Annotated in this window: 53 protein-coding genes, 1 tRNA gene and 1 pseudogene (1 of these 55 running past the window's edge); 34 read left to right on the top strand and 21 right to left on the bottom strand. The window is 43.4% G+C overall.

The window, feature by feature from the left end:
* Both mfd and FKN93_RS10765 read right to left on the bottom strand, forming a co-directional pair.
* A protein-coding gene (gene mfd / locus FKN93_RS10770; protein WP_170905089.1) for a transcription-repair coupling factor crosses the window boundary here: on the bottom strand, nt 1–1433 show its 5' portion. 2029 nt of this gene lie to the left of the window's left edge; only the first 1433 of its 3462 coding nucleotides appear in the window; its start codon is at nt 1431–1433; its stop codon lies off the left edge, out of view.
* Nucleotides 1434–1447: 14 nt separating this feature from the next.
* Entirely contained in the window at nt 1448–2017 is a 570-nt protein-coding gene (locus tag FKN93_RS10765) for a PilZ domain-containing protein (protein ID WP_040904201.1), read from the bottom strand.
* A gap of 218 nt (nt 2018–2235) precedes the next feature.
* Here FKN93_RS10765 and lolC point away from each other — a divergent pair, with 218 nt between their 5' ends.
* Genes lolC through lolE form a run of 3 tightly spaced genes read left to right on the top strand, consistent with a single transcriptional unit; the run spans nt 2236 to nt 5367 of the window.
* Nucleotides 2236–3444: a lipoprotein-releasing ABC transporter permease subunit LolC gene (gene lolC, locus FKN93_RS10760; RefSeq protein WP_170905088.1), complete on the top strand. Its 1209-nt coding sequence runs from the start codon at nt 2236–2238 to the stop codon at nt 3442–3444.
* Entirely contained in the window at nt 3437–4123 is a 687-nt protein-coding gene (lolD, locus tag FKN93_RS10755; RefSeq protein ID WP_154167560.1) for a lipoprotein-releasing ABC transporter ATP-binding protein LolD, read from the top strand. Before lolC ends, lolD begins: the two co-directional genes overlap by 8 nt.
* A complete protein-coding gene (gene lolE / locus FKN93_RS10750) occupies nt 4123–5367 on the top strand; it encodes a lipoprotein-releasing ABC transporter permease subunit LolE (protein WP_170905087.1) in 1245 nt (414 codons plus the stop codon). The genes lolD and lolE overlap by 1 nt, the downstream gene beginning before the upstream one ends.
* Before the next feature lie 147 nt (nt 5368–5514).
* Here the strand turns inward: lolE and FKN93_RS10745 are convergent, their stop codons facing one another.
* Nucleotides 5515–6036 (bottom strand): DUF2062 domain-containing protein, encoded by a 522-nt coding sequence (locus FKN93_RS10745; RefSeq protein WP_110166641.1) that lies wholly within the window; start codon nt 6034–6036, stop codon nt 5515–5517.
* An 8-nt stretch (nt 6037–6044) separates the two neighbouring features.
* Here FKN93_RS10745 and FKN93_RS10740 point away from each other — a divergent pair, with 8 nt between their 5' ends.
* The 5 genes from FKN93_RS10740 to kdsB are packed head-to-tail and all read left to right on the top strand — an operon-like array spanning nt 6045 to nt 11986.
* Nucleotides 6045–8288, top strand: a complete 2244-nt coding sequence (locus FKN93_RS10740) for a DNA internalization-related competence protein ComEC/Rec2 (protein WP_170905086.1) — start codon at nt 6045–6047, stop codon at nt 8286–8288.
* Nucleotides 8289–8320: 32 nt separating this feature from the next.
* The gene (gene msbA / locus FKN93_RS10735; protein ID WP_154167664.1) at nt 8321–10069 is read left to right on the top strand and encodes a lipid A ABC transporter ATP-binding protein/permease MsbA; all 1749 of its coding nucleotides are present in this window, start codon (nt 8321–8323) and stop codon (nt 10067–10069) included.
* Nucleotides 10070–10072: 3 nt separating this feature from the next.
* Nucleotides 10073–11080 carry a tetraacyldisaccharide 4'-kinase gene (gene lpxK / locus FKN93_RS10730; protein WP_158138628.1) on the top strand — a complete coding sequence of 336 codons (1008 nt, stop codon included), beginning with the start codon at nt 10073–10075 and terminating at the stop codon, nt 11078–11080.
* The gene (locus FKN93_RS10725; RefSeq protein WP_154167670.1) at nt 11061–11240 is read left to right on the top strand and encodes a Trm112 family protein; all 180 of its coding nucleotides are present in this window, start codon (nt 11061–11063) and stop codon (nt 11238–11240) included. Before lpxK ends, FKN93_RS10725 begins: the two co-directional genes overlap by 20 nt.
* Entirely contained in the window at nt 11240–11986 is a 747-nt protein-coding gene (gene kdsB, locus FKN93_RS10720; protein WP_170905085.1) for a 3-deoxy-manno-octulosonate cytidylyltransferase, read from the top strand. The genes FKN93_RS10725 and kdsB overlap by 1 nt, the downstream gene beginning before the upstream one ends.
* Nucleotides 11987–12136: 150 nt before the next feature.
* Here kdsB and FKN93_RS10715 read toward each other — a convergent pair whose 3' ends face one another.
* The 3 genes from FKN93_RS10715 to FKN93_RS10705 form a co-directional block, all read right to left on the bottom strand.
* Nucleotides 12137–13669 (bottom strand): SpoVR family protein, encoded by a 1533-nt coding sequence (locus FKN93_RS10715; RefSeq protein ID WP_154167675.1) that lies wholly within the window; start codon nt 13667–13669, stop codon nt 12137–12139.
* A gap of 12 nt (nt 13670–13681) precedes the next feature.
* On the bottom strand, nt 13682–14950 hold the full coding sequence (locus FKN93_RS10710) for a YeaH/YhbH family protein (RefSeq protein WP_170905084.1): 1269 nt from the start codon (nt 14948–14950) through the stop codon (nt 13682–13684).
* 107 nt (nt 14951–15057) lie between these two features.
* The gene (locus FKN93_RS10705; protein ID WP_004394936.1) at nt 15058–16992 is read right to left on the bottom strand and encodes a PrkA family serine protein kinase; all 1935 of its coding nucleotides are present in this window, start codon (nt 16990–16992) and stop codon (nt 15058–15060) included.
* A 300-nt stretch (nt 16993–17292) separates the two neighbouring features.
* On the opposite strand from FKN93_RS10705, the gene FKN93_RS10700 reads away from it, so the two are divergent.
* Entirely contained in the window at nt 17293–18048 is a 756-nt protein-coding gene (locus tag FKN93_RS10700) for a MipA/OmpV family protein (RefSeq protein WP_170905083.1), read from the top strand.
* Between the two features lie 114 nt (nt 18049–18162).
* Here the strand turns inward: FKN93_RS10700 and FKN93_RS10695 are convergent, their stop codons facing one another.
* The 5 genes from FKN93_RS10695 to FKN93_RS10675 all read right to left on the bottom strand — a co-directional run bounded on the left by FKN93_RS10695 (nt 18163) and on the right by FKN93_RS10675 (nt 25215).
* Complete coding sequence (locus FKN93_RS10695; RefSeq protein ID WP_004394938.1) at nt 18163–18663, bottom strand: YfbU family protein; 501 nt, start codon at nt 18661–18663, stop codon at nt 18163–18165.
* 274 nt (nt 18664–18937) lie between these two features.
* Nucleotides 18938–19678, bottom strand: a complete 741-nt coding sequence (pflA, locus tag FKN93_RS10690) for a pyruvate formate lyase 1-activating protein (protein WP_170905082.1) — start codon at nt 19676–19678, stop codon at nt 18938–18940.
* 190 nt (nt 19679–19868) lie between these two features.
* A complete protein-coding gene (locus FKN93_RS10685; protein ID WP_154167683.1) occupies nt 19869–20861 on the bottom strand; it encodes a lipid A-modifier LpxR family protein in 993 nt (330 codons plus the stop codon).
* Nucleotides 20862–21080: 219 nt separating this feature from the next.
* Nucleotides 21081–23357 carry a formate C-acetyltransferase gene (gene pflB / locus FKN93_RS10680; protein ID WP_154167686.1) on the bottom strand — a complete coding sequence of 759 codons (2277 nt, stop codon included), beginning with the start codon at nt 23355–23357 and terminating at the stop codon, nt 21081–21083.
* 313 nt (nt 23358–23670) lie between these two features.
* A complete protein-coding gene (locus tag FKN93_RS10675; RefSeq protein ID WP_170905081.1) occupies nt 23671–25215 on the bottom strand; it encodes a DUF3360 family protein in 1545 nt (514 codons plus the stop codon).
* Between the two features lie 661 nt (nt 25216–25876).
* Between FKN93_RS10675 and FKN93_RS10670 the strand changes: the two genes are divergently transcribed.
* The 4 genes from FKN93_RS10670 (at nt 25877) to FKN93_RS10655 (ending at nt 29055) form a co-directional block, all read left to right on the top strand.
* Nucleotides 25877–26647, top strand: coding sequence for an ATP-binding cassette domain-containing protein (locus FKN93_RS10670; protein WP_004394943.1), 771 nt, complete (start codon nt 25877–25879; stop codon nt 26645–26647).
* A 148-nt stretch (nt 26648–26795) separates the two neighbouring features.
* Complete coding sequence (locus FKN93_RS10665; RefSeq protein WP_004394944.1) at nt 26796–27572, top strand: ABC transporter substrate-binding protein; 777 nt, start codon at nt 26796–26798, stop codon at nt 27570–27572.
* Nucleotides 27573–27634: 62 nt separating this feature from the next.
* Entirely contained in the window at nt 27635–28375 is a 741-nt protein-coding gene (locus FKN93_RS10660; protein ID WP_004394945.1) for an ABC transporter permease, read from the top strand.
* Nucleotides 28376–28377: 2 nt separating this feature from the next.
* On the top strand, nt 28378–29055 hold the full coding sequence (locus tag FKN93_RS10655; RefSeq protein WP_004394946.1) for an ABC transporter permease: 678 nt from the start codon (nt 28378–28380) through the stop codon (nt 29053–29055).
* 109 nt (nt 29056–29164) lie between these two features.
* Here FKN93_RS10655 and xthA read toward each other — a convergent pair whose 3' ends face one another.
* Genes xthA through dinG form a run of 4 tightly spaced genes read right to left on the bottom strand, consistent with a single transcriptional unit; the run spans nt 29165 to nt 32860 of the window.
* Nucleotides 29165–29977 carry an exodeoxyribonuclease III gene (xthA, locus tag FKN93_RS10650; protein WP_004394947.1) on the bottom strand — a complete coding sequence of 271 codons (813 nt, stop codon included), beginning with the start codon at nt 29975–29977 and terminating at the stop codon, nt 29165–29167.
* Nucleotides 29974–30135, bottom strand: a complete 162-nt coding sequence (gene rsmS, locus FKN93_RS10645) for a pleiotropic regulatory protein RsmS (RefSeq protein ID WP_040904204.1) — start codon at nt 30133–30135, stop codon at nt 29974–29976. Before rsmS ends, xthA begins: the two co-directional genes overlap by 4 nt.
* A gap of 17 nt (nt 30136–30152) precedes the next feature.
* Nucleotides 30153–30785: a primosomal replication protein PriC gene (priC, locus tag FKN93_RS10640; RefSeq protein WP_004394949.1), complete on the bottom strand. Its 633-nt coding sequence runs from the start codon at nt 30783–30785 to the stop codon at nt 30153–30155.
* A 2-nt stretch (nt 30786–30787) separates the two neighbouring features.
* Nucleotides 30788–32860 (bottom strand): ATP-dependent DNA helicase DinG, encoded by a 2073-nt coding sequence (dinG, locus tag FKN93_RS10635; protein ID WP_004394950.1) that lies wholly within the window; start codon nt 32858–32860, stop codon nt 30788–30790.
* A gap of 549 nt (nt 32861–33409) precedes the next feature.
* On the opposite strand from dinG, the gene FKN93_RS10630 reads away from it, so the two are divergent.
* Both FKN93_RS10630 and FKN93_RS10625 read left to right on the top strand, forming a co-directional pair.
* Nucleotides 33410–34363 carry a porin gene (locus FKN93_RS10630; protein WP_170905080.1) on the top strand — a complete coding sequence of 318 codons (954 nt, stop codon included), beginning with the start codon at nt 33410–33412 and terminating at the stop codon, nt 34361–34363.
* Nucleotides 34364–34438: 75 nt separating this feature from the next.
* Nucleotides 34439–35107, top strand: a complete 669-nt coding sequence (locus FKN93_RS10625) for a DUF2057 family protein (protein ID WP_170905079.1) — start codon at nt 34439–34441, stop codon at nt 35105–35107.
* Nucleotides 35108–35128: 21 nt separating this feature from the next.
* On the opposite strand, the gene FKN93_RS10620 is transcribed toward FKN93_RS10625, so the two are convergent.
* The 4 genes from FKN93_RS10620 to FKN93_RS10605 form a co-directional block, all read right to left on the bottom strand.
* Nucleotides 35129–35587, bottom strand: a complete 459-nt coding sequence (locus tag FKN93_RS10620) for a YchJ family protein (RefSeq protein ID WP_170905078.1) — start codon at nt 35585–35587, stop codon at nt 35129–35131.
* Nucleotides 35588–35646: 59 nt separating this feature from the next.
* A complete protein-coding gene (locus FKN93_RS10615; RefSeq protein ID WP_170905077.1) occupies nt 35647–36858 on the bottom strand; it encodes an HDOD domain-containing protein in 1212 nt (403 codons plus the stop codon).
* A 122-nt stretch (nt 36859–36980) separates the two neighbouring features.
* Complete coding sequence (gene lpxH, locus FKN93_RS10610) at nt 36981–37715, bottom strand: UDP-2,3-diacylglucosamine diphosphatase (protein WP_154170623.1); 735 nt, start codon at nt 37713–37715, stop codon at nt 36981–36983.
* A 39-nt stretch (nt 37716–37754) separates the two neighbouring features.
* Complete coding sequence (locus FKN93_RS10605; RefSeq protein ID WP_004394955.1) at nt 37755–38249, bottom strand: peptidylprolyl isomerase; 495 nt, start codon at nt 38247–38249, stop codon at nt 37755–37757.
* Nucleotides 38250–38395: 146 nt separating this feature from the next.
* On the opposite strand from FKN93_RS10605, the gene cysS reads away from it, so the two are divergent.
* The 16 genes from cysS to nadA all read left to right on the top strand — a co-directional run bounded on the left by cysS (nt 38396) and on the right by nadA (nt 53056).
* Nucleotides 38396–39778 (top strand): cysteine--tRNA ligase, encoded by a 1383-nt coding sequence (cysS, locus tag FKN93_RS10600; protein WP_154167712.1) that lies wholly within the window; start codon nt 38396–38398, stop codon nt 39776–39778.
* Between the two features lie 197 nt (nt 39779–39975).
* Entirely contained in the window at nt 39976–40497 is a 522-nt protein-coding gene (ruvC, locus tag FKN93_RS10595; protein WP_004394957.1) for a crossover junction endodeoxyribonuclease RuvC, read from the top strand.
* 75 nt (nt 40498–40572) lie between these two features.
* A complete protein-coding gene (gene ruvA, locus FKN93_RS10590; protein ID WP_004394958.1) occupies nt 40573–41190 on the top strand; it encodes a Holliday junction branch migration protein RuvA in 618 nt (205 codons plus the stop codon).
* Between the two features lie 111 nt (nt 41191–41301).
* Nucleotides 41302–42306: a Holliday junction branch migration DNA helicase RuvB gene (gene ruvB, locus FKN93_RS10585; protein WP_115152648.1), complete on the top strand. Its 1005-nt coding sequence runs from the start codon at nt 41302–41304 to the stop codon at nt 42304–42306.
* Nucleotides 42307–43010: 704 nt separating this feature from the next.
* Complete coding sequence (gene cydA / locus FKN93_RS10580) at nt 43011–44597, top strand: cytochrome ubiquinol oxidase subunit I (RefSeq protein ID WP_170905076.1); 1587 nt, start codon at nt 43011–43013, stop codon at nt 44595–44597.
* Nucleotides 44598–44613: 16 nt separating this feature from the next.
* Nucleotides 44614–45750, top strand: a complete 1137-nt coding sequence (gene cydB / locus FKN93_RS10575) for a cytochrome d ubiquinol oxidase subunit II (protein ID WP_004394961.1) — start codon at nt 44614–44616, stop codon at nt 45748–45750.
* An 11-nt stretch (nt 45751–45761) separates the two neighbouring features.
* Entirely contained in the window at nt 45762–45869 is a 108-nt protein-coding gene (cydX, locus tag FKN93_RS10570; protein ID WP_010319196.1) for a cytochrome bd-I oxidase subunit CydX, read from the top strand.
* Complete coding sequence (gene ybgE, locus FKN93_RS10565) at nt 45862–46173, top strand: cyd operon protein YbgE (RefSeq protein ID WP_050782709.1); 312 nt, start codon at nt 45862–45864, stop codon at nt 46171–46173. The genes cydX and ybgE overlap by 8 nt, the downstream gene beginning before the upstream one ends.
* 175 nt (nt 46174–46348) lie before the next feature.
* Nucleotides 46349–46759, top strand: coding sequence for a tol-pal system-associated acyl-CoA thioesterase (gene ybgC / locus FKN93_RS10560; RefSeq protein WP_004394962.1), 411 nt, complete (start codon nt 46349–46351; stop codon nt 46757–46759).
* A complete protein-coding gene (gene tolQ / locus FKN93_RS10555) occupies nt 46749–47432 on the top strand; it encodes a protein TolQ (RefSeq protein ID WP_004394963.1) in 684 nt (227 codons plus the stop codon). Before ybgC ends, tolQ begins: the two co-directional genes overlap by 11 nt.
* A 3-nt stretch (nt 47433–47435) precedes the next feature.
* A complete protein-coding gene (locus FKN93_RS10550) occupies nt 47436–47876 on the top strand; it encodes an ExbD/TolR family protein (protein ID WP_004394964.1) in 441 nt (146 codons plus the stop codon).
* A 17-nt stretch (nt 47877–47893) separates the two neighbouring features.
* The gene (gene tolA / locus FKN93_RS10545) at nt 47894–48973 is read left to right on the top strand and encodes a cell envelope integrity protein TolA (protein WP_004394965.1); all 1080 of its coding nucleotides are present in this window, start codon (nt 47894–47896) and stop codon (nt 48971–48973) included.
* Between the two features lie 12 nt (nt 48974–48985).
* Nucleotides 48986–50338, top strand: coding sequence for a Tol-Pal system beta propeller repeat protein TolB (gene tolB / locus FKN93_RS10540; RefSeq protein ID WP_004394966.1), 1353 nt, complete (start codon nt 48986–48988; stop codon nt 50336–50338).
* Nucleotides 50339–50385: 47 nt separating this feature from the next.
* Entirely contained in the window at nt 50386–50925 is a 540-nt protein-coding gene (pal, locus tag FKN93_RS10535) for a peptidoglycan-associated lipoprotein Pal (protein WP_004394967.1), read from the top strand.
* A 14-nt stretch (nt 50926–50939) separates the two neighbouring features.
* Nucleotides 50940–51722 (top strand): tol-pal system protein YbgF, encoded by a 783-nt coding sequence (gene ybgF, locus FKN93_RS10530; RefSeq protein ID WP_170905075.1) that lies wholly within the window; start codon nt 50940–50942, stop codon nt 51720–51722.
* A 272-nt stretch (nt 51723–51994) separates the two neighbouring features.
* Nucleotides 51995–53056, top strand: coding sequence for a quinolinate synthase NadA (gene nadA, locus FKN93_RS10525; protein WP_040904210.1), 1062 nt, complete (start codon nt 51995–51997; stop codon nt 53054–53056).
* Between the two features lie 72 nt (nt 53057–53128).
* On the opposite strand, the gene FKN93_RS10520 is transcribed toward nadA, so the two are convergent.
* Nucleotides 53129–53704 (bottom strand): UPF0149 family protein, encoded by a 576-nt coding sequence (locus FKN93_RS10520; protein WP_158143734.1) that lies wholly within the window; start codon nt 53702–53704, stop codon nt 53129–53131.
* A gap of 218 nt (nt 53705–53922) precedes the next feature.
* Between FKN93_RS10520 and FKN93_RS10515 the strand changes: the two genes are divergently transcribed.
* The 3 genes and pseudogenes from FKN93_RS10515 to FKN93_RS10505 all read left to right on the top strand — a co-directional run bounded on the left by FKN93_RS10515 (nt 53923) and on the right by FKN93_RS10505 (nt 55792).
* A tRNA-Ser gene (locus FKN93_RS10515) sits at nt 53923–54010 on the top strand.
* 313 nt (nt 54011–54323) lie between these two features.
* Nucleotides 54324–55558, top strand: a pseudogene (locus tag FKN93_RS10510) (tyrosine-type recombinase/integrase).
* 78 nt (nt 55559–55636) lie between these two features.
* On the top strand, nt 55637–55792 hold the full coding sequence (locus tag FKN93_RS10505) for an AlpA family transcriptional regulator (protein WP_170905074.1): 156 nt from the start codon (nt 55637–55639) through the stop codon (nt 55790–55792).
* An 85-nt stretch (nt 55793–55877) separates the two neighbouring features.
* Here the strand turns inward: FKN93_RS10505 and FKN93_RS10500 are convergent, their stop codons facing one another.
* A complete protein-coding gene (locus FKN93_RS10500; RefSeq protein WP_170905073.1) occupies nt 55878–56936 on the bottom strand; it encodes a hypothetical protein in 1059 nt (352 codons plus the stop codon).
* Between the last annotated feature and the right edge of the window lie 735 nt (nt 56937–57671).

The raw sequence follows: 57671 nt of genomic DNA, 5'->3' as shown, positions 1-57671 counted from the left end.
GCAAGATGGCGGATCACCGCATCACTATTGGTGGATTTACGTTCTTTCTTTCGACGTTGAACCACCCGTGCTCCGAGTAAATCGGCTTCACAAATCAAGGCGAGAGATGGATCAGTGAAAATCGCACCACGTTCGGCAGCGCCGATCACCAAAGCCAATCGCTCTGAACTTTGCCAAGCGTCATCAAAAGAAGCGAATGCGGTAGGGCGTAACTTAATTCGCTGTAATAGCTCGAGTAGCGCTTCGCGTCGTCCTTCAGACTCAACCGAGAAAATAATCTTACCGGTAAATTGCTCGCTAAATTGACGTAAGGCGGCGAGGGGTTCTTTATTTTGCTGTTGAATCGCTAAATCAGGCAGTGCGGTAATGGCTAAGTTACTTCTACCGGCCTTTTCTGGAATCGGGTCGATGGACAGTTGTAACTGAGCAAAATATTTGGCGCGCGCGAATAAATCGTCTTTTTTTAACCACAATTCGTCAGGCGCTAGCAATGGGCGTAACGGATCTATATTCCGTTGATCATAACGATACGCGACATCAGCGAGAAATTGGTCAATGGCGCTTTCAACCTGACCTAATAAAATTAATTGACTATGATCTGGGAGATAATCAAACAGTGTTTCGGTATGTTCAAAAAATAGCGGTTGCCAATATTCAATCCCCGCAGGCCATGTGCCTTTAGAAACCTGCATATAGATAGATTCAGGCTCACGACGGGCATCAAATCGTTGCCGAAAACGGGCACGAAATGCTTCTATGGCTTGCTCGGTGGTCGGAAATTCATGAGCAGGAAGTAGGCGAATTTGATCGATTTGCTGAATAGAGCGTTGATTTTCTGGGTCAAAAATTCGAATCGTGTCAATTTCATCATCAAAAAAATCAATTCGATAAGGGGAATTACTGCCCATAGGGAAGAGATCCAGGATCGACCCACGACTGGCGTATTCTCCCGGCCCAAACACCTGATCTACATGACGATAACCGGAGTTTTCTAACTGAACGCGTAATTTGGCTAAAGAGAACCGATCCCCTTGTTTGACCATCAAGGTGTGTTGAAGTAAGAAATCACGTGGCGTCTGGCGTTGTAACAAGGTACTGACCGGGACAACAGTGATCCCAGTTCCTAAAGAGGGCAACTGATATAAGCGAGCGATGCGATCAGAAATAATCTCTTGATGAGGTGAAAAATTATCGTAGGGTAAGGTTTCCCAATCAGGAAATAAGCCGACCGGGGCTTGACTGAATTGCTCTAGCTCCTGAACCAGTTTTAATGCTGTCTGTGGATCGGGTACTGCCAACAAGGTGTGGCTTGAGTGACGATTAGCGAATTCAGCGATGGTTAGCGCGAGACTGGCACCGGGTAAATTGCCCAGTTGCTTCTTATCCCCAGCACCACGCAGATGTGGGAGTGTTAATACAGTTTTTGTCATCATTATTGAGTGGGTCGTTATGGTTTTTCTCGATCTAAAGAGCGTTGACGCAACAGTTTCTGTTGGCAATGAAGCGCAGCTTTAATGAGTAGGTCTTGGTCATTATCACGCAGGAGAGTGTATCTGACGCTAATAATCGTGGAGTCGGGATCCGTTTCACAATCGATAACTTCGCCATAACAATAAATCGCTGCTGCGGGATGCTCTAGGAATAATTTAATGCGTAGTGGTGTACCTAGTACGAGCGCGTCTCTGGCTCGATAAGTAAATTGACTGGCACCGAACGACAAGGTTGAGGCACGTTGAGCAGGATCATCTTGTTGGGCGAGCATAAAGCTCAGCAACAGATTCAGCTTAGAATTCTGCGTTTCTAGCAGTTGGATAACGTGTTTAAAATCGCTGTTTTTGAGTTCGAGCCGCGCAGCATCATTTAATTGATCAAGTTGACTAAACTCACTGGCCACAACAAAAGGTGCGGGGATTTCCGCCTCAAAATCGATCTGAGAAGGCAAACGAAAGTTAGCCGCTAACGGCTCGATGTTAATTGTCAGTGCGTGGTATACCGAAAAAAAGTCTTGGTCAGTCATATTGGGTTTCCTTCTCACCTTTGTTGATTATCGTCATAAAGAATCAGTAATCAAGCAAAGTGAGAGTTTTGTTGTAAATCAATCAGCGTGATGGCAAATAAATCTTACCGCCATTTTTGTTGTGATAACGGCGTTTAACAAAGATTTGGCAAAGAAAAACTACAACCTTGGACCGATTCTCGTTACAGTAGCGGCCTATTATGGCTTTGGTTTGTATTATGTTTCATCCTATTTCGATATTTATCGGTTTACGTTATTTACGCGGACGTTCAGGTGATCGGTTTAGTCGATTTGTCTCTTATATGTCGACTGCTGGGATCACGATTGGTGTGATGGCTTTAGTGACGGTATTGTCGGTGATGAATGGTTTTGAATCGCAGTTGAAAAACCGTATTTTGGGGGTTTTGCCGCAAGCGGTGATCGGACAAGCGCAGGAAAAAACCCAATGGCAAGCACAAGCCCCCGATTTTATTAGAGAGTTATCCACTTACAAAGCGCCACAACCGATGGTAAGAAGTGAAGCGGTGGTGCAAAGCTCGTGGCAATTATCGGCGGGTTTATTGGTCGGTATTGCGCCGCAAGCTGACGACCCGATCGCCGATTATCTGATTGCTGGTCGATTAAGCGATTTACAACCTGGTGCCTATCATATTTTCTTAGGTCACACTCTGGCTCGTGATCTCAATGTTTCCGTTGGCGATACGGTTCGCTTAATGGTGACTCGCGCCAGTCAATTTACGCCTTTAGGACGTATTCCTAGCCAACGCAATTTCACGGTGGCCGGACTGTTTAATACTGGCTCTGATGTTGATGGGCAACTGATGATCACTCATCTACGAGATGCGGGTCGCTTACTGCGTTTCGACGATCAGACGATTTCTGGCTGGCGACTCTTTATGGCCGATCCTTTTGATGTGGCGACGTTGTCAACGACCTCTTTGCCGGATGGTTGGTATTGGAGCGATTGGCGTGAACAACGTGGTGAGTTATTTCAAGCAGTCAGAATGGAAAAAAACATCATGGGCCTAATGCTGGGACTGATTGTTGGAGTCGCGGCGTTTAATATTATCGCCGCCCTAATCATGGTGGTGATGGAAAAGCAGGCGGAAGTGGCGATTTTAAAAACCCAAGGTATGACCGATCAACAAGTTTTAGCCATTTTTATGGTGCAAGGCGCGAGCAGTGGGGTGATTGGAGCGGTTGTCGGTGGAGTGTTGGGCGCTCTGCTAGCAGCGAACTTGAATAGCATCATGAACACGTTAGGCGTCGCGCTATTTTCATTAGGCGGAGAGTTGCCCGTGGCGATCAACCCGATACAAATTGCGGTGGTGGTATTGCTGGCAATATTGCTTAGCTTTTTAGCCACCTTATTTCCTTCTTATCGCGCATCTAGAGTTAAACCCGCTGAGGCTTTACGTTATGAATGATCTTTTACGCTGTCAGCAGCTTTATAAAATCTATCAAGAAGGTGAGTTGCAGACTCAAGTTTTGAAAGGGGTGAGTTTTTCGATGCAACGCGGTGATCTGGTCTCGATCATTGGTTCTTCTGGCTCAGGAAAAAGCACTTTACTGCATATCCTTGGTGCGCTGGATGAAGCGAGCAGCGGCGATGTTGAATTTCTTGGCCAGCCATTACATCAACTGAGTTCGAATAAACAGGCCAAGATGCGTAATCAACATCTTGGTTTCGTGTATCAGTTTCATCATTTACTGGCTGATTTTACCGCGCTCGAAAACGTAGCGATGCCACTATTAATTGGTGGTAAAAAAGCCAGCGAAGCAAAACGTTCGGCTCAGGCTTTGTTGGCGCGAGTCGGCCTCGGTCACCGTTTGCAACATCGTCCTTCAGAGTTATCGGGCGGAGAGCGGCAGCGTGTTGCGATTGCTAGAGCGTTGGTCAATCGACCGGATTTAGTGCTAGCAGATGAGCCTACTGGCAATTTAGACCACACCACGGCATTGGCGATTTATGATTTGATGCGTGAATTGAATCGTGAGTTTAATACGGCTTTTTTAGTGGTGACTCATGATGGCGAATTGGCAGCAAAAATGGATCGACAACTGCATATGCAAGATGGCTTATTGCTCAACGTTGCGGAGGCATAATGTTTGCAGATTTGGCGCTAGTGATTGGCGCGCGTTTTAGTCGTGCTAAGCAGCGTAATAAGCTGGTGTCGTTTATCGCTTTATCTTCGACACTCGGTATTGCCGTTGGGGTTGCGGTTATCATTATTGGTTTATCGGCGATGAATGGCTTTGAGAGAGAGCTGCAGCAACGTGTATTGTCGGTTATTCCTCATGGTGAGTTTGAAGGGGTACGTGGGCCAATCGAACATTGGCCAGACATTGTCCAAAAATCAACGCTACATCCTCAGGTTCAAGCGGCGGCACCATACGTGAAGTTTACCGCATTAGTTGAGCGAGGGGTGCAGTTAAAAGCCATAGAAGTACGAGGGGTCGATACACAAAGGGAGCGTGCCGTATCGCGGCTTGCCGACTATGTTACCCCCGGTGTATGGGAAGCTTTTGTTCCGGCTCAACAGCAAGTCATTTTAGGCAAAGGTGTTGCCGATCAACTGCAAGCCGCAGTGGGGGATTGGATCACTTTGCTGATCCCAAGTAGTCATACTGGGCAAGCGGTTCAAGCCCCGAAAAGAGTCCGAGTAAAGGTGGCCGGTTTACTGGAATTAAATGGTCAAATTGATCATAATCTCGCGCTGTTGCCTTTAGAAGACGCTCAGCAATACAGCAATTTAAACGATAAAGTTACGGGGGTGTCGATTAAAGTTTCCGATGTCCTCAAAGCCAATCAAATTGTTCGTGAAGTGGGTAATACGCTAGAAGAGTATGTTTATTTGCGTAGTTGGCAGCAAAAATATGGTTTTTTATATCGTGATATTGAAATGGTGCGAACCATCATGTATCTGGTCATGGTATTGGTGATTGGGGTCGCGAGCTTTAATATTGTTTCTACCTTAATGATGGCAGTGAAAGATCGCGCTGCCGATATTGCCATTTTGCGCACGATGGGCGCGAATGATCGCTTAATTAAACGCATTTTCGTCTGGCAAGGGGTATTTTCTGGCGTTATGGGTAGCGTTGTGGGCAGCATGGTTGGGGTGTTTATGGCGCTAAATTTGACACCGATTATTCAGAGTTTAGAAACCTTGTTAGGTCATCAATTTCTTTCAGGGGATATTTATTTTGTCGATTTCCTTCCTTCTCAACTTGAATGGTCAGATGTATTACTGGTTTCGAGTACCGCGATTATCTTAAGTTTATTGGCGACTTGGTATCCAGCTTCTCGAGCCAGCCGTTTGCATCCTGCGGCGGTTCTAAGCAGTAAATAACCCCGTTATTCTCTTCGTTAATAAAAAGAAAAAGGACCTAATGGTCCTTTTTCATCTTTTGTATACTGCTGGTTACTCAGAAAAATGTTGTATCACTCGCACGATGATTCGCTAGAGCTGCACAGCCACTAACAAAATCAATATGGTTTATTTTATCGTATTGGTCACGCGGCGTTTTTGCCAGCTTCGCACGACGGAATAGCGCCATAAACCTCGAATACCAAAGTAACCTAATAAGCCAGCGACAATACCACAGACTAAACTACCCAACAAAAAGGGTGGACCAATGGTGTGCATCTGATGGTGAAGAAATTCCCACGTTAATTCAAAATGAAAAGGTTGCGGCGGAGTATTCATTAACCAAGCGCCAACTTTATAAGAGAAATAAAAGATAAATGGCATAGTGATCGGATTGGTTATCCACACCAAGGCAACAGCGAGGGGTAAGTTCACACCACAAATAATCGCTACGCCAGCAGACATGATCATTTGGCTAGGTAGCGGCACGAAGGCCATAAATAAACCGACTGCAAACGCACCAGCAGCAGAGCGTCGATTTAAACACCACAGATTCGGGTTGTAGAGGACGGAGCCAAAAATTTGTAATGCCTTTTGACGCTTAATAACAGCGTGATCAGGCATAAAACGTTTAATAAACTTTCTTGGCATAAGGAAACATGGCTCTCTTATCGAATTACTGGACGTTGGCTTCGTTCTCGTTAACGATACTCTCTGCCCCATTTTGGCCTTGGATGCCCAAATGGCCTATTATCATTGGCATTGTTGTTGTGTTGATGATGAGTCTCGTGACACGCCGAGGCAGGGGATGCATCGGAATTACACTGGCCTTAGTGTTGATAATAACACACGGAAATAAAGTAACCGCACAGTCCAATAATATCTTACAATTTGCGACAGATATTACCATAAAAGGTGTCGCTGACAGCTTTTTTACTGCTCATCGCTACGGTTTTAGTGGTTCTTTTGTAGTGAGATCAATCAATGGTCAATCTTTACCCCGATTTTTGTCTCCCACGGTACGTTTAAATTCCCCGATCGCCTTACAATTGGGTGATCATGCTCAATTTGTGGTACAGGCGAAGCCGATTTATGGGCGATTGAATGAAGTCGGGTTTGATCAAGAAGCCTTTTTTCTGAGTCAAGGCTGGAGCGCACAAGCGACCGTTCGTCCCAATACAGCTTATCAAATCATCCCCAGTTCAAGTTTGCGGGCGATATTTTTTCAACAGATTGAGCAACGAACGCGATCCAGCGAGGTTCAAGGCTTTATTTTAGCCCTCACTTTTGGTGAGCGTAGCGGGATTACTGAACAGCAGTGGTTGGAATTACGTAATAGCGGTTTAATCCATCTCACTGCGATCTCGGGGTTGCACATCGGTATGGCATTTGGTTTTGGCTATTTGTTGGGGGGGATGTGTAGCCGCCTTTTGAGAAAGGGCTTATGGCTACCTTTTGTTTGCGGTGGATTGTTTGCACTTGGTTATGCTTGGCTGGCAGGTTTTACGCTACCGACTCAGCGAGCATTGATGATGTGTTGGTTAAATATTCTATTAGTAATGTTTAATGTTCGAGTGACCGCTATTCAACGGGTATTATTAACGTTAGCTGTGATATTGGCTTTGGATCCCTTCGCTTCATTAAGCACAAGTTTTTGGTTGTCTTTTTTAGCGGTCAGCTTTGTCATTTACCAAGTCTCCGTCATCGATAGTCGATGGCCGCTATGGAAGAAAGTGCTTGCTGGCCATCTATTGTTAGTGATGTTAATGGCTCCGGTGACGGCTTACTTCTTCTCTGGCGTTAGCCTTTATTCCGCGCTTTATAATCTCGTGTTTATTCCTTGGTTCAGCTTTGTGGTTGTTCCCTTACTGTTTATTGTCTTGTGCGGCAATGTGTTGATGGCCGATCAGGTCCAGTGGCTTTGGACTTGGGTTGAAGCGGCTTTAATGCCGTTTAGCTGGTCGTTAGGCTTTGCAGAACATAGCTGGTTACCGGTTAACCAAACGTGGCAATATAGTTTGTTGGCCTTATTTTTAGTGATGATGTTACGGCCACTTTTGACCGCGCGATCTCTTATTGCGATTGGGTTACTTTTTAGCGCGACTTGGTTAACGATACAACCGAAGGTCTACTGGCAAGTGGATATGTTGGATGTTGGACATGGCTTGGCGATGGTTATTGAGCGTAACGGACGTTATGTTTTATACGATACAGGGAGTAGTTGGCATGAAGGCAGCGTGGCGACATCACTGATTATTCCATTATTAACTCGACGCGGAGGACTAGATGCCCTTGATGGCGTGATCATTAGCCATAGTGATAATGATCACGCGGGAGGATTAGCCGATATTCAATCGCGGCTAAAACCAGCTTGGATTCGCGCTAGTTACCGCAATGAACATTTCTCTCCGTGTATTCAAGGTGAATTCTGGCAATGGCAAGAATTGACTTTTGAAGTCGTGTGGCCACCTCGTTTGGTTGATAGAGCGGATAACCCTCATTCTTGTGTGGTGCGTATGGTTGATAAGCAATATGGGCATAGTGTGTTGTTGACCGGTGATGTGACGGCGATTGGTGAGTGGTTACTCAGTCGTGACGCGTTATTAGACAGTGATGTGTTAGTGGTTCCTCATCATGGAAGTCAAACGTCTTCTACACAAGCGTTTATAGAAAAGGTCAATCCACAGTTGGCGATTGCTTCATTGGCGAAAGGTCATCGATGGCGATTACCTCATCCAGACGTTCTCGCACGTTATCAATCTTTAGACATTCCGTGGCTTGATACGGGAGAGGTCGGACAAATAACACTCCGTTACCAAGGATCTCAACGTCAGCTTTTCACCTTACGCGGTGGGCGAATCACGCCTTGGTATAGGCAGATGCTACGTAAAGAGGTAGAATGAGGTCAATTTTGTAATATCGATAAAGCAGCTTTATGTCACTCAATTCTGACGAAACAACTTGGCAAACCTTTAAGCGTCTTTGGACTTACATCCGTCTTTATAAAGTCGGATTGGTGCTGGCGACCATCGCTTTAGTGATCAATGCGATCTCTGATACCTACATGATCTCCTTACTAAAGCCGCTATTAGATGAAGGTTTTGGTGGTACAGACTCTAATTTTTTGCAGATCTTACCTTTTCTTATTCTTGGTCTGATGTTTATTCGTGGCTGTAGCGGTTTTGTTTCTGCTTACTGTTTAAGTTGGGTATCTGGCAATGTAGTGATGCTGATGCGTAGGCGGATTTTTAATCAGTTTATGCATATGCCAGTCAGTTTTTTCGATCGTGAGTCAACCGGTGGTTTATTATCGCGAATTACTTATGATTCTGAACAGGTTGCCGGTGCCACGAGTCGAGCAATGGTCAGTATTGTTCGTGAAGGGGCCAGTATCATTGGTTTATTAACCTTGATGTTCTGGAACAGTTGGCAACTCTCTCTAGTTTTAATTGTGGTTGCTCCAGTTGTTGCGATTGGCATTCGAGTGGTCTCTAAACGCTTTCGAAAAATCTCCAAAAATATGCAAACAACCATGGGCCATGTCACTTCGTCGGCAGAACAGATGCTTAAAGGCCATAAAGTGGTTTTAAGCTATGGTGGACAAGAGGTTGAGCGTAAACGCTTTGATAAAGTTAGCAATCAAATGCGCCAACAGACCATGAAGTTAGTCTCGGCTCAAGCAGTAGCCGACCCTGTGATTCAAATGATTGCTTCATTAGCCTTGGTGACGGTCTTATTCTTAGCTAGTGTTGACTCTATTCGTGCAGATTTAACGCCTGGTACCTTCACGGTTATTTTCTCGGCGATGTTTGGTTTGATGCGCCCTTTAAAGGCTTTGACCAACGTAACTTCAGAGTTTCAACGAGGCATGGCCGCAACACAAACGTTATTTGCGTTAATGGACCTGGAAACCGAGCGCGATAATGGTAAGTTTGTGACAGATAAAGTGCGTGGTGATATTGCCGTAAAAGATGTCTCTTTTACTTATCAAGGTAAAGAAAAACCGGCATTATCGCATGTAAGTTTTACCATTCCTCAAGGCAAAACCGTTGCACTCGTCGGACGTTCCGGATCGGGTAAGTCAACCATTGCTAATTTGTTTACCCGTTTTTATGACGTCGATTCCGGTGCCATCTACCTTGATGACCACGATATTCGTGATTACACGCTGAGCAATTTGCGGCAACATTTTGCTTTAGTCTCGCAAAATGTTCATTTATTTAATGACACCATCGCCAATAACATCGCTTACGCGGCACAAGAGCAATACAGCCGTGAGCAAATAGAAGAGGCTGCCCGCTTAGCCCATGCGATGGACTTTATACAACATTTACCACAAGGCTTAGATACAATAATTGGTGAGAACGGAGCCAGTCTCTCTGGTGGCCAACGTCAGCGTATTGCGATTGCTCGCGCTCTGCTGCGTGATGCTCCTGTGCTTATTTTGGATGAAGCAACTTCAGCATTGGATACTGAATCAGAAAGAGCGATTCAAGCCGCGCTTGACGAATTACAGAAAAATAAAACGGTATTAGTGATTGCTCACCGACTTTCAACGATTGAACAAGCTGATCAAATTTTAGTGGTTGATGACGGTGAGATCATTGAGCGTGGGAATCATGCTGATCTCATCAAACAAAATGGCGCTTATGCGCAATTGCATCGTATTCAGTTTGGCGATTAATCCGTGATAGACAAATTGTGGTTTGGACGCCATCCGCTCTATTTTTTGCTTTGGCCACTTTTGTGGCCATTGAGTCGACTGTTTTATGTGATCAGTACTCGTCGCCGGCATGCCTTTTTGTCTGGTAAAAAAGCGCGTTATCGAGCGCCATTGCCAGTGATTGTTGTCGGTAACATTACCGCTGGTGGTAATGGTAAGACCCCCGTTGTAGTTTGGTTAGTGGAGTTACTGCAACGTCAAGGCTATCGACCGGGCGTGGTTTCAAGAGGATACGGAGGTAAGGCGGCTCAATATCCGTTATTGGTTACTGACCATACCTTACCGACCGAATGTGGTGATGAGCCTAAGCTGATTTATCAACGTACAGGTGCCCCAGTGGCCGTTGACCCAATACGTGCGCATGCGGTTCAAGCATTGCTCAGCCAAGGGGTTGATCTTATTGTTACCGATGATGGTTTACAGCACTATGCGTTGGAACGAGATATTGAATTTGCGGTTGTTGATGGAGTCCGTCGCTTTGGTAACCAACAACTGCTTCCGTTGGGGCCATTACGTGAACCTGTCGAACGTTTACAGCAAGTCGACTTTGTGATCAATAATGGCGGAGAACCGGTTATGGGTGAACTTGCCATGACACTCAAACCCAGCTTAGCGGTTAATGTCATCAGCGGAGAGCGCATTGATGTTGCGGCCCTGAGCCGTTTAGTGGCTTGGGCTGGGATTGGCCATCCGGCTCGCTTTTTTAATACGTTACATCAACTCGGTGCATCACTGATTCTTACCCATGATTTTGCTGATCATCAAGCATTTGATGAAACGACATTGCGCGAATTAGCCAGCCAAGGTGATAACGTGATCATGACAGAGAAAGATGCCGTTAAGTGTACAGATTTTGCAGCAAAAAACTGGTGGTATTTACCCGTATCGGCCGAGATTTCACCAACTGATCAACAGTGCATATTAGATAAAATTAAAGAGGTTATGGAACATTATGGACCACCGTCTGCTTGAAATTGTGGCTTGTCCCGTATGCAAGGGGAAGTTGACTTACGATAAAGGTAACCAAGAGCTGATTTGTAAATTAGATCGTCTGGCTTATCCAATAAAAGAAGGTATTCCAGTACTGCTCGAACCTGAAGCGAGAAGTATGACCATGGATGAGGGACGCTAATGTCTTTTACGGTTATCATTCCGGCCCGCTACCAATCGACTCGCTTGCCAGGTAAGCCGTTGGCTGATATTGGTGGTAAGCCAATGATTCAGTGGGTTTATGAGCAAGCGCAGCAAGCAGGGGCTGAGCGGGTGATTGTCGCTACCGATGATAGTCGAGTCGAGCAAGCGGTCCTCAGCTTTGGCGGGTCAGTATGCATGACGTCAACCGAACATCAATCTGGTACTGAGCGTTTAGCCGAAGTGATTGCTTTAATGGGGATTGACGATGATCATATCATCGTCAATGTACAAGGGGATGAACCCCTTATCCCGCCAGTGATTATTCGTCAAGTCGCGGAAAACTTAGCATCAAGCCAAGCGCCAATGGCGACTTTAGCGGTTGAAATTGATGATCCACAAGAGGTTTTCAATCCTAATGCTGTTAAAGTCGTGACCGATCAACATGGGTATGCGTTGTACTTTAGTCGCGCGAGCATTCCATGGGACCGCGATAACTTTATTGTTGAACCGAAGGCGATTACTCAGCCATTAATGCGCCATATTGGTATTTATGCTTACCGAGCAGGGTTTATTAATACCTACATACACTGGTCACCAAGTGTATTAGAGAAAATCGAAAATTTAGAGCAGCTACGGGTACTATGGTACGGCGAAAAAATTCATGTGGCCGTTGCGCACGAAGCGCCGCCAGCTGGTGTTGATACACCTGAGGACTTAGCGGCGGTGCGTAAACTTATCGAATAAATGTCGAACATGGGTACACTTTTCCCATTGTAAGTCGTAGTTCCAAGAGATTGAGATATATCAGCCGTATTAAACAATAAGCCCCATCGCCCCATCGGTTGATGGGGCTTATTTATTGATACTCTGTTTAACGTTATGTAAAGCGTGATGTTAATCGTTTTTCTTTGGACAAGTGGCAAGTAGCTCGTGTTTACCGTTATCTTTACGTTCTTCTAATTTCACTTCAAAGCCCCACAGACGATGCATATGTTTGAGCACCTCATCGTAGCTTGGATCGAGTGGAATTCGATCGTGAGGCACATATTGCAGCGTCAATGAGCGATCACCCCGAACATCGACATTGTAAACTTGAATGTTGGGTTCTAAATTGCTCAAGTTATATTGTGACGCAAGTTTTTCACGAATTTGGCGATATCCCAACTCATCATGAATCGCACTGATTTCAATAAAGTTTTTATGATCATCGTCAGAAATGGCGAACAATTTAAAATCACGGATAAGTTTTGGTGACAAATATTGGCTAATAAAGCTTTCGTCTTTAAAGTTGCGCATTGCGAAGTGTACGGCATCCAGCCAATTGGTATCGACTAATTCAGGGAACCAGTGTCTATCTTCATCCGTTGGCTCTTCACAAATGCGCTTTATGTCTCGAAACATCGCAAACCCAAGCGCGTACGGGTTAATACCACTGTAGTAACGGCTGTTATACGCAGGCTGCATCACCACACTGCTGTGGCTATGCAAAAATTCGAGCATAAACTTATCGGACAGTAACCCTTCATCGTAAAGATGATTCAGAATTGTGTAATGCCAGAAAGTAGCCCAACCTTCATTCATGACTTGCGTTTGTTTTTGTGGGTAAAAATATTGGCTGATTTTACGCACGATACGCACGACTTCACGCTGCCAAGACTCTAGAAGAGGTGCATGTTTTTCAATGAAATACAAAATATTTTCTTGTGGTTCAGAAGGAAAACGTCGTTGTAACTCGGCCTCCTTGGCTTTTTTAGGCACGGTTCGCCACAAGGCATTCACCTGTGATTGTAAATAAGCTTCACGTTCTTCTTGGCGTGCTTTTTCTTCAGCAATCGAAATTTTTTCTGGTCGCTTATAACGATCGACGCCGTAGTTCATTAACGCATGGCATGAGTCCAATAGTTGCTCGACTTCGGTGACCCCATACTTTTCTTCACATTTGGCTAAGTAGTTTTTAGCAAACAGTAGATAGTCGATAATAGAGCTGGCGTCAGTCCAGGTTTGAAATAAATAGTTGCCTTTAAAAAAAGAGTTATGTCCGTAACAGGCATGAGCCATGACCAAAGCCTGCATAGTGACGGTATTTTCTTCCATCAAGTAAGCGATACAGGGATCAGAGTTGATCACAATTTCATAGGCTAACCCCATTTGACCGTGCTTATAGTTTTTCTCAGTATGAATAAACTTTTTACCAAATGACCAATGGTTATAATTGATCGGCATACCAATACTGGAATAGGCGTCCATCATCTGTTCAGAAGTGATCACCTCAATCTGATTAGGGTAGGTATCTAACCGATAATGCTCGGCAACACGTTTAATTTCTTGGTGGTATTGATGCAAAAGATCAAAAGTCCAATCTGGACCATCAGCCAGACGTTTGTTTTTTTTCTTACGCTTTTGCGTGGTGGCTGTTTTGACTGTCATAGTCTTATCCCCTTATGCCGTTTCCTTATGGAATAGCTCCCTAAACACAGGGAAAATATCGTCCACACTACGAATATTCTTCATAGCAAAGTGATCAAAGCTTTCAGATAGTTTTTCATACTCATGCCATAAGGTTTGATGAGAACGACGCGTAATTTCGATGTAAGCATAATACTGGCATTCAGGTAGGAGTTTATTCGCCAGTAACTCTTTACAGCGAGGCGAGTCGTCAGCCCAGTTATCGCCATCGGAGGCTTGTGCGCCATAAATATTCCACTCACCGAGAGGGTAACGTTGTTGAATAATGTCATGCATTAATTTTAATGCACTAGAGACAATCGTTCCGCCAGTTTCCTGTGAATAGAAAAATTCGTGTTCGTCCACTTCTTTGGCTTGGGTGTGGTGGCGAATAAACACCACTTCAACATTTTCATAGGTGCGAGTTAAAAACAGATAGAGCAAGACATAAAATCGTTTTGCGATATCTTTAGTGGGCTGATCCATCGACCCTGAAACATCCATTAAGCAAAACATGACCGCTTGGCTAGAAGGGATCGGGCGTTTTTCGTAATTTTTAAAACGTAAATCAAACGTATCGATAAACGGTACACTGTCTATTTTCCGGCGTAGTTCAGCTATTTCTTCTTTTAAACGTCTCTCTTCGAGTAGTTGCGCTGGCTCAGAGTTGCGAATATTTTCCAGCTCTTGCTCAAGCTCATGCATAAGGCGCCGCTTGCCTGATGTCATCGCCGTGCGTCGGGCAAGCGATTGTTGTAAAGAGCGGATAATCGCAATATTTGCGGGAACGCCAGCAGTTTGGAAGCCTGCACGATGAGTTTTCCACTCTTTAATTTTGTTGACTTGATTTTTCTTCAGGTTAGGTAACGCTAAATCTTCAAACAAGATATCCAAATATTCATCTTTAGATATTTGAAATACAAAATCGTCTTCGCCTTCACCGTCTTGACTGGCATCCCCTTCGCCTGAACCACCACCTTGACCACCTTTTGGGCGTTCTACTTTGTCACCACGTATGTATTGATCATTACCAGGGTGAACGCGTTCGCGAACACCGCCTTTACCTTGATGGAAAATAGGTTCTTTAATATCTCGATGAGGAATTGCTACATCTTCCCCAGACTCCGTATTGGTAATGGATCGGCGATTAACGGCATCCGCGACGGACTCTTTAATTTGTTCTTTATAACGGCGTAAGAAGCGCTGCCGATTAACGGCGCTTTTGTTTTTGCCGTTCAACCTTCTGTCGATAAATTGCGCCATGAGATTCTCCCTCTAAACGTCACTCGATGAGTTCTAACTACTCATACGCTTTGGTAAGTTAGCTTCTGACCCAGAATAACTGGGTCAGAGTCGCAACCAAGGGCTTGCTAAGAGGATTTACGCACGCGTAAATACCATTCAGACAGTAATCGAACTTGTTTCTCGGTATAACCTTTCTCCATCATGCGAGCGACAAAATCGTCGTGTTTTTTCTGATCTTCCGATGAGGTTTTGGCATTGAAAGAGATCACTGGCAGTAATTCTTCAGTATTAGAGAACATTTTTTTCTCAATAACCGTGCGCAGTTTTTCATAGCTCGTCCAAACTGGGTTTTTACCACTATTGTTAGCCCGAGCACGAAGTACAAAGTTAACGATTTCGTTACGGAAATCTTTCGGATTGCTGATCCCTGCCGTTTTTTCGATCTTCTCTAGCTCACTGTTAAGGGCTGAGCGATCAAACAGTTGGCCGGTTTCTGGATCACGATACTCTTGATCTTGAATCCAGAAGTCAGCGTAAGTGACGTAACGGTCAAAAATATTCTGACCGTATTCAGAATAAGATTCTAAATAAGCGGTTTGAATTTCTTTGCCAATAAACTCGACATAACGCGGAACCAGATAGCCTTTGACAAACTCTAGGTAACGTTCAGCTACCTCTTGTGGGAACTGCTCGCGTTCAATCTGTTGTTCGATAACATAAAACAGGTGTACAGGGTTTGCAGCGACTTCAGATTGGTCAAAGTTGAATACTCGTGAGAGTATTTTAAAGGCAAAACGAGTCGAGAGACCGGACATGCCTTCATCAACGCCAGCATAATCACGGTATTCTTGATAGCTTTTCGCTTTCGGATCGGTATCTTTGAGTGTTTCACCGTCATAAACGCGCATTTTAGAGAAAATGGACGAGTTTTCTGGCACTTTTAGTCGCGATAGCACACTAAATTGAGCCAGTAATTCAAGTGTACTTGGTGCACGTGGCGCTTTGGTCAGTTCACTGTGCTCAAGCAGTTTTTCGTAAATTTTAACTTCTTCAGAGACGCGTAAGCAATAAGGCACCTTCACGATATAAACCCGATCCAAAAACGCTTCATTGTTTTTATTATTGCGGAATGTCTGCCACTCTGATTCGTTAGAGTGAGCGAGGATCATGCCGTCAAAGGGTAGGGCGGAGAGCCCTTCGGTACCGTTGTAGTTGCCTTCCTGAGTCGCAGTAAGCAGTGGGTGAAGCACTTTGATCGGTGCTTTAAACATCTCGACGAACTCCATTAAGCCTTGGTTGGCTCGACAGAGTGCCCCAGAGTAGCTGTAGGCATCGGGATCATCTTGTGAATAGTGCTCTAGCTTACGGATATCCACTTTACCGACCAGCGATGAGATATCTTGGTTGTTTTCATCGCCCGGCTCTGTTTTGGCAATCGCAATTTGGTCTAAGATAGAAGGTCGGACTTTAACGACTTTAAACTTCGTGATATCGCCACCAAATTCATGCAGACGTTTTGCTGCCCAAGGTGACATGATGGAGCGCAAATAGCGCTTTTCAATCCCGTATTCTTGCTTGAGCAAGTCGCCATCTTCATTGACATCAAACAAGCAGAATGGGTGGTCATTGACCGGGCTGCGCTGACCATTCGCTGATAATACGTAGATCGGGCATTGCTGCATTAATGCTTTGAGTTTTTCAGCAATCGATGATTTACCACCACCGACAGGGCCGAGTAGATAAAGAATCTGTTTCCGTTCTTCTAAGCCTTGCGCTGCATGCTTAAGATAAGAAACAATTTGTTCAATCGCTTCTTCCATGCCATAGAAGTCTTGGAACGGTTTATAACGAGAAATGACTCGGTTAGAAAAGAGCCGACTCAAACGAGGATCTTTGCCAGTATCGACCAATTCAGGTTGGCCAATTGCCAGCAATAAGCGTTCTGCCGCGTTAGCATAAGCGCTTTTGTCTTCCTTACAGAGATCCAAAAACGTTTGAATCGATATCTCTTCATCCTTGGCTGCTTCATAGCGTGCCTGAAAGTGGTTAAAAATACTCATGGTAGTTCCCCTCTAAAAATGTCTCTTCGACATACAACCGCTTAAACACACAAATCCCTAATACGTTAAGCCTAGATCGCAATTGATGATTTTGCTTAAAGATTATGTATTTATTTACAAATCGTGACGTAAATTACGTCTCTGGCTAAGAAGTATTGTGCTGATGAATTGTTGCTATCAGTCTTATGATTATTAACAAAGCAAAGCGGCAAGAAGTGATTGAACAACAAAGATTGTTTCTCTTAAGGGGAACTTCTATAATGGTTATCTTTGCAACATAATCGATAAAATAGGTGAGGAATGAGAGATTCGATAGTCAAAATCATTAGTGGGTTAACGATGCTATTTACACCTTGGTATGTTAACGCTGAAATGTCTCAATGGTCAGTGGGTGTCGCTGCCGCCTATTCGCCTGCAGTTTATAAAGATACGCCCTCTAACCGTACCGTGATCCCCATCATTGGTTATGAAGGCGAGCATCTCTTTTTTCGTGGTTTTGATGCGGGATATCGCCTGTTGCCGATTCGTTCTCAGCAAAACCTAATCTTGCGGTTGGCTTATGATCCTCGCACATTACAGCCTAATGATTCTGATGATCCACAGATACGCCAGCTCAATAAACGTAAGTCAACAATTTTAGGGGGAGTGAGCTATCAACACCGTACGGCAGTGGGATTATGGGAGGCAACGATTGGCTCGGATATCGCAGGGCGACATGATGGTGTTTATGCAGAAGTGGCTTGGCGTTTCCCATTGCGTTTTGAACGTTGGGGTATCACGCCTTCGGTGAGTTATGCTTATAATTCTGATAAGCTCAATAACCATTTTTATGGTGTGTCAGCTCAAGAGTCGCTAAGTAGTGGCTTAGAACAATACAACGCTGGTTGGAGTGGGCAGTACTTTATTGGCGCGATGGCTTATTGGTCGGTTTCTCAGCATGTTAGAATATCAGGCGGTCTTCGCTATACCAATCTCGATAGTGATATTTCTTCCAGCCCTGTGATTGGTCGAGATTCATCAGTGGCCAGTACACTCGGTGTCGTCTATCTATTTTAATCGATAAGAATGCCGTTATTTCAGATCACATTTATGTTGAACAGTGTAATGTGATTGATGACAACGATGGTTAGTGCAGAGATCAATCAACCCTCTCTGCACTGGTGGCAAAGACTAAGCGTTAATAATTTTGTTGAGTTCGTTGGCTGATAAGTGATATTGCCTTGGGCAATTTCGCCATGTGGTTAACATGCGTCGGTATTTTTCACCCATAGCCACTTGGCTGTTGAAGTGGTGCTCACCCCGTTCAAATTGAGGATATAAACCTTCAGTATTGATTAGAAAACGCACGTAGTTGACCAGTTGAGCTTCAGAGGCACTATCATAACCAAGAAAATTCAAGCGACGAGCATCAACGTCACTACTCAATTTGCTATCGAGCATTTTGTATGACTCTTGCATGGCATGATACATTTCCATGACATCGATCACTTCTCGGCATTGCGCTTCAGAAATTGCTCCAAATTCTTTATTGAGCTCAGTCATTTGTAATTCATAACCCCGTTCAATAATCGTTTGTAGCCGTTTATATTGTTCGGCGTTGGCCGGATCAAGTTGGGACATTAAAACGTATTGATTAGATAGGATCAGACGTTGTGCATTAGTCATTTCCATTATTGACCTCACTGTAATCGATGTTGGTATCCCCTTCCTACCTGAACTGCCAAGTATTTTGGGTATAAATTTGCTTAAGATTAGGTTAACAGCAATGGGTGATTGTGAAACATGATCTCAACACAGATTTAATCTTAACCGAGTAAATTATCGACAATTCTAGCACGTTTATTTCTGTGTCGTTAGCTTCTGGGTGTTATAGCCGATAGGTGAATGAGTCAATCAAAAGTAAAACACCAGCCATGTGCTGGTGTTGGATTTGCAGAAGGGAAGCTTAGTATTTTACGTTGTGATGATATTGCATTAGCACATCAACAATCTTATCCATGGTTTCTTTACTGGGCGGATTCACACCTTCTAAAGGATAAGTTTCTCCCATCGCTTCCCATTTATGAGCGCCTAACTTGTGGTAAGGCAATAACTCAATTTTTTCAATATTATCCATATCTTGAATAAATTGTCCGAGTAGATGGGCTGATTCTTCATCATCTGTATAACCCGGAACGACCACATAACGCAGCCAAATTACTTTGCCAATCGTGTGTAGATAGCGTGCAAAATCTAACGTACGTTTATTGGATACCCCGATTAAGTCTTGATGAACATCATCTTTAATTTGTTTAATATCCAGTAGCACTAAATCAGTGACGTCCAAGACTTCATCAATCACCGGGGTGTATTTACGGATATAACCGTTGGTATCAAGGCAAGTGTGGATCCCTTCGGCTTTAGCCGCGCGAAAGACATCTCGTACAAATTCAGGTTGGAGCATCGATTCACCACCGGAGCAGGTGATCCCGCCGCCTGAAGCATTCATAAAATGTCGATAAGATTTCGCTTCTTTGATGATCTCTTCAACAGAGACTTCTTTACCGGAATGGGTATCCCATGTATCTCGGTTATGGCAATACTTACAACGAAATAAGCAACCTTGCAGAAAGAGGATAAATCGAATACCAGGGCCATCAACTGTACCGCAAGACTCAAATGAATGGATACGACCAGTAGTAGACATAAGTTGCTCTCATTTGCTGAATTTACCGACTATTTTATTACAAAAGGTAGGGTTTAAATAGGATTTCTTCGGGTAAGTTAAGTGTTGTTGGATGAGTTTTGTACTGAGGACGGGGTGTTAAAGTCCCAAAGAGGATTAAGATCAGTAAGGTGAAGCTTAATCCTCAATCAGTAAGAGTCTCTATCTTAATTTAGAAAAAGGCAAATAAAGACAGTGCTCCAGTGCCGTGGGTGCGGTGTTTACTTTCTTTATACTCGGCATTACTGGTGGTTAAAGTAAAACTTGCGCCGACATGAGGTCCATACCATACCACGCCAAGTACCGCGGTCGCTTGCAAAGGTTCTAGCGTCACCTGATAGTCACTGGGCTGTAGAGGTAATCCATCTAATGGCCTGTCTCCTTCAATGGTTAAATCATTAAATCGATAACGTGCTTCGAGGCCTGCGAAAACGAACCAAGCGGAGCGCGAAGCCCCGATCATCCCTGCGCGAAAAGGAGTTTCACTATCAATTTGCGCACTGCCAAAGTTAGCCGCTAAATCAGTCCCCCAGCGCAGCATCATACCTGAGGAAATATCGCTGCGAAAATTACCAACGTTCACTTCGCCAATCGCAGACAGTTCCCAAGCATAATATGGATCGTAGGCGGTGCGATAGAGATTGAAGTGACTAAGATAACCAATACTACCGGCGATTTTATCGTCTATTTGGTAATCCCAGCCGTTAGGATCGCCAGACTTAGTGATGCTGTGAACGATTTTTTGCGCTTGTTCGGATAACGCGCTATCTCCAGTGGTACCTATCGTGAGATTAAATCGTTGTGCTTGCTGGGGATGTAAACTGATGTAATTAAACTCGCTGTGTAAAAATCCCGCATAAGGGCGTTCATTCGGGGCAGGGATATATTGCTCAATATCAGAAGGCGTCCACATTTTATGACCAATCATCACCTCCCATTTATCGATACTTGAGGCTCCCCAGAGTGAAAGACTGAATGGCTTGGCAAACCAATAGGGGGTAATCGGTCTTGAGGTGTAGGAAAGAAAAAGCCCACTGGTGTATTCCCTATCCATGCCATAAACACCGTCATTATCGACTTTGAGGGAAAGGGTCGATTGGGTGGATGACCACACAAATGGAGCAAAAAGAATCAGCGGGAGTACACGTAATAATGTTAAAGCCATACGTTTTTCGTTGTCCGTAGTAAATACAAGAGTAGGTCAGAGATGGGCATGCCTATCATTCAGATCCATTAGACCCTAGTGTAACGCTTATTTTTCAGTAGGTAAGCAGATTTTTTCATGTAGCGATAGATGATGTGATATTGCAACGATTTATGCCATGCAAAAGAAAACCTCGCTCAGAGAGCGAGGTTTTTGATCAATATCGATGGTCCGAATAACTTACAGTGATTCAGTAAACGTACGCGCGATAACGTCTTGTTGTTGCTCTGTCGTTAACGAGTTGAAACGTACCGCATAGCCAGACACACGAATAGTCAACTGTGGGTATTTCTCTGGGTGTTTAACCGCATCAAGTAACGTGTCACGGTTAAGCACGTTAACGTTCAAATGCTGACCGCCTTCAATGCCTGATTCGTGATGGAAGTAACCATCCATCAAACCAGCGAGGTTGGCACGTTGTGAATCCTGATCTTTACCTAGTGCATTTGGCACGATAGAGAAAGTATAAGAAATCCCATCTTTTGCATCAGCAAACGGCAGTTTACCAACCGAAGTCAATGAAGCAACCGCCCCTTTTTCATCACGGCCGTGCATTGGGTTAGCACCTGGAGCGAATGGTGCGCCAGCACGACGACCATCAGGTGTGTTACCCGTTTTCTTACCATAAACCACGTTAGAGGTGATGGTTAAGATAGACTGAGTTGGGATCGCATCACGGTAAGTTTTTAGTTTGCGAATTTTGTTCATAAACACAGAAACGAGTTCGCAAGCAATATCATCAACGCGTGAGTCATTGTTACCAAATTTAGGGTAGTCACCCTCGATTTCGAAGTCGATAGCAATACCATCTTCATCACGAACTGGCTTCACTTTCGCGTATTTCACGGCAGACAATGAGTCGGCAGCAACAGATAGACCAGCAATACCACAAGCCATAGTACGGCGTACATCGCGGTCATGCAGCGCCATAAGTGCCGCTTCATAGCTGTACTTATCGTGCATGTAGTGGATAGCGTTCAATGAGGTGACATATTGTTTAGCTAACCAATCCATGAAGTGGTCCATCTTGTCCCATAGCTCATCATAGTCAAGATACTCACCAGTGATCTTGTCCATTTTAGGACCGACTTGGATTTTCAGCTTCTCATCGACACCACCGTTAATGGTGTAAAGCATGGTTTTCGCTAAGTTAGCGCGAGCACCAAAGAATTGCATTTGTTTACCGACGATCATTGGCGATACACAACAAGCGATTGCGTAATCATCAGAGTCCATGTCTGGGCGCATCAAGTCATCGTTTTCGTACTGAATCGACGATGTATCAATAGATACTTTGGCGCAGAAACGTTTGAAACCATCAGGCAGTTTTTCAGACCAAAGCACAGTGATGTTTGGCTCTGGAGATGGCCCCATGGTGTATAGGCTGTTTAGGAAACGGAAGTTAGTACGAGTGACTAGCGTACGGCCGTCAAGACCCATACCACCCATAGATTCGGTTGCCCAAATTGGGTCGCCAGAGAAGAGTTCATCGTATTCAGGGGTACGAAGGAAGCGAACCATACGTAGTTTCATCACGAAATGGTCAATCATCTCTTGAGCTTGAGCTTCAGTGATTTTACCTGCTTTCATATCGCGTTCGATATAGACGTCAAGGAACGTAGAGGTACGACCTAGAGACATCGCTGCGCCGTTTTGAGATTTAACAGCGGCAAGGTAGCCGAAGTAAGTCCACTGAATGGCTTCTTGCGCGGTCTCTGCTGGGCGAGAGATATCGAAACCATATTTTGCTGCCATTTTTTTCATCTGGCCAAGCGCACGGTGTTGCTCTGCAATTTCTTCACGAAGTTGCATGGTCATATGCAGATCTTCGCCGTTTTCAAATTTCTCTTGCAGCGAAGTGAACTGAGCCAGTTTATCTTGCATTAAGAAGTCAATACCGTACAACGCAACGCGGCGATAGTCACCGATAATACGACCACGGCCATAAGCATCAGGAAGACCAGTCAATACCCCTGATTTACGGCAGGCTAAGATTTCTGGAGTGTAAATATCGAACACGCCAGCATTGTGCGTTTTGCGGTATTCGGTATAGATTTTTTTAACTTGAGGATCAAGCTCACGATCGTAGGCTTTGCATGAGCTTTCAACCATACGGATACCACCGTTAGGGATCAGCGCACGCTTAAGAGGCTTCTCAGTTTGAAGACCAACGATAGTCTCTAGATCTTTGTTAATGTAACCTGCATCGTGAGCAGTGATGGTAGAGATAACAGAAGTGTCAAAATCAACAGGCGCATGAGTTGCGTTTTCCTGTTTAATGCCTTCCATTACTTGTGCCCAAAGCTTATTGGTTGCTTCAGTACCTTCAGAAACTAGGAAAGATTCATCACCTTCATACGGTGTGTAGTTCTTTTGAATAAAATCACGAACGTTAACTTCATTTTGCCAGTTACCTGCAGCAAAACCTTCCCAAGCTTTAGCAAATTGCTCTGCCATGACATACCTACCTTTATATAGTAGAAAAAACACGTACTGTTTCGCCGTTGAGCCAGCTATCTTGTGTCACACAAGAGGCAGTACACTCTATGAATAACCTTATTTATCGTTAAACCGATATACTCATCTGTTTGAGTATAAATAGGATTACTCGTTCCCTTTAATAACCAATGTAAGCTAAAAAAAAATTGCAAACCTTAAACTAAATCAATAAAACTTCAAAAATTCAGATAAAGTTTGGGTAGTGTTTAAACACTACCCAAGGTACTACCAAGACTTGTGAATCATTGTAGACTCAATTTTGGTATCTTGCTTAATGTAGCCATGCCTTAAGACCGTATTGGCTCTCAAGCATACCGACCACTAGCATAGCGACTAAACAGATAATTAATACCCCACAAGGAATGATAATTTTATCGATGAAAGATAAGCGTGAGGCGCGTTCTTTATCACCGATGAAACCATTATTATCCAAAAACATGGTTAATGCCCAAGCCAATACCGGATTGACGACCGCAGAACCAAAGATACAGATCCCCGCTGCCTGTGCATCTTTGGTATTTCTGACCATTTGCATGCCTGCTTCTAGTAGTGGAAGAAACACGCCGACTAATAGTGCAATACGCATAACGGGTGGCCATACCGCAACATCCATTGGGAAGCCAAGAATCGCGACGATAATACACAATGAACCCAATAAAATCGCGCCTGCTGGGATCGGACGTTTCGCGATGGCTGCCGGGATCATATAGGTTCCCCAAGACGATGTAATGTTACCACCACCAACGGCTGTACCGACCATTTGACGAACCGAGCACATGGTCATCGTGTCATCCACATCCATCAAGACTTTTTCTGTTTTACGCGGATAGTTAAGCTCTTGGAAAATTCGATGGCCTAAGAAGTCCGGTGACCACATTGCCACAGCAAGGATGGCGAAAGGTAGCGAAGCAATAAAGTGCTCTAAGTTAGGTAAACCAAGCATCCAACCTTGTTCGGTTGAGCCCCACCAGTAAACTGGACTTAAATTTGGTAGCCCCATTTCAGTTTGAAAGGTTAAATCAAAGCCAGCACCAAGTGCCAAAGCAATCAGTAAACCAGAAAAAGCACAGATAGGAATGGCTAACCAGCGTTTACCGTATTTAGCTAAAAGTGCATAGATAACAATGTTAATGCCCAATACGATTAAACCGATATAACCAAGGCTACCCGCTTCGATAGTCGCAGATTCCAAACCGGTTGCCCAGGTCTGAATGGAGCCAATTTGACTCATCGCACCGGTAAAACCGAGGAAGATTAATAGTCCGCCAGCGGTGCCTTCCGATGTCAGGTTTACCAGCTTAGAGCCACCTTTAAAGTAGCTGAGTAATAGACCAAATACCCCCAATAAAATAGCTAAAGCAAGTGGGTGAGCACCTGCTAGGGCGATGGTAGCAATGAGGGGGATCATTGGTCCGTGGTTGCCAGCAAGGTTAGCGCGCGGATTAAAAAATCCAGAAGAAAGAATACAGAACAAAAGCGCGGGGATCAGCATTTCAACCCGAGCGACCTCAATCGCAAACTCTTTACCCAGTTCGATATGATCCCAAGCGGCGGTTAATCCTTCGGCCCAAGACATCATTACCGCAGAGTACATGGCAATAATACCAATGGTTCCAGCGAGAGCTGGGACCAAATCTTCCCATTCAAAGCGGAAGTCACGACCAGGAAGGTTCAACGCGAAGCGACGAGGCTTCATGATTTGCAGTTCATGGTCTAGATAATCGGAGCGGCTAGCAAACTCAGATGATGGACGATGCAGTTCTTGATAACTCTTCGTCTCGATGTCTGAACGCTCTTGATTGATGACGTCTGACATAGATTCCTCATATTAATAAAGTTAATAATTCTGGTTGAATTCAATGTAACTGGCGATTGGGAAAGCGATTATTTGCGTAGTGATAACGTTAGTTTTGTTATGCCATTGTGTTAACTAACATTATGACTATAGAGCATTATTAATCTTTTTATTTGTTGGCGAGTTTAACGTGCTAATCGACTAGGATGATTGATCTTGATCACTTTAAGATATTATATGAAATAAAACTACATAAAATCCCAAAAATCAGCCACATAGTGCCTACTTGTTTGAAATGTTTTTACACAAAATAGAATTTGCAACATCGCTTAAAATCATGGGTGTGATGCTTCGATACGGCCTGTGGGTTGAGAGATAGTATTGAAAATGCGCTTATCATTAAATGAAACCTGTTAACAAAGAGGGACTCAGGACACAAAAAAGCGGTCTCTGTTAACAAAAAACACACTTATCCAGATGGGTGATTTTCACCGCTGGTGGTTTTTTATTCCCCAATGTGATTTTTTAATGGCTTTATTTGACTTTAAATGCATGTAAATAAAATAAAAATCCAAATTACCTATGGTTAACAATTTGTTGCGTGCTCGCAATTTGAATGCTAGTTTGTACCAAAAATGAGCAGGATTGCTCAGTGTTGATTCATGACAGGGAGCGAAAGCGCATGAATGATGTACCCGCGCTGGATATAAAAAATCTCCACAAAGCCTTTGGACAAAATGAGGTGTTAAAAGGCATTTCATTACAAGCTCACAAAGGGGATGTGATCTCGATTATTGGCTCATCGGGATCAGGAAAAAGTACCTTTCTACGCTGTATCAATCTTCTGGAAATACCGACTTCCGGTGAAATTTGGGTGAACAATGAATTAATCCAAATGAAAACTAACCGACAAGGCGCATCATTACCCGTTAGTGAAAAGCAAGTGCAACGAATTCGTTCGCGCCTTGCCATGGTGTTTCAAGGCTTTAATCTCTGGTCACATATGACGGTATTAGAAAATGTGATTGAAGCTCCCATTCATGTTCTGGGGTTCGGTAAAGATCAAGCCATCGCGAGTGCAGAAAAACTGCTCAAAAAAGTCGGGTTATATGAACGCCGTGATTATTACCCCGGTCATTTATCTGGCGGTCAGCAGCAACGCGCAGCGATTGCTCGAGCTTTAGCCGTTGAACCAGAAGTATTACTGTTTGATGAACCCACATCGGCATTGGATCCGGAGCTTGTCGGCGAAGTGCTTGGGGTGATGAAAGATTTAGCGCAAGAAGGCAGAACCATGTTGGTTGTCACCCATGAAATGGCCTTTGCGCGAGATGTTTCTAATCATGTGCTGTTTTTGCATCAAGGTGTGGTTGAAGAGCAAGGCGATCCTCGCCAATTGTTTACTCAGCCAAACTCTCCTCGGTTAAAGCAATTTATCTCATCGATTTATTAAACGCTGAGGGTATCGCGCTACCTTGGTTAACCCCTTGGTTTTAACGGTAACTCAGATAGGGATTTCAACGTGTTATATCGTCACTGTTTCTTAATCCTCCTTGAGGAGAAAAAGAGCAGGGCAACCATACCATCACAGGAGTAGGGAAATGAAAAAGTGGTTATTAATCGTAGCGATAGCAGCCTCAGCATTGTCGGGTATTGCGCAAGCGAAAGAATGGAAAACGGTGCGTTTTGGCATTGAAGGCGCTTATCCTCCTTTTAGTTGGACAGAGGCGGATGGCTCACTGCGTGGGTTTGATGTGGACATGGCTAATGCGCTTTGTGCTGAAATGCAAGTCGAATGCGTGATTATTCCACAAGATTGGGATGGCATCATTCCGTCACTATTAGCTCGTCGTTACGATGCCATTATTGCGGCGATGTCCATTACTGAAGAGCGTAAAAAACGTGTTGATTTTACAAAGAAATACGCACAAATCCCGAATCGTTTCATTGCTAAAAAGGACGCTAATCTTGATTTTACGCCAGAAGGCCTAAAAGGGGTACGTATCGGTGTCCAACGAGCCACCACGCATGATAAATACCTAACCGATAACTATGGTCGTTCAGTCAATATCGTTCGATATGGATCATTTGATGATGCGTATCTTGATTTAGCGAATGGGCGAATCGCAGCGGTATTGGGTGATGCCTCTGCGCTAGAAGAAGGGATGCTTAATCGACCAGGAGGCGACGGTTATGAGTTTGTGGGGCCTTCATTAACCGATCCTAAATGGTTTGGAGAAGGGATGGGGATTGCAGTTCGTAAACAAGATAAAGCCCTAACCGAACAACTTAACCGTGCGATAGCGTCGCTGCGAGAAAAAGGCATTTATCAACAAATCGCGGCACAATACTTTAGTTATGATGTGTATGGTGAGTAACCACGAAAACCTACGTAATTGGGGGTGAATTCGCCCCCATATTTTGAGCAAGGAAGGCGTAAATGCTCGATCTTCAAGGATATGAAACGGCTATTTTGCAAGGTGCGTGGCTGACGATTCAAGTGGCATTATGGTCACTGTTATTAGCGATGATATTGGGCATGCTCGGTGCATTAGCTAAGTTAGCGCCATACCGTTTTGCAAGAAGTATTGCCACATTGTACACCACGGTAGTCAGAGGTATCCCCGATTTAGTCTTAATGATGCTGATTTTCTTTGGTGGGCAAATCTTATTAAATAACAGTTTATTTGCCATCAATGAATGGCTTAATTCACTCTTATTATCACGCAATCCCGATCATCGGTGGGTCTCTTACCTACCGGACTATATCAATGTCAGCCCATTTATTGCAGGAGTGTTGACGATAGGATTCATCTTTGGGGCTTACATGGCAGAGACCTTTCGCGGCGCGATGATGGCGGTTGATAAAGGTCAGCTAGAAGCGGCTAAAGCCTATGGTATGAGCGGGTTGCTCACTTTTCGCCGAATTCTGTTGCCGCAGATGATACGACATGCACTGCCTGGTTTTGGTAATAACTGGTTAGTGTTGTTAAAAACCACTGCATTGGTCTCGATTATTGGTTTAGAAGACATGGTTCGAGTCAGTTCATTAGCCGCCGGTTCAACGCAAATGCCTTTTACTTTCTATTTATCTGTTGCCTTGATTTTCCTATTTTTCACCAGCGTTTCCACCGGATTACTGAAGTGGGTTGAGCGTAAATTTACTATTCAAACGAGGTAGCGATGGATTTTTCAGTCATTTTACAAAGCTTACCTCTGTATTTTTCTGGCTTATGGACCACCGTTTGGTTGGTGGGGTTATCTTTAGTGATCGGCTTAGCTGTGGCTATTCCCTTAGCGATTGCTCGTAATAGCTCACTGTGGGTGATATGGCTACCTGCTTGGTGTTATATCTATTTCTTTCGTGGCACTCCACTGTTAGTGCAGCTGTATTTGATCTATTACGGTATGGATCAATTCTTCCCAGTGAAGGATACCTGGTGGGAACATGCTTGGTTCTGTGCTTTGGTGGCCTTTATTTTAAACACTTCCGCTTATACTGCCGAGATTATCCGTGGCGCGATTAATGGTCTATCGAAAGGGGAAATTGAAGCGGCAAAAGCTTATGGCATGAGTCCATGGTTGACCTATCGGCGGATTGTTTTACCCAGTGCATTACGTCGGGCGCTCCCTGCGTACAGTAATGAGGTCATTTTTATGCTACACGGCAGCGCAGTGGCCGGTATTGTGACGATACTTGATCTTACGGGGACGGCTCGTTTAGTCAGCTCTCGCTACTATGCGCCTTTTGAAGCGTTTTTAGTCGCTGGACTGTTTTATTTATTGCTGACATTTTTGATTCTATGGTGCTTCAAGCGTGCCGAAAAACGTTTCTTGGCTTATTTAAGGCCGATCAGTTAGCACTAAATAAATGTTGATATAGGCTTTTCGTCGATCAGATGCTCTACTGTCCAGAGGATAATGTACTCGGTGACTGTTAATAGCTAATAGCAAATCACCGAGTAAATGATTAATTACGCTTAAATACTGCCCAAATCGGCGCATGATCAGAGGGCTTTTCAATCGCTCGCAGTGGGTAATCAATATCGGATTCAACGCAGTCTATAGCGAGTGAAGGTGTCGCGAGAATGGTATCAATACGCAGGCCACGGTTATCATCAAATCCTCTAGAGCGGTAATCAAACCACGAAAATTTATCTTCAACGCTGGGATGAAGTTTACGGAAAGTATCTTCTAATCCCCAATCCAGTAAGCGTTGTAGCCATTGACGCTCTTCCGGTTGGAAAGAGCATTTCCCTGTTTTTAGCCAACGTTGACGGTTCACTTCACCAATACCAATGTCTAAATCGATAGGGCTGATGTTAATGTCACCCATCACAATGATCGCTTCATCTGGTGTGTGATAGTCGGTGAGATAATTCATTAAATCTTGATAAAATTGACGCTTATAAGGGAACTTGGTTTCGTGATGAATATTATCTCCTTGTGGGAAATAACCGTTCAATACCGTTACTTTATCGCCATTCTCATCAAGAAAGGTGCCGATAATCATTCGTTTCTGGTGGTCGTCATTATCCGTTGGAAAGCCTTTTTGCACTTCCAGTGGCGCTTTTTTACATAGCAATGCCACGCCGTAATGGGCTTTCTGGCCGTGAAAATAGACGTGATAACCCATCGCTTCCACCGCTTGGACAGGAAATGCTTCATCGTGCACTTTGATTTCTTGCAAGCCGATAATATCGGGTTGATGTTTATCAATTAGGGCTTGCAGCTGATGCAGTCTTGCTCGTAATCCATTGATATTAAAACTGACAATTTTCATTTATCTTCCTTTAATTTGCTTTCAAGGTCGCGTTTTACGTAATCGAGAGCGAGTAAGGCAGTACGTGGATCCACCTGATTCGATTCGAGAAGATAGATAAGATCGACGGCCAACTTAATTTCATCGGGCGCATCATCTAAAGTCGGGAGAGGGGACATATCTCGTTCTCATCGTTCTATTGTGAGCCGTTATTCTGCAGGTTAATCAGTTGTGCTTCAATGATCGCTTTCGCTTGTTGGCAACGGTTAAGACGCTGTTTGGCTAAAAATAGCGCTTGTTGTGCCTGTGGATAGTAGCGTGCTGAGGTTTGTTCAAGTTGATATTGTCGGTTAAGCACTAACGTCAATAGACGCTGCTCCCATCGTTGATGCTGGATTAACTGTTCGGCTAATTGAGATTCACTCATATCCTTAGCTAAAGTAGGATGTTCGCTATCTAGCCCATCGCGTTGCAAACTATTCTCCCATTCGTCCACCACGCGTTGCAACGCCTCTAATTGAGCACATAAACGATCGCTTAGGTGTTTGACTTGCACCAGACAGGGGCTGGAGGCATGGCAAATGTGGTGTAATTGAGAGAGCGTCTGTTCCGCTTCATGCGCACACGACTTTAATGAGAAGACATTTTTTTTGAACAATTGATTATCAAACCAGCGCCTAGTGTGATGACGATATTGCGTGTCGATAAGCTCGGCGTGACGCATTAAGCGTTGCAGCCGTTTAGTCGCTGATCCGAACCGGTCATCGTTAGTGATAGGTTTACTGTGAGTCAATCGTTTAGAGCGAGCGGGGAATAACGGTTTCACCATGATTATTCAATAATTCGTTGAAAAGGGGGAAGCGCATCCAAAAGAGCTTTACCGTAGCGTTTAGAGACGATACGTCGGTCAAGCAGCACTACTCGGCCAGAATCACTTTCTTTACGCAATAATCGCCCCACGGCTTGAATTAATTTTTTACTCGCCTCAGGGACACTAATTTGCAAGAAGGGATTACCACCGCGTTGCTGAATATATTCAGCATGGGCTTGTTCAACGGGGGAGCTAGGCACAGCAAAAGGAATTTTGGTTATGATGACGTTTTGTAAAAGTTCACCCGGAAGGTCCAGTCCTTCCGAAAAGCTACCAGTACCAAAAAGGATGCTTGTTTTGCCGCATTGCACGAGCATTTTATGTTTATTGAGCAGCTCAGTTCTGGATGTTGTACCTTGCATTTGCCAATCCCAAGCTTTTTTTAGAAATTTTTTGCTGATTTTTTGCTCAACTTCTTTCATTTGCCAGTAAGAAGCAAACAGGACCAAATTGGCTTGATTAGGGACAATGTACTGATGAATCTTGTCGACGAGATGATCGGTATATTGTGCCGCTTGCGGCTCATAATCCATCTTAGGGATCAATAGCTTGGCTTGGTTTTGATAATCAAACGGAGATGATAAGGCTAAAAATCGTACGCCATCTTCTGGTTTTTCACTGATCCCAGCCTGACGACAAAAGAAACTGAATGAATTTAAGGCTCGCATCGTCGCAGAGACCAAAATGGCCCCAACACAGCGACTCCAAATTTGTTGATCCAACTGCCAACCAATTTCAAGAGGTGAGACATTAACAATATAGTCGCCTTCTCGTTCACTATGGATTGCTAACCAGCGTGCGAGTGGGGCTCCTTTTTCTCGTTTAGGCTCAGCCATTAATTGCCAAACTTGGGCGAGTTTTTCTAAACGTTGTAAGAAGAAACCTAATTCGGCGAGAACAGGCTCAGCTAAACGGCTGGCCAGTTCACCGTCTTTGACGCGTTCGGCGATTAAATCGGTAATTTTGCTCACGGCTTGGTTGGCTTTTTGAGAATGCAGCTTAAGCTCTTTAGCTTGTTCTTCAAGCCAGTTAGGCAGCTCACCATGTTCAAAACGCAGCACATTCTCTTCAAAAGCGCTGGAATCAAACTGATTTGGTAGTTGATTGAGGAGCGGGATCAGTTGTTGTAAGGCGTTACGCGCTTCATTTTCAAAGCGTGCGACTCGTTTGGCATCCGCTAGCGATATTGCGCGCGCGAGCGCTTGATTGAGCTTTTCTAACCAACTAACGCTGCCTTTCATACTGGCTGAGGCTGAGGCATGTTCACGGGCCACATGAGGCAGATGGTGCGCTTCGTCAAACACATAAATGGTATTTTCAGGTTCAGGAAGAATTACGCCTCCACCTAAGTCGGCATCGGCCATCACCAAGCTGTGATTGGCAATAATGACATCGGCTTTATCCATTGCTGATCGAGCTTTTTGAAAAGGGCAATCTCGATGAGCGGCGAAGCTACCATTACAACTGTGTTTATCACTGACAATGGTTGACCACACCAAATCAGAGATAGGACTTGGCCAACTGTCTCTATCGCCATCCCACTGACCGTTTTTTAGCTGCAGATACAGTGTTTGTAATTGTTCAATCTCTTTTGCTGCTGGTTTGGTTTCAAACATCGCTAACTGGTTGTCATCGTTACCACAAGCTGCCGCTAATTTTTCAGTACAGCAATAACGCTGTCTGCCCTTGGCGATCAGTAAAGAAAAGTTTTGATCGGTGATACGGCGATACAGCGGCAAATCTTTGTGCATTAGCTGTTCTTGCAAAGCCACGGTTGCGGTGGATATCACCACCTTACGTTGATTAAGCAGTGCAACGGGTATGACGGCCATTAGATAAGCGAGTGATTTACCAATCCCGGTTCCTGCTTCTGCGACGATCATGCGGGTTGAAGCGTGATATTGACCACAGAGAGTTTTAGCAATTTCTGCGACCAGAAAATTTTGTGCGCGACGAGGAATAAAATTATCCAACTGATGGTGCAGATTTTGGTAACTGGTACGAATCGATTGTTGAATTTTTGTGGTTAACATAACGGGACCTAAGTAGCAGGAGCCGGATAGTAACACAGCTTTTTAGATGAGCGGTGGGGAATTTTGTCGGATGAAATCGAAAATTTTGGAGCCATAAGCTCGATAATTGCCTGCTTTTAAATCAATTCTAGATCTTGCTCACAAAAAAAAACTGAACCTTCATACACTTAAGATGTTCAAGATGCATTTTGGTTTTTAAGCCTTTTTATTTTCTTAGTTTTGGTTTACTAATCTGAAAATTTCCTTTAATTTAGATTTAAGTTCTGATTATTGGTGTAATGTTAAACTATTTAACATTTATTATTAATTATGTTTTGCAGCTTTAACGCTTATCAATAGAACAAAATTTTTACTTAAGTTGTTGTTATTTAATTATTTATGTTGTTTTTATAAATATTTTTTTTCATATTTGACATGTGCCGTATTCTTTTGCAATCTAAAGCTCGAATTTAGTGGCGATGGTAACTAACCGCAGAGTTAGCCGACCATCTTCTAAAACTAAGGGAACCGAAACGGAATTCCCATACTAAGAAAAGGCAGTGGATTATTATGAAAAAAACTCTAGTCGCACTACTGGTTGCTTCAGCAGCAACGTCAGTAAACGCAGCAGATATCTACAAATCAGACGACGTGACTGTCGATTTCTACGGTCAACTTCGTCAGCACGTTGAGTTTACAAACAAAAAAGATGCAGACGGCAACAGTGTTGATCCTAAAATCGATCAAGGTTCTTCACGTGTTGGTGTAAACCTAACTTACAAAGCCCTTGAAGAAGGTTTGGACGTTGTTGCTAAAGTTGAGTACCGTGTCGATGAAAGCTGGTCGCTACGTCAGCATTACATTGGTATGAGCTCTGAGTACGGTGTAATGACTTACGGTAAGCATATTCCAATCTATGATGATGTTTACGGTGCGGAATATTCATACCATTATGGTTTAGCGCCATATAGTGGTGGACTGGATACTAACTTTTGGCAAAGCAGCGCAATTAAATACCAGTTGGCTCTAGACAATAGCTGGGTGAAGGCACAATACAACCTAGCTGAGAATAACACCAATGCTGAGTTGTTCGAGATCTACGCTGGTACTACTTATGATTCATGGGCTCTGCATATTGGTGGCGCTTCAATGACTGACAAAGTTGACGGGAAAAATGTCGAGTCAACTTACTTTGAAGCGACAGCTGAGTACCTATTAGGTAAAGGTACGGTTGGTTTTACTTATGCTTATAACGAAGATAAGAACAAGCTAACAGATGCTAAAGTGAAGACAAACGGTTTCCACCTAGGTGCTAAGTACGAAGTTGCTCCAAAAACGTCGCTTTACGGCGGCGCACAATTTATCGACGGTAAGAACGATGCGGCCGACATTACTAACCTATACCTAGGTGCTGAGTATATGTTTGCTAAATGGGCACGTACTTATGTTGAATACGGTTTCAACGATACTGACAACGAGAAAAACGTAAGCAGCCTTGCTATCGGTGCTCGTGTTTACTGGTAATTCATAACGTTATTGTTACTATAAGCCCAGCAATGCTGGGCTTTTTTAATGTTTTTTATGGGAGAAACGATTGTAATGACGACTTATATCAATCTAATCTGGCGTGGATGCTTACTGGTTTGCAGTATGGTTAGTCTAGCTCATGCGCAAGTGCAATTGGTGGTGCCTGAGGCGATTAACTTATCCGTAGTTAATTTAGAAAAACCGCGGCTCGAAGGTGGGCTATTTAGCAGCAATAAAACGCTAGTTTTGCCTAATGGGACGCATCAAATCGCTTTTCGTTACTCCCAGCCATTCGTGAATCGCGATACGGTAGAGACGGTCAGCAGTGAATTAGTCATATTGAAGTTTAATGCTGAAAATCAAAAGCTAACTTTTCCGTTACCCGATTATCGCAACGCCCAGCAAGCGCGAAGAGAGATTGATCACTTTACTTGGCAATTGATTGATACTACCAACCAACGACCAATTGAACAGGTCAATGACATTATCGCCATCAGCGGCTTTGTACTCGGACAAAATTTTATTGATAACGTGATAGAATACAATAAACAATCCGGCAAAGCGTCAATTAGCATGAGCTATCTGACGGTGGATAATCACGCTAAATCGATACCTAGTCACTCTCAGCCGCTTCCGACTGCCGATGAAGACTCTCTTGTCAGTCAACTGCAACAGCTCTATTTGCAAGCGAATCAGCAGCAGAAAGCCGTCTTTCGTCAATGGATCAGTCAGCAAGAGTAATTGGGAAGACTGAAAAACAATTTACTCACAGCATTGCTTGAATTTTTTACCGCTCCCGCAAGGGCATGGCTCATTACGTCCGACTTTATTGTGCTTTGGAAAGGTGCCGTCAATGTAGAACCACTGCTTCTTTTCCCTCACAAAACGTGATTGTTCTTCTAGGCAAAGCGTTTGCTGCTGATCAATAAAGAAGGCTTTAAAGTGTACAAAGCCTTCGTTGGGATTATTCCCCAACCACGTTCGTACGACGTCTAATCCTGTCCATTGGCTATTGATTGAATCTGCGATGGCATCTCGCTGAAGCTCGGCGTCACAAGAGGGGTGATAAGTATTGATGACAAAATCGACTAAACCTAATACATGGGCACTATAGCGAGCTCGCATTAATTGCTCTGGAGTCTGTGCATTAGTAGGATCAGAATGAATCGGTTGGCAGCATTTGGCATATTCAACTTGGCGTTGACAATAGCAGATATCCATAAAATAAAATCATCATAGAAAAATAATCAACGAAGTTTAAGGATAATGGAGATAGCTGTCTACTGATGGCTATTGAACAAATCTGCAGTCCAATGAACGGCTTGATGATAACAATCACTGATGGTTTGTTCAGGTAATGAGAGCTGGTGAGCAAGGTCGTTCACGGTTTGCCACTCGGCTTGTTCATACGCTTTAATCAGTTGCAATACCTTACCTAACTGACCGGATCCTGAAACAATCGCGTCTTTGACTTGCTGTTCAATCGGCATCTCTTCAATAATATCTGCCAAGGGTTGATCGAGTAAGCCATCAATCAATGAAAACATTCCTGTTAGGAAAGCATTACCTGATTGGTCGGCATTGGCAATATTGAGAGACAATAATTCACAATAACGAGCTCGCTGAATGGATAAACCATACAGTGCATCAGGCTTATCTTTATGAGTGGAGGCAATCGCGACTAAAGAGACAAAGCGACGTAATCTTGTCTCACCCAGATAAACTAGGGCTTGTTTAAAGGAGCGTATTTTTGAGCTCACCATGACCGAAGAATTGACAAAGGTCAGCAATTTATACGAGAGCGTCAAATCTTTACTGATTAATCTTCCTAACTCTTGATAGTTAATCTCTTCCTTGGCAATTTCTTTGCAGAGTTGCACGATGGTTAAAAATGCGGGTTCCAGTGCTTTTCGTTGAATTAACGCTGGCTGACTAAAGAAATAACCTTGGAAGTAACAAAACCCTGCTTGTTTTGCTAGCTCAAACTCTTGATAAGTTTCAACTTTCTCGGCTAAAAATTGAATATTATATTTTTGATTTTTTTTAATAAATAGGCGTGCTTTTTCAATAGGAACAGTATGAATATCAAATTTTATAATGTGGACATGAGGTAAAAAAGCTGCCCACTCTTTACTGGGTACAAAATCATCGAGGGCAATAGTATAACCGAGCTTTTTGAGCTCAATGATCGCATTAAGGAGTTCCTCGGTGGGTGTACAGCCTTCCAGTACCTCGATAACTAAGTTACTGGAAGGAAATAGGGTTGGTACGAGGTTAATTAAGCTTTGATAAGGAAAATTAACAAATTCCCATAATTTTCCGGCACGATATTGTACTGACCAAAAGTGGTCTGATAACAATCGGCTGGTGGCAAGTTCAGCATCGATTTGTGGGAAGGTATTGTTAGGACCATCACGAAACAGTAGTTCATAACCGACCGTGTTACGATCTCGATCTAAAATCGGTTGCCTAGCAATATAGAAATACTTCAATAGCGTGCCCTTCTTTATTGTCTACCCGTTGTCTATCGTCTTAACGTACCACCATTAATAGTAGTACGTTTGTTAGGCTAACCCAATGGATGCTCTTGAAAAGAGTCTTTTATTATTGAAAGCTAATCAACCCTTGTGATGAAAGGGAGCGTTTCTAAAGCGTAGCCTTGTGGAGAATAGCGCAGTACCGATCCTTGATGATGCCAATCGCCAAGAACGATCCGGATTTTTGTCCCATCTTTATCGATATGATGAATGGCTGGTCGATGGGTATGTCCATGGATCATCAGCGCGACTTGATGTTTGTTCATTACATTGACCACCTCGCTAGGGGTGACATCCATGATCTCCATGGCTTTATGAACTTTATCGCTGCGAATATCGGTTTGTACACGTCGAACAATACGTTTTTTTAAGCAATAAGGTAATCGGTTAAATACCCATTGTAGCCAAGGTTGATGGACTTTTTCACGGTAGGCTAAATAACGAACATCTTCGGTGCATAAGGTATCACCATGTAATACCACCGCGGATGTGCCGTACAAGTTGATCCGTGCCTCTTGCTCAAGTAAGGTCACGCCAGTGTCTTTAGCAAAACGTTTACCCACTAAAAAGTCGCGATTACCATGGATGAAGTAACACGGTACACCAGCAGACGTCAGTTGTTGAAACTCTTGTTTAATTTGCTGACTAAAAGGGGTGGGATCATCATCTCCGATCCAAAAGTCGAATAAATCCCCCAATACGTAGAGAGCATCGGCTTGTATGGCGTCCTTGCGCATAAACTGAATGAAACAATCCGTAATATCGGGGCGCGAAGGGGTCAGATGAAGATCTGAGATAAACAGTGTGTGCATAAGGCCGTTAATGGAGCGCAGCCGCGCTCCATCCATTGATTATTCTGCGATAGTGGTATGAGTAATCACTACTTCATCCAGTGGGACGTCTTGATGCATGCCATAAGAACCGGTACTAACGGTTTTGATCTTATTAACAATATCCATACCTTCAATCACTTCACCAAAGACGCAGTATCCCCAGCCGTCACGACTTTCAGATTTAAAATCAAGGAAAGTGTTGTCATTGACGTTGATAAAGAATTGCGAGCTGGCTGAATGTGGATCCATGGTACGTGCCATTGCCAGTGTGCCTGTTTTATTGCTTAACCCATTGTTTGCTTCATTACGGATTGGCGCACGAGTGGCTTTTTCTCGGAGACCAGAAGTCATACCACCACCTTGGATCATAAAGCCATCAATCACACGATGAAAAAGCGTGTTATCGTAAAAACCATCACGACAGTATTGCAAAAAGTTAGCACTGGTTTCAGGGGCTTTCTCGGTATTCAGTTGAATTTTTACGTCACCAAAATTGGTATGTAGGGTGATCATAGCTATTACCTTTACTTGTTTTGTATGAATGGCTGATTTTAGCCTAACTTTTTGCGCATTCAAAACACCAAATGGATGACCTAGTGATAATAGAGTTGTTATACTCGTTCATCATTTTAGTAATTAACGGTAAGTAGATAGAGATCATGCTGAAGATTTATAACTCACTCACAAGACAGAAAGAGGAATTCAAACCCATTACAGCCGGAAAAGTTGGCATGTATGTCTGTGGAGTCACCATATACGATCTCTGTCATATTGGTCACGGTCGTACCTTTGTCTCTTTTGATGTGGTATCACGCTACTTACGCTATTTGGGTTATGATTTAACTTTCGTGCGCAACATTACTGATATTGATGACAAAATCATTAAACGTGCCGCTGAGAATGAAGAATCTTGTGACTCGTTGACGGAACGACTTATTCAAGAGATGTACACCGATTTTGATGCGCTCAATATATTGCGTCCTGATGTAGAACCACGTGCCACGGCTTATATTGAAGAAATCATTGCTTTGGTAGAACGGCTAATTGATCGCGGTTTTGCTTATGTTGCAGACAATGGCGATGTTATGTTTGAAGTCAGCAAATTTAAAGAGTATGGCCGACTCTCCAAGCAAGATTTAACCCAACTGCAGGCCGGTGCTCGCGTTGATATTGAGACTGCAAAACGTAGCCCACTCGATTTTGTATTATGGAAGATGTCTAAGCCGGGTGAACCCACGTGGCAATCCCCATGGGGGCCTGGACGTCCTGGTTGGCATATTGAGTGTTCAGCGATGAATTCTTCTATCTTGGGTAATCACTTTGATATCCATGGTGGTGGCTCGGATCTACAGTTTCCTCATCATGAAAATGAAATTGCCCAATCTTGCTGCGCTCATGATACCCAGTATGTGAATACTTGGATGCACAGTGGCATGGTGATGGTAGACAGAGAAAAAATGTCAAAATCGCTGGGTAATTTCTTTACCATTCGTGATGTGTTGCAACATTATGATCCAGAAACCGTACGTTATTTCTTAATGTCTGGGCATTATCGTAGCCAATTAAATTACAGTGAAGAAAACCTCACTCAAGCTCGAGCGTCTTTAGAGCGTCTCTATACTGCCTTGCGTGGTTTGGATATGACGGTCGCAGCGGCTGGTGGTGAAGAGTATGTCAGCCGCTTTACCAGCGCGATGAATGATGATTTTAATACCCCAGAGGCCTACTCGGTCTTATTTGATATGGCACGTGAAGTTAACCGACTTAAAACAGAAGATATGCTTCAGGCGAGTGCTTTAGGGGCATTAATGCGCGAGTTAGCGGATGTGATTGGTATTCTATACCAAGAGCCAGAACGCTTTTTGCAAAGTTCGGTTGCAAATGATGACCAAGCCGAGGAAATCGAAGCGTTGATCAAACTGCGTAATGACTCACGCGCGAATAAAGATTGGGCTAATGCGGATCTTGCTCGTCACAAGCTGACAGAGATGGGCATTATTTTAGAGGATGGTCCGAACGGAACCACTTGGCGACGCAAATAAGCGAACCATGTCTACGACACAGCGGGTTTATGGCCCGCTGTATTCTTTTCTGCTGAGTATTATCTTTTTATCTAACGTGGCGAGTGATGAATGACACTTTATGCCTTGTCCACGATATTTTTAGCTATGTTAATGGTTTATCTTCACGGACTAGTGATAATCACACGTTGTTTAAGTCGTTCAACTAGGAATAAAACATGTCAATAATTCTGGGCATCGATCCCGGATCACGCATTACTGGTTATGGCGTTATTCGTCAACAAGGCCGTCAGCTTATTTATCTTGGTAGTGGTTGTATTCGTACCTCAGAGCAGGAGTTTCCTTTACGACTCAAACAAATTTACGCTGGAGTGAGTGAAATCATCACTCAATTTCAGCCAGATGCTTTTGCTATTGAACAAGTATTTATGGCGAAAAATGCCGATTCAGCGTTAAAACTGGGTCAAGCTCGTGGTAGTGCCATTGTCGCCGCCGTGAATGCTGATTTACCCGTTTATGAATACGCGGCGCGCTTGATTAAACAAGCGGTAGTTGGGACAGGGGGGGCGGATAAAACTCAGGTCCAGCATATGGTGCAACAAATGTTAAAATTACCAGCAAAGCCTCAAGCGGATGCCGCGGATGCGTTAGGGGTTGCTATCTGCCATGCCAACACCAATAAAACGTTATTGGCTTTAGCTGGTAAAGCCACCCATGCTCGGCGTGGACGTTATCGCTGAGTTTAACTGGCTATCCATCCAGTTATTTATTATTATCTAACTCATTCTCTCCTAGTTATCAGCAAGGAAATTCCAGTGATTGGACGTCTGCGTGGCCTATTAATAGAAAAACAACCTCCGCAAATCGTGATTGAAGTCAATGGCGTTGGTTATGAAGTACAAATGCCGATGAGTTGTTTTTATGAACTGCCGAACATTAATGAAGAAGCGATCATCTACACGCATTTTGTGGTCCGCGAAGATGCCCAACTTTTGTATGGTTTTAATACGGTGAGCGAGCGGGCTTTATTTCGAGAAGTGATCAAAGCCAATGGGGTTGGTCCGAAGATGGGACTGGGGATTTTATCCGGTATGACGGCAAGCCAGTTTGTGGCTTGCGTTGAACGTGAGGATATCTCAACCTTGATTAAACTGCCTGGAGTAGGTAAAAAAACCGCCGAACGATTATTAGTTGAGATGAAAGACCGTCTTAAAGGCTGGGGAAGCGGCGACTTATTTACCCCAGCGACGGATGCTGCACCATTAGATCATTCCCCTGTAACTGCAGAGCAAAATGCTCAAGAAGAGGCGATCAGTGCCTTACTTTCTTTAGGTTATAAACCCGTCCAAGCCTCTAAAGTGGTTTCTCAAATGGCAAAACCGGGAATGACCAGTGAGCAATTAATTAGAGAAGCATTAAAATCAATGGTCTGATGATGATAGGTTTATTGTCTGCTTGGCTGCAGCGTCTCACTTACCACCTTAAACTATGCTAATTAATACTGACTCTGTCGCCCTTATCATTACACCATGGGAATCTCTGTTATGATCGAAGCCGATCGCCTTATTGCCCCAATCAGTCCTGCTTTTAAAGAGGAAGAAGTGATAGATCGGGCTATTCGACCGAAAAAACTTGCCGACTATCAAGGACAAGATCATGTTCGTGATCAAATGGAAATTTTTATCCAAGCGGCACAAAAACGCAGTGAACCTCTCGATCACTTATTAATTTTTGGTCCTCCTGGACTGGGTAAAACTACGTTAGCTAATATTGTCGCTAACGAAATGGACGTGAATATTCGTACTACCTCAGGTCCAGTATTGGAAAAAGCCGGTGATCTTGCCGCGTTGCTGACCAATTTGGATGAAAATGATGTCCTATTTATTGATGAAATTCATCGTCTGAGTCCAATGATCGAAGAAGTACTCTATCCTGCCATGGAAGATTACCAATTAGATATTATGATCGGTGAAGGTCCTGCTGCTCGGTCAATTAAAATCGATTTGCCGCCTTTTACCCTGATTGGAGCTACCACCCGCGCTGGATCGCTCACTTCACCATTACGCGACCGCTTTGGTATTGTCCAACGTCTAGAATATTACAATGTCGCTGATTTACAGAATATTGTGCAGCGCAGCGCGCAATGCCTTGGACTATCAATGGATGCGGATGGGGCATTAGAGGTCGCGCGCCGCGCGCGAGGTACACCACGGATTGCTAACCGCTTATTGCGCCGAGTGCGAGATTATGCAGAAGTGAAAGGAAATGGACATATCTGTCTGGATACGGCGGGTAAAGCGCTCGATATGCTTGATGTCGATCATCTCGGTTTTGATTATATGGACAGAAAGCTACTGTTGGCGATCATGGAAAAATTCTCTGGTGGTCCCGTTGGGCTTGATAACTTGGCCGCGGCGATTGGCGAAGAGAAAGATACCATTGAGGATGTATTAGAACCTTTCCTTATTCAGCAAGGTTATTTGCAGCGTACCCCTCGTGGACGTATTGCAACCGATCGAGCTTATCTGCATTTTGGAATAGAAAAGTAGTCTCTGATTTCAATTCGATACGCTATTTCATCATCAATCGAGGTAAAGCTTCGCTTTTCTGATCAATAAACTCAATACTGTCGAACGCTTCAACTATCGGCAGTATTGAGGTTACCTTATCTGCAAAATATCTCCTGTGATTCCTTTATGACCATGTCATACGTGCTCTGTATGATTTATGTGTGTTTATGTCAGAGCCTAGCTGGCTATTGAGTGGCGACATGAACCGACGTGAGGAGAGTGCTTAATACTCCACGATAGAAAAAGCGGAATAAGCTCAAAATATTTTTATTTCGGTCACATTTTTACACATTACTTAAAATGACGAAAAATAGACTAATTGAGTTTATTGTTAACTGATTGTGTTTAATATCCGTATCCACTCTGCTTTTTTTTACCTTATTAAAACACCCAATCTGACCTTTTCTTGATTTGTATCATTTTGTTGTTTTTTTGCGCATTGATGTATCACGGAAATTGATTTAAATCAAAGCGCTTTCCCAAACAAACCCTTTGAAACTCAGGGTCTTTGGCAGTAGTATTAGTCGCAGCTATATTAGCTAGAGCTTAACGATTTACTAACCACAACGGCACATAATTGCAACAATTCATTACAAGAAATTAAGCGGTGATCTTACGTTTAATTCACGTATACGTTGGGCGTTATGTCATAAGTGTCATTCAGCCGACACAAAGGAGTTACCATGATTGATGTAGTGGAGCTATCGCGGTTGCAGTTTGCACTGACAGCGATGTATCACTTCTTATTCGTTCCATTGACTTTGGGCATGGCGTTTTTACTCGCCATTATGGAGTCACTTTATGTAATGACCGATAAGCAAATCTATAAGGACATGACAAAGTTCTGGGGTAAGCTTTTCGGGATTAACTTTGCACTGGGTGTGGCGACTGGCTTGACCATGGAGTTCCAGTTCGGAACTAACTGGTCTTACTATTCCCACTACGTCGGCGATATTTTTGGTGCGCCGCTCGCCATTGAAGCGCTGGTCGCTTTCTTTTTAGAATCAACCTTTGTCGGTTTGTTCTTCTTTGGATGGGATAGGCTTTCTAAACGCCAACACCTTACCGTAACTTGGCTGGTTGCTTTAGGCTCTAGTTTCTCTGCCTTGTGGATTCTTGTTGCTAACGGTTGGATGCAAAACCCTGTAGGTGCTGAGTTCAATTTTGAAACCATGCGTATGGAGATGGTTAGCTTTGCTGATGTGGTACTCAACCCGGTCGCACAAGTTAAATTTGTTCATACAGTGGCTGCTGGCTACACCACCGGGGCGATGTTTATTCTTGGTATCAGCGCTTACTACCTACTGAAGGGACGTGATGTTGCGTTCGCTCGTCGCTCATTTGCTATCGCTGCCTCTTTTGGTATTGCCGCAGTCCTGTCTGTAATTGTACTTGGTGATGAATCAGGTTATGAGCTGGGTGATGTACAAAAGGTAAAACTAGCGGCTATCGAGTCTGAGTGGCACACTGAACCTGCTCCTGCTGCGTTTACCCTATTTGGTATTCCTAACCAAGAAACGATGCAAACGGATTATGCGGTCAAAATTCCTTATCTGATGGGGATTATCGCGACTCGTTCATTAGATAAAGAAGTCACCGGTTTACGTGATCTACGTGAAGAGCATTTAGATCGTATCCGTAATGGTATGTATGCCTACGACCTATTACAGCAACTTCGTGCCGGTGATAAATCGGCAGAGAACATGCTGGCCTTTAATGAGGTTAAGCAAGATCTCGGTTATGGCTTACTGCTAAAACGATACACTGAGAATGTTGTTGATGCCACAGAGGCGCAAATCCAAGCCGCAGCAGACGATTCTATCCCTACGGTATGGCCGCTATTCTGGTCTTTCCGTATCATGGTGGTCTGTGGCTTTATTATGTTGTTTGTGTTCGGCGCGGCGTTTGTTCAAACTTGTCGCCAAAAAATCGAGCAGAAAAAGTGGGTACTCAAAGCGGCACTATGGAGTATTCCATTACCATGGATTGCTGCTGAGGCGGGTTGGTTTGTCGCTGAATACGGTCGTCAGCCTTGGGCGGTCGGTGAAATACTTCCGGTTAACGTTGCGGCATCCGCATTGACGGCGGGACAAATTTGGACATCACTGATTGCGATCTTAGCGCTGTATACGTTATTCCTTATTGCTGAAGTGTATTTAATGCTGAAGTTCATTCGTAAAGGCCCAAGTAGCTTGAAAACTGGCCGCTACCATTTCGAACAAAATGGCAGCTCGTTGGAAGACAAAGTCAACCGTCAAGTCGAAGCCTAGGCAAGGAGAAAGCAATATGTTTGATTACGAGATCTTACGACTGATTTGGTGGGTACTGATTGGTGTCCTACTTATCGGTTTTGCCATCACCGATGGCTTTGATATGGGGGTTGGAGCATTAGTCCCTATTTTGGGTAAAAACGACTCTGAGCGTCGAGTGATGATTAACTCGATTGCCCCTCACTGGGATGGTAACCAGGTGTGGCTCATTACCGCTGGTGGTGCACTATTTGCCGCTTGGCCTTTGGTTTATGCCACATCATTCTCTGGATTTTATCTGGCGATGATGGTCACTCTTGCTGCGCTTTGGTTACGCCCTCTGGGCTTAGACTATCGCTCTAAGATAGAAGATCCAAAATGGCGTAATACCTGGGACATTTGTATCTCGATCAGTGGTTTTGTGCCACCAATCATTTTCGGTGTCGCGTTTGGTAACTTGTTACAGGGCGTTCCTTTCCAATTGAACGAACTGATGATGCCAAGTTATCACGGTTCATTCTTTGGTTTGCTCAATCCTTTTGCTTTAGTGTGCGGATTAGTTAGCTTGTTTATGATCTTGATGCAAGGTGCCACGTGGTTACAAATGAAAACCACCAGCGATTTGCATACTCGTGCACGCAATACCGCACAATTAGCCGGTTTGTTAACCTTTGTCTTGTTTGTGTTGGGTGGTTTTTGGATTCAACATATTGATGGTTATGTGATTGTCAGTGCAATTGATACTTCGGCTGCCTCTAATCCGCTAAATAAAGAAGTAATTCGTGAAGCGGGTGCTTGGATGCATAATTTCCAACAGTATCCTATCTTGTGGTTGGCTCCTGCGCTTGGGGTGGTTATGCCGCTACTGGCTGTTTTAGCGTCACGTTTTGAAAAATGCGCTTTGGCGTTTTTAGTATCAAGTCTTGGTAATGCTGGGATCATCTTAACCGCTGGTTTTGCGATGTTCCCATTTGTCATGCCTTCAGACTTAGTACCAAGTCATAGCCTAACCATGTGGGATGCAACATCGAGTGAGTTAACTCTGAACTTAATGACTGGGGTAGCTTTTGTTATGGTCCCTATTATCTTGAGTTACACGGTATGGTCTTACTATAAAATGTTCGGTCGCTTGGATAACAAGTACATCGAAGATAACAACAACTCACTTTACTAAGGAGCGAAACAATGTGGTATTTTGCATGGATTCTTGGTGTATTGCTGGCTTGTGCGTTTGGCATCATCAATGCTCTTTGGTTAGAGCACTCTGAAATGATGGATAAAGACCGTGAGTGATTGGTCTGAACGACTCACTAGACTGCATCAACCATTAGATAAAGGTGCTCTTAGAGCATTAGTTATGGTGTTAGGGTTTTACCATGTTGCAATGGTCATGTGGGATCCTGAAGCCTATGCAGTGAGTATTGGTGGGTTCAATGCCATTATTGGTCCATTACTGATTTGGGCAATGTGTTCAAGTATGGTTTACGGGGTTGGTTTCAAGCCACGTTATTGGTTATGGCAAGGCGTTTTTAGTCCTTACTTTTCACTGCCAATCCTCGTTGGGTTCTTGTTCTTGCGTTTTTCAGGAGTATCGTAAAGTCATTCATAAGACTGACACGACAGCAAAGTAACGATAGCGCTATCTTTTAATCAGATAGCGCTATTTTTTTAGCACATTCCAACAAAATCTTACGCTTCTTCTTGTACTCGCGCTGCCGAGATGCGGTATAGTAATCAACTCATCTTAACCATGACTGAGGCGACTTGGCATTATGGGGCAAATTTTTGATTGGCCGATAACGGTCTATTATGAAGACACCGACGCGGGTGGTGTGGTTTATCATGCCAATTATCTGAAGTTCTTTGAACGTGCGCGTACCGAAATATTGCGTTCGTTGGGTTTTTCTCAACAGCAATTATTGGAACAAAATATCGGTTTCGTGGTCCGAAGTGCGAGTGTTGATTTCATCCGTGCTGCACGTTTGGATGATCAATTAACCGTGAAAACCTCGGTCGTTGAACTTAAAAAAGTCTCTTTAACTTTCTGTCAAGAGCTGGTCAATCCTAACGGACAGCTATTGTGTAAAGCCTTAGTTAAGGTAGCATGTATCGATAACCAGAAAATGAGGCCGATTGGATTGCCTCAATCAATGATTTTGGAGTTTACTCATAGTGACTGCTGATATTTCAATGCTCGATCTATTTTTACAAGCCAGTTTACTGGTTAAATTGGTGATGTTAATTCTTTTAGCTATGTCAGTTGCTTCTTGGGCAGTGATTATTAAACGTCATAAAGCATTGGCACAAGCGGAACGTCAAGCCGAAGAATTTGAAGATAAATTTTGGTCAGGCACCGACCTGTCTATTTTGTATCAAGAGGTCAAAAAGCGTAAAGATACGCTAGAAGGTACCGAAGAGATTTTCTACAGCGGTTTTACCGAGTTTGCTCGTTTACACAAAAGTAACGCCAATGCACCAGATTATATTATGGAAGGTACCGGGCGGACGATGAGAGTGACCGTCGCTCGTGAAGTTGATGAGCTAGAAGCGCATTTGCCTTTTTTAGCGACAGTTGGCTCAATTACTCCATATATCGGCCTATTTGGAACGGTCTGGGGGATTATGCATGCCTTTATCGCCTTAGGTGCTGTTAAGCAGGCGACGTTAGCCATGGTAGCTCCTGGTATTGCCGAAGCTTTGGTCGCAACAGCAATGGGTCTGTTTGCTGCCATTCCAGCCGTCATTGCTTATAATCGATTCAGCAGTAAAGTGACTAAGCTAGAACATATTTACGCTACTTTTTCCGAAGAGTTTCATAGTATTTTACACCGCCAAGCGATGGCGGGTAGGGAATAACGCATGACTGGCTATCAACCGAAGAAACGGAAGATGACAGCAGAGATCAATGTCGTACCCTATATCGATGTCATGTTGGTGTTGTTGATCATCTTTATGGTGACCTCACCTTTCATTACTCAAGGGGTAGAGGTTGAGTTGCCGAGAACGACCATCGCTCAATCAACGGCAGAGCTTGCTGGAGACAGTGAAGCAAGCTTTATCATTGTTGAGGTTGATCAAGCGGGTAACTTAGGACTAAGCGTCAATGATGAAGAGATGCAACGTGGACTCTCATTGCAAGATTTGATTGTTCGAGTAAAAGCTGAGTTATCATTAAAACCGGATTCACCCGTTGCCGTTGGGGGAGATGCTGCGACACCATATGCGGAAATTGTCTTAGTTTTAGATGAATTGAGTCGAGCCGGTGTTGCAAAAGTCGGTCTATTAACAGACATAAAATAATAGGTTTGCCATTGCTAATGAAAGCAAAAAAAACATTGCAACGTGCCGATAATAAACCATGGTTGATTTCGGTTGCCCTTCATGTTCTTTTAGTTGTGGTGCTTTTTTGGGGTGCGGATTTTACACAGTCAAAACCAGAAACGCCTTCTGCTGGAGCGATGATGCAAGCGGTCGTGATTGATCCTAGCTTGATTCAACAACAAGCACAGCAGATACGTAATCAGCGTGAGGCTGCGGCAAAACAAGAGCAAGAGCGATTAGATAAGCTGCGTCGTGAAACCGAACAGCTCGAACGTAACCGAAAAGCCGAAGAAGAGCGCATTCGTCAACTGAAAGAGCAGCAAGCGCGAGAGGCACAAGCGGCTCGAGAAGCTGAGCGGGTTCGTCAACAGCAAGAACAACAGCGTCAAGTGGCTGAAGAAAAAGCGCGTCAAGAGCAAGAACGTGCTGCAAAAGCTGAAGCGCAACGTAAAGCTACAGAGCAAGCAGCCAAAAAAGCCGAAGCGGAGCGAGTAGCAAGAGAAGCCGCGGCAGCGAAAGCAGAACAAGAGCGTATTGCTCGTGAGAAAGCAGCTCAGGCCGCGCAAGAAAAGGCGCGTCAAGAACAAGAAGCAGCAAAGCGCGCTGAACAAGAACGAATTGCCAAAGAAAAAGCCGCTAAAGAGGCGGCAGAAAAAGCTCGACAAGAGCAGCAACGTTTGGCTCGACTAGAGCGTGAGCGCAAAGAGCAAGAAGCGGCGATGAACAGCATTTTTTCTGGTCTGGAAAGTGAAGCGCAAAGCATTTCCGCAGCGCGATCACAGCATCTTGCCAATGAAGCGCAGCGTTGGGGAGCTATCTATACCCAAATGATCCAACAAAACTTGCTGCTTGAGGATAGTTTTCGAGGACGACAGTGTCGAGTTAATTTACGTCTCATCCCTACTGGCACAGATGCTATAGTAGGTGACGTTCAAGTACTCAATGGCGATAATCGGCTATGCGCAGCGACTAAGAGAGCGGTAGCAAAAGTTGGTAGTTTCCCTCTTCCTACCGCCGATGAAAAGGATCTTATTGAAAGGCTGAAAAACATTAATTTAACTGTAGCACCTGAGTAAAAGGAACCGTTTGTGTTAAAGCGATTAATAATAGGATGGTTACTGGTTTTCACCAGTAGTATGCAACTTGCCTATGGGGCACTAGAGTTGGTGATTACCGACGGTATTAATTCTGCTCGTCCAATTGCCATTGTTCCTTTTAAATGGGAAGGAAAAACACCACTACCGGAAGATATTTCGGCGGTGATTGCTTCCGATTTACAACGCAGTGGCAAGTTTAGTCCCATTGCCACCGATAGAATGCCACAAACGCCTTACAGTGAAACTGAGGTTACGTTTGATGCATGGACTCGAATTGGCGTTGATGCATTACTGACCGGTTCAATTACTCTCAATCAACAAGGTAATTATGTTATTAATTATCAGTTGGTTGACGTGGTTCGTGGTCAGTTGACCCAAGGGCAAAGCCGAGCGTTAAGTGCTGATGGGCAGCTCGTGCTGTCTAAAGATCATGTGTTATTTAACAAAGTCGCTACGATACCTGCGCCACGGATGCGTGAATATGCGCATCGTATCTCTGATCTGGTTTATGAAGAGTTAACGGGTGAAAAGGGGGCTTTTTTAACGCGTATCGCTTATGTTGTCGTTAATGATAAAGACTCTTTCCCTTATCAATTACGTGTTGCTGACTACGATGGTTATAATGAGCGCTTGGTGCTGCGTTCTAAACAGCCATTGATGTCTCCAGCGTGGTCACCAGACGGTCGTCAGTTGGCTTATGTCAGTTTTCAAAATGGCCAAGCTGAGATATTTATTATGGATATCTACACTGGGGAACGTGAAAAATTAACCTCATATCCAAGACATAATGGTGCACCGAGGTTTTCTCCAGATGGTAAAACACTGGCATTAGTTCTGTCGAAAACTGGGACGCTGCAAGTCTATACGCTTGATTTAGCTTCTCGTAAACTCACACAAATCACCCATGGCCGTTCAAATAATACCGAACCATTTTGGCATCCTGATGGTAAGTCGCTCATATTTACCTCAGATAGGGGTGGTAACCCGCAGATTTATCGAGTAAATTTGGCAAATCAGGCGGTGGACCGATTGACATGGCAAGGACGGCAGAATCTCGGTGGGCAGATTACCCCGGATGGCCGATTCATGATCATGGTGAATCGAAGTAATTCAGGCTTTCATATAGCCAAACAAGATCTTGAGACCGGTGCATTACAAGTATTAACACAAACTTTGTTAGATGAGTCTCCAAGTATTGCTCCAAATGGTGGCATGGTTATTTATAGTTCGATGTATAATCAGGCCAACGTCTTATCGATGGTTTCTATTGATGGGCGATTTAAAGCAAGGTTACCGGCAACCAATGGACGAGTTAGATCGCCAGCGTGGTCTCCGTTTTTATAGCCAACATATAATTTAGCAACTAACTATTTCATAGTAAGGAAAATAAGATGCAACTTAATAAAGTTCTCAAGGGACTCCTAATTGCGCTACCTGTTTTAGCTATTACTGCATGTAGCTCAAGTGATGACGCCGCATCAGCGTCAGGTTCACAGACTAACCAAACTACGTCTGGTAGCGCGGGTGGTGTTGATACTACCGTTGTTTCTCCAATCGGTGAATATGGCCAGTTGTCAGAGCAAGAGCTTAAAGAGCAAGCACTTCGTGAAACGCAAACCATTTACTTTGCATTTGACAATGCCACTATCGCACGTAGTTACGAAGAAATGCTTGCTGCCCATGCTGCTTACCTAAGCAAAAACCCGAGTCTAAAAGTGACAGTAGAAGGCCACGCTGATGAGCGCGGTACGCCAGAGTACAACATTGCGCTTGGTGAGCGTCGTGCTAACGCTGTAGCCAAATATTTAGAGGCTCTGGGTGTACAAGCCAATCAAATTTCGATCGTGAGCTATGGTGAAGAAAAACCACTGGTTCTAGGTCAAACTGAAGAAGCTTACGCGAAGAACCGCCGAGCTGTTCTTGTTTACTAATTGAGGTATCCCTCATGTTCAGTAACTTAAAGCAAGTTTTTACGCTTACGTTACTGGCAAGTGCAGCGAGCATTACGCTCGCTGCACCAGCTCCAGTATCCGATCTTAGTCAGCGTTCAGTCTCAACGTCGGCTAACCGCGGCGTGTCAAATGAAGGTGATGTTGCCCGTTTAGAACGATTGCTTGAAAATCGCAACCGTATGCAGTTGCAAATGCAGCAGCAACTCGATGAAATGGCACTAGAAATTAATGAGCTCCGTGGCCAACTAGAAAGAAATACCTACGATATGCAGCAAATGTTGCAGCGCCAGCGTGAACTGTTTGTTGAACTCGATAATCTACGTAGTGCAGCTAAACAATCGCCATCTGTAGCAGATGTCACAGCTAGCAATCAAAGTGATGAGTTACCACTCGGCACTTTTAGTAGTGATGTAAACGAGCAAGCGGCTTATCAGAATGCCGTGGATTTAATTTTAAAAAAGCGTGATTACGCTGGTGCGATAGCAGCATTTGAAAAATTCCAAGCTGATTATCCGGATTCTAGTTTTGCGGCAAATGCCCACTACTGGCTTGGTCAGTTACATTTCGCTAAGCGACAAGATCAGCAGTCAGCGAAAAGCTTTGCGGCGGTATTAAGTTATTCCGATTCGAATAAACGCGCCGATGCTTTAGTCAAGCTCGGTGATATCGCTGCGCGTAATAATAATGCGGCGCAAGCAAAGAAATATTATCAGCAAGTAATTAATGAATATCCGAATAGTGCTTCGGCGAAAGCCGCTCAGGATAAATTAAAGTAACGAATTGATATAAATGGATAATGCTGAGCCACTCTTATGAGTGGCTTTTTATTAAGTGCTCTATACCTCAACTACGTTGAGTTGCAAGTAAGCGGCAAATGAGTGAATTCCCATGAGCATAGAAACTATGCGATTGGAGTGAACGAACGGAGCCAACACCGCTGCAGCTTCAAATGGGGAGGGTATGTTGATTTAAGTCTGGTTTTTTTGTGTACGATGACCGATACAGTGTACAATATGCGAATTATTATAATGATCCATAGAGCAGAGCAATGAGTCACATACTGGATAAAATAGACACCGTTTACCCTTTCCCAGCTAAGCCTATTCCTCTTAGTGAGATGGAGAAAACTACCTATTTAGCAAGCACTAAGCGGTTACTAAAAGAGAAAGATGCTGTACTGATCGCCCACTACTATACTGACCCAGAAATTCAAGCCTTAGCTGAAGAGACGGGCGGCTTTGTCGGCGATTCACTAGAAATGGCTAAATTTGGTAATCGTCATTCTGCAACCACACTAATTATTGCTGGTGTACGTTTTATGGGGGAATCAGCGAAAATACTGACTCCAGAAAAGCGGATTCTGATGCCAACCTTAAAAGCCGAGTGTTCGCTTGATTTAGGTTGTCCTGCTGATAAGTTCACCGAATTTTGTGATGCCCATCCCGAGCACACCGTTGTTGTTTATGCCAATACTTCAGCCGCAGTTAAAGCGCGCGCAGATTGGGTAGTTACCTCAAGCATTGCCTTAGATATTGTTGAGCATCTTGATTCACAAGATAAAAAGATTATCTGGGGACCAGACCGTCACCTTGGCGCTTATATTGCCAAAAAGACCGGAGCAGAAATGCTCTTGTGGCAAGGAGAGTGCGTAGTACATGATGAGTTTTCTGCCGATGCCTTACGCAAAATGAAAGGGTTGTATCCAGATGCTGCGATTCTCGTTCACCCTGAATCTCCGGCCAGTGTGGTTGAACTGGCTGATGCGGTTGGCTCGACCAGTCAATTAATCAAGGCAGCAAAAACACTCCCTCAATCAACCATGATTGTGGCAACGGACAAAGGCATTTTCTTTAAAATGCAGCAAATGGTGCCAGAGAAACAATTAATTGAAGCGCCCACGGCTGGTGCAGGAGCCACCTGCCGCAGCTGTGCTCATTGCCCGTGGATGGCAATGAATGGATTGAAAGCCATAGAACAAGCACTCCGCGATGGCGGTGAAGAGCATGAGGTGTTTGTTGATGAAGCGACACGAGTGAAATCCTTGGTGCCTTTAAATCGCATGTTGGATTTTGCTGAGCAGCTCAATCGCCAAGTACAAGGGAACGCTTAATGAAAAAACCGTCAGTTGCGACTGACGGTTTTTTTGAGTTGATGCTTTAGATGGTTGTGATCGCTGGCGTGGTTATTGAGAATCAGACTCCGCTAAATCGGCGGCACGCTGAGTCAAACCACATAGCATCACAGGAATCGCGTTATAGATTTCAGTAAACTGATCTAAATCGTTCATACCTTGTTCAGCTAAGGTGGCCAAAGACGTTTCTGGATCGTACAACATGCTCAACGATAACAACACCCCCCCCATCAGGGCATTCTCTTGACTATTTTCTGGCATCAGCACTTCCCAATCATCACGCGTTAATTGCCAGCCCTGTAAAACCCCTTCACAGAAATCACGAGTATTCTGTGTGACGATATCTTCTTCATCCAGTTCACATCCTTCAGGCCAAGACCAACTGCCGTCTAAAAGAGCAGGGCGATATTCATTCCATAAACGGATAATCAACCCAAAATAGCTTTCCATCTGCTTTGCATCACTAAAGGGAGCCGTATCATCACCACCCCACAAAAATGGCAACCATTCTGAAGGAGGAAGAACATTCGGCGCGAGGGCCATGGCAGTAATAAAGCCCTGGGTTTTCGCTTCATTAAGAAGTTTATCTTCTAAATCTGCAGCGCTTAGAATATCGTTTAAGGTCAAAGTAAAGCCTCATAGTCAACAGCAAAAAGTGAAGTTATCTTAACTCTAAACGTACGATCAATGCGAGCATCCAGGGAACTGATGAAGGTTTTTTGAACAAATGAGGTAATAATTAGCCAAACAAGCCAAGATGTGAGTTTTTTTAAGATTTCTGCTTGACCCTATTAATGAATATCACTAAATTAACGCCTCGTTAGCACAAGATGCTAGCCCATTACGGTGAGTTGTCCGAGTGGCTGAAGGAGCACGCCTGGAAAGTGTGTGTACGGCAACGTACCGAGAGTTCGAATCTCTCACTCACCGCCACATTCAAGTTTAAAGACGTCTCAGGACGTCTTTTTTCTTATCTAAAAATTATCAAAATCAATGAGTTACGGTTTCGTGGCGTTCCATAAAGTGTCGTAAAAGCGCTTGTCTAGAGTAATACCTAAAGTAATACCCAGTATTCCTACTTGATGCTAGTATTACTTTTGAGCACTAAATCAGGTATTACTTTGTTGTCATTTTCTCTATCAGTTCGATCTTTAACTTGATGTAAGTTAAGCAGTTATCGACCAAAAGTAATACCTAGATTTTTTCGAAAATTGAGCTTTGTTCAGGTATTACTTGAGGGATCAAAATGGCGAATAATCTTACGGCTAGGCAAATCCAAACGGCAAAGCCCAAAGATAAGCTCTATCGCTTATCTGATGGCGGCAATCTCTACTTCTGTGTGCGTACAAGCAATTCACGTTCTTGGCAGTTTCGTTATAAACGACCTGGTCAGGACAAAATCACTTATCTTTCCTTTGGTACTTATCCAGACATGTCCTTGGCAGAAGCGCGAGAGAAAGCGCTAGAGGCCCGAAAGATGCTTGCGGATGGTATTGATCCTCAACTGGCCAAAGAAGAGCAAAAGGCCAAAGTTATTGTCGAGCAAAATGCGACGTTCAAGTTTGTCGCTGAGCAGTGGAAGGCAACAAGGAAGGGCAGATAAAAGAGAAGACTCTCAATGGTAACTGGCGCAAACTGGAGCTCTATGCTTTTCCCAAGCTAGGCACGATACCCGTTAGCAAAATCACGGCGCCTATCGCTATTGCGGCGTTGCGTCCCGTTGAAACACAAGGCTTACTAGAAACCGTAAAACGTACCGCCCAACTGATGAACGAGATCATGAATTATGCTGTAAACAGCGGTGTGATTCATTCTAATCCATTATCTGGTATCCGTGACGTATTCAAGAAGCACAAAGTAGTGCACATGAAAGCGCTACAGCCTCATGAGATGCATGAGCTTATTCGAACGGTAGCAACCGCCAATATTCAGCATGTGACGCGCTTTCTGATTGAATGGCAGCTTCATACCATGGTTCGCCCTAATGAAGCGTCAGGCGCTCGCTGGGAAGAAATAGACATGGCAAACCAGCTATGGATTATCCCGAAAGAGCGAATGAAGATGAACCGCGAGCATGTTGTTCCTCTAACGCCCCAGACTCTAGCGCTCCTTGAAGCGATCAAGCCAATTAGCGGACATCGAGACTATATATTTCCTTCGAGCCGTAACCCGAAAGTCCCAACCGATTCAGAAACAGCAAATAAAGCACTAGGGCGGATGGGGTTTAAAGATAGGACGACAGCTCACGGTCTTCGTGCTTTGGCCAGTACAACACTTAATGAACAGGGCTTTGATGCAGATGTTATTGAGGCTGCGCTTGCCCATACGGATAAAAACCAAATACGTAAGGCTTATAACCGTACTGACTATTTAGACTCTCGCCGTAAGCTAATGAGCTGGTGGAGTGAACATATTGAGAAATCAAGTTATGGAAGTTACAGTGTTACTGGTATGGAGCATTTACATTTGGTAAAAGCTTAAGTAACTATTTTGTATCAAATATAAATAAAATTAGACATATGTCATCTTTTTGAAATTAACCAGCGCAAGAGGTGATATATGCCAAACAATATTCGCTTGATCCGTTCTCGAGAAGTGCTGGCTTTAACTGGTTTATCTTGTTCGAGTATGTACCGTTTCATCGAACAAAATGACTTCCCTACCCAAGTTCAGCTCGGTGGACGAGCTGTGGCTTGGGTAGAGAGCGAAGTATAGGATTAGATTCGAAAGCGAGTTTCTAATAGAGAACTTTAAACTCATGTTTACGGGTTGATTTTGACCTGCAAAATTATGATACGATTTACAAGGAATCAAAAGCGTCATTTATTAGTTTCTCTATTAGCTTGCTCTTATTAATATGGTTATCTTTACAGAGTTTTTCTATTTTTGGTTCAACATTACTTTCCATCGAAAAAGTGAATGTTTTTTTATTTTTATTTTTTAATCGACTTTTTTGCTGAGACCAAGACCTTTTCATTTTTTCTATGAATTCAAACTTATTTCCTAACCCGTTAATTTTCTGTGATGCCGGCCAAAGATCTAATAGCACGATGGATGAGTAATACTTATGGATATAATCTTCTCTGTCTGCCTCTGGTAAAAACCAACCAGATATATGGTTTTTTTTAAGATAGCAATAAGCCCAATCAACCTGTTGTTTATTTTTTACATCTAACCATTGATACTTTATTGTATTAGCATTTAACCAAAAAACTTTTAATTGTTGTTGATAGTTTTTATTTAGCAACATACTATTGACTATTATATCAAGTAGGATGTGATCATACATAATATTAGGACTGCTTTCTATATTTAAGGTTAAGTGTTCTTTAAATGAAAATGTGGATAAATTAATGGAACTTGTATTTTCAAATTCATTTGATCTATTGATAACCAAGTGTTCAAAGTCAAAATCTTTTTCTTCAAGAGGTATAATTTCATTTGTGATTTGATGAAAAATATTAGAAAGATATAAGCATGATGCTAAATAGTAACATTGTCTAATATTAGAACTGTCAATCCAAAGTAAATCACTTTTAATTACACCGGTGTTGTTTAATTTTTCTATAATTGACTCTATGTTGATTGATGAAGAAATTAAATTTGATGAAATAAATTTAACATCATTTTCGAATTCTGATTTTAAATTCAAGCGATTTGGTTTATTTTTAATTACTACTTTATCTTTGTATGATTTTAAAATACCATAAGCTATAATATCATTACCTTGTTTTATATCCTTGCAGTAGTTGGCTAACACCTTTGCTTTTATAAAGTTAATATCACTTTCTTCAATATATTTTTTAATTTTTATAATATCAACAACATTTAATCCTGTTTTTTTACATTTAATTTCCATATTCTATCCCACTAATTAATGTTGTTTATATATGTATTTTTTGTGATAAATACAGTTTTTTATTGTATTTTTGTCGTCGGTTTACAGTTGTTTTATTGACAATTAAAGATAAATTTATTGTAGATTTATTGTAGATTAAATCATGATTTAACTCTAGAGTGAACGTTGTTTTTTGTGATCCTACCAGGGGATTGAAGCGGTTTTTGTGAAGAAGGTTTACTTAACTCTATCATGATCTTTTATCAGAGTGTCGAGACGTGACGTTATTTTGAACAATCCGGTGATAGCAAGGTTTGTTAGATAAAGAAATGAGTAAAATGCGCTGGTATAATAATATATATAGAACATTTAAATTAAATAACTATAAAAATAACAAGATAGTTACCTTCTATGAACAAACAACCATAGAGATAACTAATGAAAGAACTTACTTCAACTAGACATCGTACTCTAACCAATGAAAAGAGATTTCTTTCTCTTCCTGTGATTAACCATCATGGTGGATTAGTGATTAAATATTTATTTTCTATTAAAGAAACCTTGGACTTATCATTATATGAATATAGGAGAGTTTATGTTCAACGAGTTGATCTTAGATATCCTAAATTTGTAAGCGTTCACCGAGGTATCTTGACTTACCATGCCTGAAGAAGCATGTGCAGTTTATAGATCAAAAACGTTCGGGTACGGTTTCTTCTCAACGACTGACGTGATGATTTCACTCAGAACTGACAT

Origin of the sequence: Vibrio sp. A8-1, assembly GCF_013048685.1 — a bacterium.
Taxonomy (GTDB): Bacteria; Pseudomonadota; Gammaproteobacteria; order Enterobacterales; family Vibrionaceae; genus Vibrio; species Vibrio metschnikovii.
The sequence above is the reverse complement of the archived record's forward strand: the minus strand, read 5'-3'. Positions and strand labels throughout refer to the sequence as shown.

Bases quoted from the DNA above. Each gene is read 5' to 3' on its own strand.
- nadA (WP_040904210.1), top strand. From the start codon at position 51,995: ATGAGTCACATACTGGATAAAATAGACACCGTTTACCCTTTCCCAGCT.
- lolD (WP_154167560.1), top strand. From the start codon at position 3,437: ATGAATGATCTTTTACGCTGTCAGCAGCTTTATAAAATCTATCAAGAA.
- cydA (WP_170905076.1), top strand. From the start codon at position 43,011: ATGATTGATGTAGTGGAGCTATCGCGGTTGCAGTTTGCACTGACAGCG.
- ybgF (WP_170905075.1), top strand. From the start codon at position 50,940: ATGTTCAGTAACTTAAAGCAAGTTTTTACGCTTACGTTACTGGCAAGT.
- FKN93_RS10625 (WP_170905079.1), top strand. From the start codon at position 34,439: ATGACGACTTATATCAATCTAATCTGGCGTGGATGCTTACTGGTTTGC.
- xthA (WP_004394947.1), bottom strand. From the start codon at position 29,977: ATGAAAATTGTCAGTTTTAATATCAATGGATTACGAGCAAGACTGCAT.
- pflB (WP_154167686.1), bottom strand. From the start codon at position 23,357: ATGGCAGAGCAATTTGCTAAAGCTTGGGAAGGTTTTGCTGCAGGTAAC.
- FKN93_RS10665 (WP_004394944.1), top strand. From the start codon at position 26,796: ATGAAAAAGTGGTTATTAATCGTAGCGATAGCAGCCTCAGCATTGTCG.
- cydX (WP_010319196.1), top strand. From the start codon at position 45,762: ATGTGGTATTTTGCATGGATTCTTGGTGTATTGCTGGCTTGTGCGTTT.
- dinG (WP_004394950.1), bottom strand. From the start codon at position 32,860: ATGTTAACCACAAAAATTCAACAATCGATTCGTACCAGTTACCAAAAT.
- FKN93_RS10765 (WP_040904201.1), bottom strand. From the start codon at position 2,017: ATGACTGACCAAGACTTTTTTTCGGTATACCACGCACTGACAATTAAC.
- cysS (WP_154167712.1), top strand. From the start codon at position 38,396: ATGCTGAAGATTTATAACTCACTCACAAGACAGAAAGAGGAATTCAAA.
- FKN93_RS10605 (WP_004394955.1), bottom strand. From the start codon at position 38,249: ATGATCACCCTACATACCAATTTTGGTGACGTAAAAATTCAACTGAAT.
- FKN93_RS10670 (WP_004394943.1), top strand. From the start codon at position 25,877: ATGAATGATGTACCCGCGCTGGATATAAAAAATCTCCACAAAGCCTTT.
- lolC (WP_170905088.1), top strand. From the start codon at position 2,236: ATGTTTCATCCTATTTCGATATTTATCGGTTTACGTTATTTACGCGGA.
- pflA (WP_170905082.1), bottom strand. From the start codon at position 19,678: ATGTCTACTACTGGTCGTATCCATTCATTTGAGTCTTGCGGTACAGTT.
- FKN93_RS10740 (WP_170905086.1), top strand. From the start codon at position 6,045: ATGGCTCTCTTATCGAATTACTGGACGTTGGCTTCGTTCTCGTTAACG.
- FKN93_RS10700 (WP_170905083.1), top strand. From the start codon at position 17,293: ATGAGAGATTCGATAGTCAAAATCATTAGTGGGTTAACGATGCTATTT.
- ybgC (WP_004394962.1), top strand. From the start codon at position 46,349: ATGGGGCAAATTTTTGATTGGCCGATAACGGTCTATTATGAAGACACC.
- pal (WP_004394967.1), top strand. From the start codon at position 50,386: ATGCAACTTAATAAAGTTCTCAAGGGACTCCTAATTGCGCTACCTGTT.
- FKN93_RS10620 (WP_170905078.1), bottom strand. From the start codon at position 35,587: ATGGATATCTGCTATTGTCAACGCCAAGTTGAATATGCCAAATGCTGC.
- FKN93_RS10500 (WP_170905073.1), bottom strand. From the start codon at position 56,936: ATGGAAATTAAATGTAAAAAAACAGGATTAAATGTTGTTGATATTATA.
- rsmS (WP_040904204.1), bottom strand. From the start codon at position 30,135: ATGTCCCCTCTCCCGACTTTAGATGATGCGCCCGATGAAATTAAGTTG.
- FKN93_RS10630 (WP_170905080.1), top strand. From the start codon at position 33,410: ATGAAAAAAACTCTAGTCGCACTACTGGTTGCTTCAGCAGCAACGTCA.
- lpxH (WP_154170623.1), bottom strand. From the start codon at position 37,715: ATGCACACACTGTTTATCTCAGATCTTCATCTGACCCCTTCGCGCCCC.
- FKN93_RS10725 (WP_154167670.1), top strand. From the start codon at position 11,061: ATGGACCACCGTCTGCTTGAAATTGTGGCTTGTCCCGTATGCAAGGGG.
- FKN93_RS10745 (WP_110166641.1), bottom strand. From the start codon at position 6,036: ATGCCAAGAAAGTTTATTAAACGTTTTATGCCTGATCACGCTGTTATT.
- FKN93_RS10695 (WP_004394938.1), bottom strand. From the start codon at position 18,663: ATGGAAATGACTAATGCACAACGTCTGATCCTATCTAATCAATACGTT.
- FKN93_RS10685 (WP_154167683.1), bottom strand. From the start codon at position 20,861: ATGGCTTTAACATTATTACGTGTACTCCCGCTGATTCTTTTTGCTCCA.
- msbA (WP_154167664.1), top strand. From the start codon at position 8,321: ATGTCACTCAATTCTGACGAAACAACTTGGCAAACCTTTAAGCGTCTT.
- FKN93_RS10505 (WP_170905074.1), top strand. From the start codon at position 55,637: ATGCCAAACAATATTCGCTTGATCCGTTCTCGAGAAGTGCTGGCTTTA.
- FKN93_RS10705 (WP_004394936.1), bottom strand. From the start codon at position 16,992: ATGAGTATTTTTAACCACTTTCAGGCACGCTATGAAGCAGCCAAGGAT.
- kdsB (WP_170905085.1), top strand. From the start codon at position 11,240: ATGTCTTTTACGGTTATCATTCCGGCCCGCTACCAATCGACTCGCTTG.
- priC (WP_004394949.1), bottom strand. From the start codon at position 30,785: ATGGTGAAACCGTTATTCCCCGCTCGCTCTAAACGATTGACTCACAGT.
- tolA (WP_004394965.1), top strand. From the start codon at position 47,894: ATGAAAGCAAAAAAAACATTGCAACGTGCCGATAATAAACCATGGTTG.
- FKN93_RS10675 (WP_170905081.1), bottom strand. From the start codon at position 25,215: ATGTCAGACGTCATCAATCAAGAGCGTTCAGACATCGAGACGAAGAGT.
- FKN93_RS10660 (WP_004394945.1), top strand. From the start codon at position 27,635: ATGCTCGATCTTCAAGGATATGAAACGGCTATTTTGCAAGGTGCGTGG.
- FKN93_RS10655 (WP_004394946.1), top strand. From the start codon at position 28,378: ATGGATTTTTCAGTCATTTTACAAAGCTTACCTCTGTATTTTTCTGGC.
- FKN93_RS10715 (WP_154167675.1), bottom strand. From the start codon at position 13,669: ATGACAGTCAAAACAGCCACCACGCAAAAGCGTAAGAAAAAAAACAAA.
- ruvC (WP_004394957.1), top strand. From the start codon at position 39,976: ATGTCAATAATTCTGGGCATCGATCCCGGATCACGCATTACTGGTTAT.
- cydB (WP_004394961.1), top strand. From the start codon at position 44,614: ATGTTTGATTACGAGATCTTACGACTGATTTGGTGGGTACTGATTGGT.
- ruvB (WP_115152648.1), top strand. From the start codon at position 41,302: ATGATCGAAGCCGATCGCCTTATTGCCCCAATCAGTCCTGCTTTTAAA.
- FKN93_RS10710 (WP_170905084.1), bottom strand. From the start codon at position 14,950: ATGGCGCAATTTATCGACAGAAGGTTGAACGGCAAAAACAAAAGCGCC.
- FKN93_RS10550 (WP_004394964.1), top strand. From the start codon at position 47,436: ATGACTGGCTATCAACCGAAGAAACGGAAGATGACAGCAGAGATCAAT.
- lolE (WP_170905087.1), top strand. From the start codon at position 4,123: ATGTTTGCAGATTTGGCGCTAGTGATTGGCGCGCGTTTTAGTCGTGCT.